The sequence below is a fragment of the Mucilaginibacter sp. KACC 22773 genome, from assembly GCF_028736215.1.
In the GTDB taxonomy this organism is placed as follows: domain Bacteria; phylum Bacteroidota; class Bacteroidia; order Sphingobacteriales; family Sphingobacteriaceae; genus Mucilaginibacter.
The window spans coordinates 6,745,990-6,803,660 of the sequence record NZ_CP117883.1 but is presented as its reverse complement, the minus strand read 5'-3'; the positions used below and the strand labels follow the sequence as shown (position 1 = coordinate 6,803,660).

General features: G+C 44.0%; 45 protein-coding genes, 2 tRNA genes and 3 rRNA genes (2 of these 50 only partly in view). 27 read left to right on the top strand and 23 right to left on the bottom strand.

Annotation, left to right across the window (positions count from 1 at the left end; translation table 11 throughout):
- Together PQ469_RS28130 and PQ469_RS28125 are read right to left on the bottom strand one after the other, a co-directional pair.
- Window positions 1–236 carry the 5' portion of a hypothetical protein gene (locus tag PQ469_RS28130; RefSeq protein WP_274210640.1) on the bottom strand. It extends 292 nt beyond the left edge of the window, so the window shows 236 of its 528 coding nt (coding positions 1–236); its start codon is at window positions 234–236; its stop codon lies beyond the left edge, outside the window.
- Between the two features lie 393 nt (window positions 237–629).
- Window positions 630–830 (bottom strand): hypothetical protein, encoded by a 201-nt coding sequence (locus tag PQ469_RS28125; RefSeq protein ID WP_090651577.1) that lies wholly within the window; start codon window positions 828–830, stop codon window positions 630–632.
- Between the two features lie 83 nt (window positions 831–913).
- Here PQ469_RS28125 and ileS point away from each other — a divergent pair, with 83 nt between their 5' ends.
- From ileS to PQ469_RS28110, 3 genes are read left to right on the top strand one after another with little or no spacing between them, the layout of a single operon-like run.
- The gene (gene ileS / locus PQ469_RS28120) at window positions 914–4,342 is read left to right on the top strand and encodes an isoleucine--tRNA ligase (RefSeq protein ID WP_274210639.1); all 3,429 of its coding nucleotides are present in this window, start codon (window positions 914–916) and stop codon (window positions 4,340–4,342) included.
- Window positions 4,343–4,726 carry a TraR/DksA family transcriptional regulator gene (locus tag PQ469_RS28115; RefSeq protein ID WP_090651575.1) on the top strand — a complete coding sequence of 128 codons (384 nt, stop codon included), beginning with the start codon at window positions 4,343–4,345 and terminating at the stop codon, window positions 4,724–4,726.
- On the top strand, window positions 4,727–5,332 hold the full coding sequence (locus PQ469_RS28110) for a lipoprotein signal peptidase (RefSeq protein WP_274210638.1): 606 nt from the start codon (window positions 4,727–4,729) through the stop codon (window positions 5,330–5,332). It abuts the gene before it with no gap.
- Between the two features lie 164 nt (window positions 5,333–5,496).
- Here PQ469_RS28110 and PQ469_RS28105 read toward each other — a convergent pair whose 3' ends face one another.
- Window positions 5,497–5,940: a DUF1569 domain-containing protein gene (locus PQ469_RS28105; RefSeq protein WP_274210637.1), complete on the bottom strand. Its 444-nt coding sequence runs from the start codon at window positions 5,938–5,940 to the stop codon at window positions 5,497–5,499.
- A 506-nt stretch (window positions 5,941–6,446) separates the two neighbouring features.
- Here PQ469_RS28105 and PQ469_RS28100 point away from each other — a divergent pair.
- Window positions 6,447–7,439 carry a hypothetical protein gene (locus tag PQ469_RS28100; RefSeq protein WP_274210636.1) on the top strand — a complete coding sequence of 331 codons (993 nt, stop codon included), beginning with the start codon at window positions 6,447–6,449 and terminating at the stop codon, window positions 7,437–7,439.
- The gene (locus tag PQ469_RS28095) at window positions 7,369–9,678 is read left to right on the top strand and encodes a hypothetical protein (RefSeq protein WP_274210635.1); all 2,310 of its coding nucleotides are present in this window, start codon (window positions 7,369–7,371) and stop codon (window positions 9,676–9,678) included. The genes PQ469_RS28100 and PQ469_RS28095 overlap by 71 nt, the downstream gene beginning before the upstream one ends.
- A gap of 48 nt (window positions 9,679–9,726) precedes the next feature.
- Here the strand turns inward: PQ469_RS28095 and PQ469_RS28090 are convergent, their stop codons facing one another.
- Both PQ469_RS28090 and PQ469_RS28085 read right to left on the bottom strand, forming a co-directional pair.
- Entirely contained in the window at window positions 9,727–10,275 is a 549-nt protein-coding gene (locus PQ469_RS28090; RefSeq protein WP_274210634.1) for a cysteine hydrolase family protein, read from the bottom strand.
- 121 nt (window positions 10,276–10,396) lie between these two features.
- Window positions 10,397–10,975, bottom strand: coding sequence for a Crp/Fnr family transcriptional regulator (locus PQ469_RS28085; protein WP_274210633.1), 579 nt, complete (start codon window positions 10,973–10,975; stop codon window positions 10,397–10,399).
- A 463-nt stretch (window positions 10,976–11,438) separates the two neighbouring features.
- Here PQ469_RS28085 and radA point away from each other — a divergent pair, with 463 nt between their 5' ends.
- Complete coding sequence (radA, locus tag PQ469_RS28080; RefSeq protein WP_274210632.1) at window positions 11,439–12,914, top strand: DNA repair protein RadA; 1,476 nt, start codon at window positions 11,439–11,441, stop codon at window positions 12,912–12,914.
- A gap of 95 nt (window positions 12,915–13,009) precedes the next feature.
- On the opposite strand, the gene PQ469_RS28075 is transcribed toward radA, so the two are convergent.
- Complete coding sequence (locus PQ469_RS28075) at window positions 13,010–14,386, bottom strand: NHL repeat-containing protein (RefSeq protein ID WP_274210631.1); 1,377 nt, start codon at window positions 14,384–14,386, stop codon at window positions 13,010–13,012.
- Window positions 14,387–14,642: 256 nt separating this feature from the next.
- Here PQ469_RS28075 and PQ469_RS28070 point away from each other — a divergent pair, with 256 nt between their 5' ends.
- Window positions 14,643–15,107 carry a DUF4920 domain-containing protein gene (locus tag PQ469_RS28070; RefSeq protein ID WP_274210630.1) on the top strand — a complete coding sequence of 155 codons (465 nt, stop codon included), beginning with the start codon at window positions 14,643–14,645 and terminating at the stop codon, window positions 15,105–15,107.
- A 65-nt stretch (window positions 15,108–15,172) separates the two neighbouring features.
- Here the strand turns inward: PQ469_RS28070 and PQ469_RS28065 are convergent, their stop codons facing one another.
- The 4 genes from PQ469_RS28065 to PQ469_RS28050 all read right to left on the bottom strand — a co-directional run bounded on the left by PQ469_RS28065 (window position 15,173) and on the right by PQ469_RS28050 (window position 20,366).
- On the bottom strand, window positions 15,173–15,862 hold the full coding sequence (locus PQ469_RS28065; RefSeq protein ID WP_274210629.1) for an acyl carrier protein: 690 nt from the start codon (window positions 15,860–15,862) through the stop codon (window positions 15,173–15,175).
- Between the two features lie 159 nt (window positions 15,863–16,021).
- Window positions 16,022–18,838 carry a carbamoyl-phosphate synthase large subunit gene (gene carB, locus PQ469_RS28060; RefSeq protein ID WP_274210628.1) on the bottom strand — a complete coding sequence of 939 codons (2,817 nt, stop codon included), beginning with the start codon at window positions 18,836–18,838 and terminating at the stop codon, window positions 16,022–16,024.
- A 165-nt stretch (window positions 18,839–19,003) separates the two neighbouring features.
- Window positions 19,004–19,723, bottom strand: a complete 720-nt coding sequence (locus tag PQ469_RS28055; protein WP_274210627.1) for a sterol desaturase family protein — start codon at window positions 19,721–19,723, stop codon at window positions 19,004–19,006.
- A 73-nt stretch (window positions 19,724–19,796) separates the two neighbouring features.
- Window positions 19,797–20,366: a Crp/Fnr family transcriptional regulator gene (locus PQ469_RS28050; RefSeq protein WP_274210626.1), complete on the bottom strand. Its 570-nt coding sequence runs from the start codon at window positions 20,364–20,366 to the stop codon at window positions 19,797–19,799.
- Window positions 20,367–20,461: 95 nt separating this feature from the next.
- Here PQ469_RS28050 and PQ469_RS28045 point away from each other — a divergent pair, with 95 nt between their 5' ends.
- Complete coding sequence (locus tag PQ469_RS28045) at window positions 20,462–20,992, top strand: hypothetical protein (protein ID WP_274210625.1); 531 nt, start codon at window positions 20,462–20,464, stop codon at window positions 20,990–20,992.
- Window positions 20,993–20,998: 6 nt separating this feature from the next.
- On the opposite strand, the gene PQ469_RS28040 is transcribed toward PQ469_RS28045, so the two are convergent.
- The 3 genes from PQ469_RS28040 to panC all read right to left on the bottom strand — a co-directional run bounded on the left by PQ469_RS28040 (window position 20,999) and on the right by panC (window position 23,300).
- Window positions 20,999–21,967: an energy transducer TonB gene (locus tag PQ469_RS28040; RefSeq protein WP_090651606.1), complete on the bottom strand. Its 969-nt coding sequence runs from the start codon at window positions 21,965–21,967 to the stop codon at window positions 20,999–21,001.
- Window positions 21,968–21,999: 32 nt separating this feature from the next.
- Complete coding sequence (gene panD, locus PQ469_RS28035) at window positions 22,000–22,350, bottom strand: aspartate 1-decarboxylase (protein ID WP_090651607.1); 351 nt, start codon at window positions 22,348–22,350, stop codon at window positions 22,000–22,002.
- Window positions 22,351–22,469: 119 nt separating this feature from the next.
- Window positions 22,470–23,300, bottom strand: coding sequence for a pantoate--beta-alanine ligase (panC, locus tag PQ469_RS28030; RefSeq protein WP_274210624.1), 831 nt, complete (start codon window positions 23,298–23,300; stop codon window positions 22,470–22,472).
- Between the two features lie 154 nt (window positions 23,301–23,454).
- On the opposite strand from panC, the gene PQ469_RS28025 reads away from it, so the two are divergent.
- The 7 genes from PQ469_RS28025 to PQ469_RS27995 all read left to right on the top strand — a co-directional run bounded on the left by PQ469_RS28025 (window position 23,455) and on the right by PQ469_RS27995 (window position 33,292).
- Window positions 23,455–24,279: a glycogen/starch synthase gene (locus tag PQ469_RS28025; protein WP_090651609.1), complete on the top strand. Its 825-nt coding sequence runs from the start codon at window positions 23,455–23,457 to the stop codon at window positions 24,277–24,279.
- Between the two features lie 15 nt (window positions 24,280–24,294).
- A complete protein-coding gene (locus tag PQ469_RS28020) occupies window positions 24,295–25,701 on the top strand; it encodes a DUF4270 family protein (protein ID WP_274210623.1) in 1,407 nt (468 codons plus the stop codon).
- A gap of 187 nt (window positions 25,702–25,888) precedes the next feature.
- Window positions 25,889–27,724, top strand: a complete 1,836-nt coding sequence (glmS, locus tag PQ469_RS28015) for a glutamine--fructose-6-phosphate transaminase (isomerizing) (RefSeq protein WP_274210622.1) — start codon at window positions 25,889–25,891, stop codon at window positions 27,722–27,724.
- 160 nt (window positions 27,725–27,884) lie between these two features.
- Window positions 27,885–28,820, top strand: a complete 936-nt coding sequence (locus PQ469_RS28010) for a hydrogen peroxide-inducible genes activator (protein WP_090651612.1) — start codon at window positions 27,885–27,887, stop codon at window positions 28,818–28,820.
- A 205-nt stretch (window positions 28,821–29,025) separates the two neighbouring features.
- Entirely contained in the window at window positions 29,026–31,443 is a 2,418-nt protein-coding gene (locus PQ469_RS28005) for a TonB-dependent receptor (protein WP_274210621.1), read from the top strand.
- A 2-nt stretch (window positions 31,444–31,445) separates the two neighbouring features.
- On the top strand, window positions 31,446–32,606 hold the full coding sequence (locus PQ469_RS28000) for a PepSY-associated TM helix domain-containing protein (protein WP_274210620.1): 1,161 nt from the start codon (window positions 31,446–31,448) through the stop codon (window positions 32,604–32,606).
- 227 nt (window positions 32,607–32,833) lie between these two features.
- Window positions 32,834–33,292 (top strand): nuclear transport factor 2 family protein, encoded by a 459-nt coding sequence (locus PQ469_RS27995; protein ID WP_274210619.1) that lies wholly within the window; start codon window positions 32,834–32,836, stop codon window positions 33,290–33,292.
- On the opposite strand, the gene PQ469_RS27990 is transcribed toward PQ469_RS27995, so the two are convergent.
- The 5 genes from PQ469_RS27990 to PQ469_RS27970 form a co-directional block, all read right to left on the bottom strand.
- Window positions 33,293–33,844, bottom strand: a complete 552-nt coding sequence (locus PQ469_RS27990) for an NUDIX hydrolase (protein WP_274210618.1) — start codon at window positions 33,842–33,844, stop codon at window positions 33,293–33,295.
- On the bottom strand, window positions 33,837–34,244 hold the full coding sequence (locus PQ469_RS27985) for a hypothetical protein (protein WP_274210617.1): 408 nt from the start codon (window positions 34,242–34,244) through the stop codon (window positions 33,837–33,839). The genes PQ469_RS27990 and PQ469_RS27985 overlap by 8 nt, the downstream gene beginning before the upstream one ends.
- 74 nt (window positions 34,245–34,318) lie before the next feature.
- On the bottom strand, window positions 34,319–35,119 hold the full coding sequence (locus tag PQ469_RS27980; RefSeq protein ID WP_274210616.1) for a TPM domain-containing protein: 801 nt from the start codon (window positions 35,117–35,119) through the stop codon (window positions 34,319–34,321).
- Window positions 35,120–35,131: 12 nt separating this feature from the next.
- A complete protein-coding gene (locus tag PQ469_RS27975; RefSeq protein ID WP_274210615.1) occupies window positions 35,132–35,566 on the bottom strand; it encodes a TPM domain-containing protein in 435 nt (144 codons plus the stop codon).
- A 245-nt stretch (window positions 35,567–35,811) separates the two neighbouring features.
- Window positions 35,812–36,393, bottom strand: coding sequence for a LemA family protein (locus PQ469_RS27970; RefSeq protein ID WP_090651621.1), 582 nt, complete (start codon window positions 36,391–36,393; stop codon window positions 35,812–35,814).
- Between the two features lie 174 nt (window positions 36,394–36,567).
- Between PQ469_RS27970 and PQ469_RS27965 the strand changes: the two genes are divergently transcribed.
- Window positions 36,568–38,859 (top strand): GH92 family glycosyl hydrolase, encoded by a 2,292-nt coding sequence (locus tag PQ469_RS27965; RefSeq protein ID WP_274210614.1) that lies wholly within the window; start codon window positions 36,568–36,570, stop codon window positions 38,857–38,859.
- 313 nt (window positions 38,860–39,172) lie between these two features.
- Complete coding sequence (locus PQ469_RS27960) at window positions 39,173–39,550, top strand: hypothetical protein (protein ID WP_090651623.1); 378 nt, start codon at window positions 39,173–39,175, stop codon at window positions 39,548–39,550.
- Window positions 39,551–39,627: 77 nt separating this feature from the next.
- Here PQ469_RS27960 and PQ469_RS27955 read toward each other — a convergent pair whose 3' ends face one another.
- Window positions 39,628–40,194, bottom strand: a complete 567-nt coding sequence (locus PQ469_RS27955; RefSeq protein WP_090651624.1) for an RNA polymerase sigma factor — start codon at window positions 40,192–40,194, stop codon at window positions 39,628–39,630.
- Window positions 40,195–40,465: 271 nt separating this feature from the next.
- Here PQ469_RS27955 and PQ469_RS27950 point away from each other — a divergent pair, with 271 nt between their 5' ends.
- The 3 genes from PQ469_RS27950 to PQ469_RS27940 are packed head-to-tail and all read left to right on the top strand — an operon-like array spanning window position 40,466 to window position 42,856.
- A complete protein-coding gene (locus PQ469_RS27950) occupies window positions 40,466–42,016 on the top strand; it encodes an NAD(P)/FAD-dependent oxidoreductase (RefSeq protein WP_274210613.1) in 1,551 nt (516 codons plus the stop codon).
- Entirely contained in the window at window positions 42,013–42,498 is a 486-nt protein-coding gene (locus tag PQ469_RS27945) for a DinB family protein (protein ID WP_274210612.1), read from the top strand. Before PQ469_RS27950 ends, PQ469_RS27945 begins: the two co-directional genes overlap by 4 nt.
- The gene (locus PQ469_RS27940) at window positions 42,491–42,856 is read left to right on the top strand and encodes a CoA-binding protein (protein WP_274210611.1); all 366 of its coding nucleotides are present in this window, start codon (window positions 42,491–42,493) and stop codon (window positions 42,854–42,856) included. Before PQ469_RS27945 ends, PQ469_RS27940 begins: the two co-directional genes overlap by 8 nt.
- A gap of 71 nt (window positions 42,857–42,927) precedes the next feature.
- Here the strand turns inward: PQ469_RS27940 and PQ469_RS27935 are convergent, their stop codons facing one another.
- Window positions 42,928–44,313 (bottom strand): methyltransferase RsmF C-terminal domain-like protein, encoded by a 1,386-nt coding sequence (locus PQ469_RS27935; RefSeq protein ID WP_274210610.1) that lies wholly within the window; start codon window positions 44,311–44,313, stop codon window positions 42,928–42,930.
- Window positions 44,314–44,993: 680 nt separating this feature from the next.
- On the opposite strand from PQ469_RS27935, the gene PQ469_RS27930 reads away from it, so the two are divergent.
- From PQ469_RS27930 to rrf, 5 genes are all read left to right on the top strand, one after another.
- Window positions 44,994–46,515: ribosomal RNA gene (locus PQ469_RS27930) — 16S ribosomal RNA — on the top strand.
- A 346-nt stretch (window positions 46,516–46,861) separates the two neighbouring features.
- Window positions 46,862–46,936, top strand: a tRNA-Ile gene (locus tag PQ469_RS27925).
- 97 nt (window positions 46,937–47,033) lie between these two features.
- A tRNA-Ala gene (locus tag PQ469_RS27920) sits at window positions 47,034–47,110 on the top strand.
- A 280-nt stretch (window positions 47,111–47,390) separates the two neighbouring features.
- Window positions 47,391–50,269: ribosomal RNA gene (locus PQ469_RS27915) — 23S ribosomal RNA — on the top strand.
- A gap of 229 nt (window positions 50,270–50,498) precedes the next feature.
- Window positions 50,499–50,610, top strand: a 5S ribosomal RNA gene (rrf, locus tag PQ469_RS27910).
- The 16S, 23S and 5S rRNA genes sit together here with 2 tRNA genes alongside, the layout of an rRNA operon.
- 246 nt (window positions 50,611–50,856) lie before the next feature.
- On the opposite strand, the gene PQ469_RS27905 is transcribed toward rrf, so the two are convergent.
- Window positions 50,857–51,030: a hypothetical protein gene (locus tag PQ469_RS27905; protein ID WP_274210609.1), complete on the bottom strand. Its 174-nt coding sequence runs from the start codon at window positions 51,028–51,030 to the stop codon at window positions 50,857–50,859.
- A gap of 261 nt (window positions 51,031–51,291) precedes the next feature.
- On the opposite strand from PQ469_RS27905, the gene PQ469_RS27900 reads away from it, so the two are divergent.
- Complete coding sequence (locus tag PQ469_RS27900) at window positions 51,292–52,347, top strand: AAA family ATPase (protein WP_274210608.1); 1,056 nt, start codon at window positions 51,292–51,294, stop codon at window positions 52,345–52,347.
- A 214-nt stretch (window positions 52,348–52,561) separates the two neighbouring features.
- Here PQ469_RS27900 and rhuM read toward each other — a convergent pair whose 3' ends face one another.
- Both rhuM and PQ469_RS27890 read right to left on the bottom strand, forming a co-directional pair.
- Window positions 52,562–53,161, bottom strand: coding sequence for a RhuM family protein (gene rhuM / locus PQ469_RS27895; protein WP_274210607.1), 600 nt, complete (start codon window positions 53,159–53,161; stop codon window positions 52,562–52,564).
- Between the two features lie 670 nt (window positions 53,162–53,831).
- Window positions 53,832–55,271 carry a lipoprotein gene (locus PQ469_RS27890; protein WP_274210606.1) on the bottom strand — a complete coding sequence of 480 codons (1,440 nt, stop codon included), beginning with the start codon at window positions 55,269–55,271 and terminating at the stop codon, window positions 53,832–53,834.
- 1,065 nt (window positions 55,272–56,336) lie between these two features.
- On the opposite strand from PQ469_RS27890, the gene PQ469_RS27885 reads away from it, so the two are divergent.
- On the top strand, window positions 56,337–57,671 hold the 5' portion of the coding sequence (locus tag PQ469_RS27885) for a class I SAM-dependent DNA methyltransferase (RefSeq protein ID WP_274210605.1). It continues 48 nt past the right edge of the window; 1,335 of the gene's 1,383 nt are visible here — the first part of the coding sequence; its start codon is at window positions 56,337–56,339; the stop codon falls past the right edge of the window.

The window sequence follows — 57,671 nt, the reverse complement described above, 5'->3', positions numbered from 1 at the left end:
AAATTCACAAGGCTATCACCAGATAACTCAGCCTCAATCAATAAGCTTTCGCCAGGGAAAACCTGGATAGTTTTTTTATTATAAACATATTGTGAGGCATTCATTGGAGCGTTGTAAAACGTAGAATCGTTAACAAATAGTTTGAGTTCAAACGGAGGCCTTGTATTACTGTCGACTGTTTGCGCATCGCACTCCTTACCTATCAGCAGGAGAAAAAGAAATAAATAGTTTTTCATGTTTAGGTTATTTGTATTTACGAGTTATCGGATATAAAACGCTTATTCGATCGCCAAAAAAGTTATCTAAAAATTAGGATTAGTCCATTAGTAGGTACCATTCAACGTGGCATTACCTCAATACGGTTATTTTACAGCAGATTGGTAAACCTCATAAAAAGCGTATGAAACAGAACAATAAAGCAGAACCAGGTGGGCGATATAAACTCGTTTTAAATGAATAACGTCCCGCCTATCCTTTTCACTTAGCGAACTAGCCAGTGCATTATTAATGGTCTTTAACGACAACCTCCAGGTATTGTTGATAACACGGGATCGATAAAGCCCGGATTGTTTTGAACCGATATATAGACTCAATAAACCAAGTAAGCCAAAAAGTGCAAATAGGATCATCTACCCCCTGCTCTCCTTCAAATAATCAATAATCAAAGTAATAATACTCACAATAGCCGCCATGGTTAAACCTGTAGCGCCACCCTGCATATAAACCTTCCAATTGGAGCCCTGTAAAGCCGGGATAACCATTGTTGCCGAAAACAGGATCACGGCTACTAACAACATTAATATCGTGCGCTTTACTTTATTATTTTTCACCTGTCTAAATTAAAAAAATCATTTATAATTTCCGTATTTTTGCAACCTCTTAAAAAAGAGGTGATAAACGGTAGAATATATACATGTACAAGGAATATAAGCAGTTAAACTTATCGCAAACAGGCAAGGAAGTACTTAAATTTTGGAAAAAGAATAACATTTTCGAAAAAAGTATCAGCAATCGCCCGGAAGATAACCCATACACTTTTTACGAAGGGCCGCCGAGCGCTAATGGCATGCCCGGCATTCACCACGTAATGGCACGGTCTATCAAAGATATTTTTTGCCGCTATAAAACACTTAAGGGTTACCAGGTTAAACGTAAAGGCGGCTGGGATACCCATGGTCTGCCCATTGAACTGGCTGTTGAAAAAGCTTTGGGAATAACCAAAGACGATATCGGCAAAAAAATCACCGTTAAAGAGTACAACGATGCCTGCCGCAAAGAGGTAATGCGCTATACCGATGTGTGGAACGACCTGACCGAAAAAATGGGTTACTGGGTCGACCTGGAAGATCCGTACATCACCTACAAAAACGAATATATTGAAAGCCTTTGGTGGATACTGAAGGAGTTTTATAAAGCCGGCTATTTATACAAAGGGTACACTGTACAACCTTATTCACCAAAATCGGGTACCGGTTTAAGCTCGCATGAACTTAACCAGCCGGGCACTTACAAAATGGTGAAAGATACCACCATTGTTGCTCAGTTTAAAGTAAAACGCGACCAGGATTCGGCCTTTTTGTTTGAGGGTGTAAATACCGATGTGTTTATCCTGGCCTGGACCACTACACCGTGGACACTGCCATCAAACTGTGCCCTTGCCGTAGGCGAAAATATCACCTACGTTAAAATAAACACTTTTAATCCTTACACTTTTGAACCAATCTGCGTTGTTTTAGCGAAGGACCTGGTAAAAAAATACTTTAAGGCCGAAGGCGAAAGCGCATCCTTTGATGATTACAAAGGCGGCGACAAGATCATCCCATGGACATTAGCAGCCGAATTTAAAGGAAGCCAGTTATTAGGCATCCACTACGAGCAGCTGATGCCTTATGTAACCAATGAAGACCTGGAGAAAAACGCTTTCCGTGTTATCCCTGCCGATTTTGTTACGACAGAAGACGGTACAGGCATAGTACACACCGCATCAGTTTTTGGCGCGGATGACTTCCGGGCCTGTAAAGAAAACAACGTACCATCGGTAATGGTGAAAGACGAGAATGGCAAGGAGGTTCCTTTGGTAGACAAGCAGGGCCGTTTTGTTGACGAGGTTACCGATTTTGCAGGCCAATACGTTAAAGAAGAATATTATACCGCCGAAGAGCGTGCCGTGGAAGGTTTCAGGGCCACCGACGTACAGATCTCGATCAAACTAAAAACTGAGAACAAAGCCTTCGACGTAAAAAAATACGAGCACAGTTACCCGCACTCCTGGCGTTCTGACGAACCTATTTTATACTATCCGCTGGATAGCTGGTTCATCAAAACTACTGCCGTTAAAGATAAAATGGTAGCGCTCAACAAAACCATCAACTGGAAACCCGAATCGACCGGTACCGGCCGTTTTGGTAACTGGCTTGAAAACCTGGTTGACTGGAACCTGTCGCGCTCCCGTTACTGGGGAACCCCGCTGCCTATCTGGCGCGAGGAAAATGGCGGAGAAGAAAAATGCATTGGCTCGATTGCCGAATTGAACGCCGAGATTGAAAAATCAATAGCAGCCGGTTTTATGCCTGAAGGCTTCGCGCTGGAAGATATGCACAGGCCTTATGTAGATGATGTGATATTAACCTCATCAACCGGTAACAAAATGTTCCGCGAGCCCGACCTGATTGACGTATGGTTTGATAGCGGCGCCATGCCTTACGCGCAATGGCATTTCCCGTTTGAAAACCAGGAAGAATTTGCGAAGGCCTATCCTGCCGATTTTATTGCCGAAGGTGTTGACCAAACCCGCGGCTGGTTTTTTACCCTGCACGCGATAGCTGTAATGCTGAGCGAGTGCAGCGATGAGGTAAAAGCCGTTAACGAAAAGGTTGGCAATGGTGGCGTTGCCTTTAAAAACGTGATCTCGAACGGTTTGGTGCTGGATAAAAACGGCAACAAAATGTCTAAGCGTTTAGGCAACGGTGTCGATCCGTTTGAAACCATCGAGCAGTTTGGTGCCGATGCCCCGCGCTGGTACATGATCAGCAATGCATCGCCATGGGATAACCTGAAATTTAATGTAGAGGGTATCGATGAGGTTCGCCGCAAGTTTTTCGGTACACTTTATAATACCTACTCATTCTTTGTGCTGTACGCCAACATCGATAAGTTCACTTACAGCGAGGCCGAAATTGAGATCAGCAAACGCCCGGAGATTGACCGCTGGATCATATCCCTACTAAATACCTTAACCCAGGAGGTTGACGGCTTTTATGCCGACTTTGAGCCAACCAAAGCAGCCCGTGCCATACAGGAATTTGTAGATGCGCATTTCAGTAACTGGTTTATCCGCTTAAGCCGCCGCCGTTTCTGGAGGTCGGATAATTCGGATGATAAGTTATCGGCATATCAAACGTTATATACCTGTTTAATCACCATCAGCAAGCTGATGTCGCCTATAGCACCTTTCTTTGCCGATAGGTTATACAGCGATTTAAACAGCGTTACAGGCAAAGAAGCTTATGAATCTGTTCACCTGGCTTACTTCCCTGAGTATAACGCCAACCTGGTTGATACCGACCTGGAAGAGCGTATGAAACTGGCCCAGGACGTTTCATCTTTGGTGTTATCATTACGTAAAAAAATAGGAATTAATGTAAGGCAGCCGCTAAGTAAAATCCTTTTACCTATATTAGATAAGGACTTTAAAGCACACGTGGAGCTGGTTAAGGAATTGATATTATCTGAAACCAACATTAAGGATATTGAGTATATTACTGACACTGCAGGCTTCATCAAAAAGAAGATAAAGCCAAACTTTAAAGCCCTTGGGCAAAAGGTAGGCAAGGACATGAAAGCAGTAGCAGAGGCTATAAACAACTTTACAAATGAACAAATCGCTTCTTTAGAGGCGAATGGCAGTATTGATGTAGAAGTAATGGTTGGTGGTAATTTGAAAGATAGTTTGCCGGAACCACTCACCACTCACTACTCACTACTCACCACCGATGTAGAGATTATCGCCGAAGACGTACCCGGCTGGCAGGTTGCAAACCAGGGCAAACTAACCGTTGCTTTGGATGTTACTATAACCAACGAGTTAAAACAGGAGGGTATAGCGCGCGAATTAGTAAGCCAGATACAACGACTTCGCAAGGAAAAAGGCCTTGAAGTAACGGATAAAATAGATATTAAGCTTTTTGACCACCCTTACATCAGCGAAGCGGTAAAAAATAATTTAACCTATATTTGCGCCGAAGTTTTGGCCGTGGGTATAACACTTGATACCCAGTTGAATGAAGGCGATTTAATAGCCATTGACGGACATGAAATTTTGATTGTAATTAGTAAAATATAAATGAAAGTAGAAAACGAAAAAACCAGATATTCTGAGTCAGACCTGCAGGAATTTAAAGCGCTAATCCTGGATAAACTGCGTATTGCTAAAGAAGAATTAAACTCGCTTGCAACATCATTAAGCTCGCCAAACGCGAACGGAACCGATGATACCGCAGGCACCTATAAAACATTGGAAGATGGCTCGGCCACACTGGAAAAAGAACAAATTAACCAGTTGGCAGCCCGTCAGAAAAAATTCATCGATCAGCTGGAAGCTGCATTGGTACGCATTGAAAACAAAACCTACGGTATTTGCCGCGAAACCGGTAAACTGATCCCTAAGGAGCGTTTGCGCGCGGTGCCACACACCACCATGACGATGGAAGCAAAAATGAGGCAATAAATGAAGGCTGCTTACACCAAACCTTTTTTTACCGCTTTCATCATTATCCTTGCCGATCAGGCTATTAAAACCTGGGTACGCAGGTATATGTACATGGGCGAAGAAATTCGTTTCCTGGGCAGCCATGGCATGCTGCACTACACCGAAAATAACGGCATGGCATTTGGCATGGAGTGGGGTGGCGATGCCGGTAAGCTGGCGTTAACCCTGTTCCGCATAGCGGCGGTTGTAGGCATTGTATACAGCTTGGTTTACCTCATTAAACACAAATATCATCGCGGGTTGATCATGAACGTGGCGCTTATTTTAGCCGGCGCCGTAGGTAACATTATCGACTCTACCTTTTACGGCATCCTGTTTCAGCATGGTAAACTGTTTCATGGCCGCGTTGTAGATATGTTTTACTTCCCCTTGTTAAAGGGTACTTATCCAACCTGGTTCCCCCTGTGGGGAGGTGAATCGTTCGAGTTTTTCAGGCCGGTATTTAACCTGGCCGATTCGGCAATATGCGTGGGCGTTATCATGATCCTGCTATACCAAAAGCGCTACTTCAAACACGAAGTACCTGAGGTAGCAAGCCCCAACAGCGAAATGGTTGAGGAATAATAAAAAACAATATTATATTGAAAAGAGCCGCGTTTAGCGGCTTTTTTTTGTTTTTCGCTATCGGCGCCTGTGTCCGCACATAACGCTGTTTCTTAAAGCGGCAGTTAATCACAACCGGCTATCTGTAAGATGCCGGTGAGGGCACTGTTTAACGGTTAAATCCTTTAAGCCCCAAACTGCCTCAAATGGTGGTCGATGTGTTTATAGGCAAAGCAGCCTATCTGTTCCTTGGTCATTTTGCCAAAAAAAGGATGTACAAAATTGTGGTTGGCAAAATTTTCTTCCTCATTGATCAGGCTGATCCATTTGGTTTTTTCGACCTCCACATCGCCCGTGCCGGTTATGTTAAAGCCAGGAACAGTAGGCATGTTTTTTTTGACAGGGCTGTCGTCTTTTAGCATACCCTTCAGGGCCATTTTGCCAAACAGCTTTCCAATAAACGATTGTTTGTATGTGGTTTTACCCAATACCATTTCTTCCCACAGGCTGCAATGTTTCAGCATCTGGTAAACGGTCATTTTACCCCATTGCGCGGTACTGTTTTCATCGAGGGTATTTATACGGGCAATAAGTTCGGCACGGGTGGCGTTGTCAAAAATGGTTTTCATGGCTGGGTAATTGGCGCTTTTAGGTTGGTTTAAAAATAGTTAATTAGTTGCGATGATAAAAGGTAGGCAAACTCGTTATGTTGAGGTATAAAATTTCGCGAAGGAATGATGTATATCGTATGGCGGCGACGACTCACCCTGTCGAGGCTGCGCCCGACATCCCTCTCTTCATCTGCGATGGAAAGAGGGGCTTGAACGGTGGGTAATTTGGTATGCTACATGCATTCAACTCTTCAGGTCCCTCTTTCCGGCGAAGCCGAAGAGAGGGTGGCGGGCGCAGCCTCGCCGGGTGAGTCTTCCCCGCCGTTCGAAGCCAATGTTCATTTGAACCGAAACACATCATATTGTTGAGGTAAGTTGCCCAACAAAGCTATCGGATACTGATGAATAATTGTAGTTTTGGTTGCGACAAACAAGAGGTGAAATGCGACAATAGCAGCAGGCGTTTAGAAATGAATTTTATGTATAACCGTACCTGTTCGATAGTTGTTTATTGTATGATTATCATGTTGTTTGCATGTTCGTGCGGTAAAAACAACAGCACGGCCGCAACCGCTTTTTACTATTGGAAAACCAATTTTAAACTCGGGGCCGGGCAGGCAGGGCTGATAAAACAGGTTGGTACCAACAAGATATACGTCCGTTTTTTTGATGTAAACTGGGATAAAAATCAGCGCCGCGCGTACCCAAACGCAATGGTACAGTTTGGCGATACGCTGGCCGGGCTAAATATCACACCGGTTATTTATATCGCCAACGCTACCTTCGAAAACATGCCCGATACAGCCGTTGATAGCCTGGCTGTAAATTGCAATAAACTGCTTGGTAACCTTGCCGGTGAGCAACATATTAATTATACCAGCGTACAGGTTGATTGCGACTGGACGCTGACCACCCGGCAACGGTATTTCAATTTCCTGCTGGCTTTTAAAACGCTTAACCGGCACCAGTTACAGGCCACCATCAGGCTGCACCAGGTAAAATTTAAGGAGCGTACCGGCGTGCCCCCTGTTGATAGGGGAGTGCTGATGTTTTACAATATGGGTAAACTGAATGCCAATTTGCAGCAGCCAAACTCTATTTACAATGATGCCGATGCCGAAAAATATGTACCCTATGTAACATCGTATCCACTTAAACTGGATGTGGCATTACCCCTGTTTTCGTGGGCCATCCACATCAGGGAGGGTAAATTAATCCAGGTGTACGGTAAAATAGGGCACGGGCAGCTTGATAACCGGGATGATTTTGAAAAGATTGCCGGCGCAAATAATTACCGCGCCAGGCACAGCTTTTTTTTAGCAGGTATTTATATCAAACAAAATGATATTTTTAAGCTTGAAGAAATTACTGCTGCCGGTTTAAACACGGCAGCAAAACAATTGATTAAATACCTCCCGCAACAACCCAACAGAACCATCATTTACTATGAATTGGCCAACATCAACCTATCTGAATATCAGGCAGAAACTATCCGCCAGGTTTCTGATCGTTTTTAGTTTTTGTACCCTTGCCCTCGCCGGTGTCATCTGGGCTTGTGCCGATTCGTACGAGCCGGAGTATTCGGCTTTTACGCCCGAGTTTTTTGTAAACAAGCAATACTTGCCATTTTTTTATACCGGCAACGAGGTTTACTACGGGTTGGACCACGCAGATGACAGTAATATATGGTACAATGAAAAGGTGACTGATGAGTGGTATCATCATTTTAACGGGCAGTTTGCCCGCCAGTCTCTCCTGTTTTTGTTGACTACGGCAACCCGCGGGATGATTGACACCGTTTATAAAAACTACACCGGTGCGTTGCATGCTTTACCAGCGGCATACCCCGATAGCAGTAAAGGCAGGCCCGATAAAGCGCAGCTTTCCGGCTTTTTTAAATACCTGCAGCTGGCCAAAAGTTGCGAAATATTTACCGTAAACAATAGCCAGCGTAGCTGGGACAAAGTTACCCCGTTATACGCGCCCGCTAAACTGGAGTCATCATTAACGCATGCTTTTCAGGATGAAAATGATCCGTTCATCAAATCGCGGTTGTGGTTTCAGTTGGTCAGGTACTATTATTTCAGGGACAATGACGCTGCCAACGCCAAATCGGTAGCGATATTTAATAAATATAAAGATGGGTTTGCAAAGGATTTAACTTACTACCGTGCCCTTGGTTATGTTGCAGGTTATTATTACCACCAAAAAAACTATGCCCTATCCAATTACCTGTATAGCCTGTGTTACAATTACTCGTACGAGTTAAAGATCCCCAGTTACTGGAGCTTTCACCCGCAAAATGAAACCGACTGGAAGGCTACGCTGCGGATGGCAAAAAACAAAGATGAGCAGATAACACTTTGGCAAATGCTGGGCATCCAGTATGATGAAAACCGGGCTATGAAAGAGATTATAGCACTTGACCCAAAATCTGAAAAACTTGATTTGTTGTTAAGCCGGATGGTTAACAGCCATGAATCCTCGGGGATATACAGTGACCCTGTTAACCCGGATTCGGTTAGGAAAAGCTACCTTGATGGTAAGCACCTGGTAGAAACTATGGCACTTAAAGGGAACACTGCCAAACCTTATTTCTGGAGCCTGGCGGCAGGCTACATCAATTACCTCGATAGCAATTACAAGGCTGCAGGCAAGTTTTACGCCATTGCCAAAAAACAGTTCCCGCCGGGCGATGTAAACGTACAGGCGCAAGGCAAACTGCTGGATATATTGCTGATAGTTAACAAACTCAAAAGAATGGATGCCACCACCGAGCGCCAGCTAACCGAACCATTAAACTGGCTGGCCGACCCAACCCTGGGAAAAAGCGGATCGACATTAAGTAAATTGAGATACAGTGACGCCAAAGGCACGGTAATGCAGGTAATTGCGCGGCTATATCACCGGCAAGGTAACCTGGTTAAGGAAGTTTGCTTTAACAATAACTATGTAATTTATAAAGATAGCGCGCAGGTAGAAAACCTGATTAAGCTGCTTACAAAAACCAATAAAACACCTTTTGAAAAGGTGATGGTACGTTACTACCCTGTAACTTTAGATAACCTGTATTACCACCAGGCGCTTAGCCTGGTTTATCGGCAGCAAACGGCTAAGGCGATATTCCTGCTAAAAAAAATGAAGCCTGTAGAATTTGTACTTTACGCCAATCCCTTCAACAGCCGGATAATGGATTGCCATGATTGTGACGCCGCCGCCCCGCAAAAGCAAAAATTTACGCCATTATCCTTTGTGCAAACGCTACTAAAACTGCAAACCGAAGTAAAAGCCGGCAAAAACGTATACCGTAATACCTGGCTTATGGCCAATGCTTATTACAATATTACCTATTACGGCAATGGCCGCGCATTTTACCAGTATGAAGACCTTGGCATCGATACATCACCTAATGCACTTAATACGGATTTATCGGGCAGCGGTGATGATGCTAATGCGGCTTTGGATAGTCATTATGACATGGCCGCAGCCACCAAATATTACACCCTTGCGCTCCGCAACGCCACAACCAATGAACAGCGCGCCCGCTGCACCTTCATGCTCAGCAAATGCGCCCAGAACGATTCTTATAACGGGGTAGATAATCCTAACTATATTAAAAAGGTAATTAACGATACAAGCTATACTTATTTAAACAAGTATTTCCAGCTATTAAAAAACAACTACAGCAAAACGGCTTATTATAAAGAGGTGCTTAAAGAGTGTGAATACTTTAAGAGTTATGTGGATGAGAAATAGCGTGGTAAAAGGAGGGAGCAACAAAAAGGTTATATCGCCATTTATTTTTTACCCCCAATCGGCCAATGTCATCACCTCTGCCTGGCTAACAAAAACTTTGGTAGTTAGTACACGATGCACTTCTTTGTCTGCGTCGCCGCAGCAATCTGCCAATACCGTAATGCGGTAATCTTTATCGGCAGCTTCGCGCAGTGTTGATAGTACTACGCCGCTGGTATCAATGCCGGTTAATACAATATGTTGTATTTGCTGGGCCCTTAAAATCACTTCCAGATCGCTGCCGGTAAAGGCGCTCACACGGCGTTTTACCACAACAAGCTCGTTGGCTGCGGGCGTTAGGCGAGGGTGAACTTTTGTCATTTCGTTGGGGTTAACCCCTGAAAGGCGGTCTTTAGTGGCGCCAAATATTTTATTTTGCCGGCTAATTTCAGGGCCGCCTGCCCTGAAACCTACAACCACATAAATAACGGGTATTTGCACGGCGCGTGCATTGGCTATAGCGTTGGCCACATTGCCAAGCAGTGTTTCAGGATTGCCCAGGCGTGCTACCACGGGCAGCTGCATGTCCATCACTAAAAGAGCTGTATTATTTTGCATGTTTTACCGGGTTTAATTTGTTAAATGCTTCGGTTTGCTAAATCGATATTTTCGATAGCAGTGCTTTATAAGCAAGTGTAAAATTAACTGATTGCGGTAGGATCGGCCCGGGACAAGTGTCTCAAAATCGTTTTATCGCCCTGATCCGGCTAAGCGTTCGCCGGTTTATCCCCAGGTACGAGGCCAGGTTTGTGAGGGTGATACGCTGTAATATATGAGGCTGGTTTTTCTCGATATACCGGTAACGTTCGGCGGGGGAGTACATTTTGAAAAGGTTACTATGCGCATTTAAGTCAAGTAACATGCTGCTCAGCAGTCTTCGGCCAAAAACCATTATTTGGGAGTTGGCGTAGCATTGTTCTTCTAACTTTTTGCGGTTTAATACCCATATTTCGCTTTTCTCGCCTGCAGCGATGGTAAATTCCGACGGGATCCCTGCCTTGCCATTCCTATGGTCGGATGTTACTGAACCTTCCAGGTGAAAGTAAATATTGATTTCGGCCCCATCGGTGTTGCGGTAGTATGTACGCAGATGGCCGTCTTCTACAAAATAAAAGGCTGGGCAAACTTCGCCGGCCTTTAAAATGATATCACCTTTTTTAAGGTTCTTCTTCTCAAAATACCCTGCTATGAGGGGCACGGTTTCCGGCGATTCGGGAAGCAGCAATTGGAGATATTCGAGCAGTTTGGCATTACCCATTTTCAAAGATACAGAATAAGGTACCCGGCGCCCTACCGTAATTTAAATAAGCAGCTTTAAGCTTTTGCATCCGGTTTTTTGTTTTTATATAGCCCTCCCCGGCTACTCATTTTATCTCCGAAAAGCCGGTGATGCAGAAAGGTATCCAAAAGGTGGGCAAAGGGTATTCAAAAGGTACCGAAAGGATGTACTATGGGTGTCGGAGGGTATCGGCAGGTGAAGTTTGGGTGATAGTTAATTCGTTCATTTTCAATTAATTATATATTCTTGTTTTATTTAATTTGTTATATGTTTGATTTTCAACGAGTTGAGATGTTGCCTGTTTTGAGATAAAAAATGAAGGGTAGAAGCGGCAATTGCTAAATAAATTAGTAAGTCAGAAAATTTATCCACATATTTGTGTATACCGTGCAAATTTCACCATTTGCACATTTGAAATTTAAAATCTGCACATCAAACTTCCATGGCCAAAACTAAAATTGCCTATTTCTGCCAAAGCTGCGGCTTCGAATCGCCCAAATGGTTGGGTAAATGCCCATCGTGCCAGCAATGGAACACTTTTGTTGAAGAAATTATAGAAAAGGGCAATGCCAGCAATGCTGTACCTACCTGGAAGGTAACATCCAATACCCAGCAACGCGCCAACAAGCCCGTACAGGTAGCCGATATTACCTTTAACGAGGAGGATAGGGTACTTACCCCGGATAAAGAATTTAACCGCGTTTTGGGAGGCGGGATAGTGGCCGGCTCATTAGTGCTTATAGGAGGCGAGCCGGGCATAGGTAAATCGACCCTGATGCTGCAACTGGCGCTTAATATGCCCAACCTGAAGGTGTTGTATGTATCGGGCGAGGAAAGCGAAAGGCAGATTAAGATGAGGGCAGAACGATTAACAGCCCCCCAGCCCCCTGAAGGGGGAGCAAAAAGGAATAGCTCGGCGATGGTTAATTCGGAGGCTCCCCCTTTAGGGGACGGGGGGGGCTCTTACATACTTTGTGAAACCTCCACTCAAAACATATTTAAGCAAATAGAGGCGCTGGAACCCGATCTGGTGGTGATAGATTCTATCCAAACCCTGCACTCATCGCACATCGAATCGACGCCGGGGAGTGTATCGCAGGTACGGGAGTGTACGGCCGAAATGCTGCGTTTTGCCAAAGAAACCTCTACGCCGGTGTTCCTGATAGGGCATATTACCAAGGATGGTGCAATTGCAGGGCCCAAAATATTGGAGCACATGGTTGATACCGTGTTGCAATTTGAAGGCGACAGGCACCATGTTTACCGCATTCTGCGTACGATAAAAAACCGTTTCGGCTCAGCATCTGAGCTGGGTATTTACGAGATGATGGGTGAAGGGCTGAGGGAGGTATCCAACCCCTCAGAAATCCTGCTATCGCACCGCGACGAACCGCTGAGCGGCATCACCATATCGGCCACTTTAGAGGGGATGAGGCCCATGCTGATAGAAACCCAGGCATTGGTAAGTGCATCTGCCTACGGTACTCCTCAGCGTACTGCAACAGGCTTTGATACCAAACGAATGAGCATGTTGCTGGCCGTATTAGAAAAACGATGCGGTTTCAGGCTGGCAGCTAAAGATGTATTCCTGAATATTACGGGCGGCATCAGGGTAGAAGACCCTGCGATTGACCTGGGCCTGGCTGCAGCCATTATATCGTCTCATGAAGATATGCCCATTCCCTTCAAAACATGCTTTGCAGGCGAAATTGGCCTATCTGGCGAGATTAGGGCAGTAAACCGCGTTGAGCAGCGTATTGCCGAAGCCCAAAAGCTGGGCTTTAACCAGATCTTTATCTCCAAGTACAACCTCCCATCCGGCGGGCAGGACAAAAAACGTATGGACCTATCCCGCTACGATATCGATATCAAAATAGTAAGCAGCATCGAAGAGGTATTTGGGCAATTGTTTGGATAACAAAAAAGCTCAAAGCTTAAGGCGAAATGCTTAAAGCTTTGAGCTTCCCGTTTGATATTGATAGCTTTTGGCTTTCTGCGTTAAGCTTTCTCCTACTATAAAGATGGCAATACAATTTTACGGATACGGTTATTGCCCGAATCTGCAATGTACAGGTTGCCGCTTGCATCGGCGGCTACGCCTTGTGGCGATGCAAAAAGTGCGTTTTTACCACTGCCTTCGGCAAAGCCGGCTGTGGCGCTAAGGCCTGCAAGTGGCAGTAATACTTTATCGGTGGTAATTTCAAAAATACGGCCTGTTTGGTCGGCTATAAAAAGGTTTCCTTTGGCATCAAATGTTAATGCCGATGGCGAACCGATAACCTGGTGTTTAGGATCGCCCAAATAAGTGCTAACTACACCAGCTGATGTTATTTTGCGGATTGAATAATTTAGCGCGTCGGCTACATAAATATTGCCTGATGCATCTATAGCAAGCCCCGATGGCTTGTTAAACGAAGCAGTGGTGGCAGTAGTGTTATCAACCCAGGCAGCTGTCCTGTTGCCGGCAAATGTGGTTACCACACCAGCAGCAGTAACCTTACGGACCAGGTTATTGCCCCTGTCGGCTACGTAAAGGTTACCCGAACCGTCAATCACCAGGCCGCGAGGGTTGTTAAATGAGGCTGCTGTACCTGTTCCATCGTTATAACCTGCGCTACCGCTACCGGTCAATGTGCTTACCGCACCGGCAGGCGTTATTTTACGTATAACGTTGTTGCTGAAATCGGCTACATATATATTACCTGAGGCATCAGTTACCACGCTTTGCGGAGCATAAAAACGGGCATTGGCCAATGAGCCGTCTACATATCCAATAGTTCCGTTGCCGGTTAACGTGTTTACCGTTCCGCCGGTAGTAACAGTCCTGATGGCGCTGTTAAAAGCATCGGCTATATAAATAGTACCTGTACTGCCGATTGTGATACCTTGCGGACTATAAAAAGACGCTGCGGTTCCGTCCCCATCAATGAAGCCGGCACTACTGTTACCCACAAATGTGCTCACGGTGCCTACTTTCGATGTCAGATCGGCGCCGGTGGTAAACTCTACAACTTTGCCATAGCCGGTACCAACAGAATTGGTTGCATAGGCGCGTACATAATATTTGGTATTAACTTTTAAACCTTTCATTTTACTGGTATAGGTTAAATAGTTAACAGTATCGGCAGTTTTTGAATCGGCAGTAGTCGGGGTTGAATTTGTAGTGCTCCAGCATACGCCATAGGTTGATACGGCATAAGTAAGTGCTTCGGTAATAAAACCGCCGCTATGGGCACTGGTATCGGCCGCATCTTTAACCACGTCAATGGTAGATATAACAGGCACTACGCCTGGGGTAGGATTATTGCTTTTAACACATCCTGCCTGGGTTAAAGCAACAGTAAGCAGTATTGCCACAAACGGGATGGAATTAGTAAGATTTTTGTTCATTTGAAATAATATGAATTAATGGGCACGGTATTATCAGCTGTAAAAATAAACAACTTGGCAAAGCTTGTTACCTAAAACTAATATTTTAACATTCATTAACACTTAAATAAAGGCCGGCAGCAAATTGACTAAAAATAAATGAGTTTAAAGTGAATATAATACGGCTAATAACCACAAAATGTAACAGTGGCAGGCCGGTAAACTAAGTATGCAACATTTTGCAGGATATGGTGTTATGTAAAAACAAGCAATTGCTATGAAAGTATCCGTGTTACTCATTATGTTGCTAATGCCCGTAGTGGTATTTGCTCAAAAGCACATACCGCTACCCCATGGTATGGTTTACGGTCAAAAGCCAGATACCATGGCGATGATAACTGCCAATAAGCTGGAAGCCTTTATGGGTAAAAAAACACGGATAAGTACCACTGTTGAGGGCAAGATCATAAAAGTGACTAAAGAAAAAGGCGGCTGGTTTGATGTAGATGCAGGTAGCAGTAAAATAATTGAAGCCCATTTTAAAAATTACAACGTTACACTGCCAACCCAACTGGCTGGCCGTACCGTAATTATGGAAGGCGTGGCCGAAAAAATGTTTATCGCTGATGACCTGCAGCATTTGGCGGGCGATACGGTAAGCGGCAAAAAACAACACAAGATAAAAACAGACCCTAAACGACGGGTGACTTTTGAGGTAAAGGGCTTATTGATTGATAAGTGAGCCTTTAACAAACAACAAAGGCCCTTAACCGGGCCTTTCTCAATATATGATACATTGAAGTTGAATTAAAATTTGGCATTGCGGGTTAGCGCCGCGGGCTCAAGAAACAGGTCATGGCTTAAAAGTTCTTTAACTTTTTGTGCTACTTCGGCGCGGTTAACGGTGGCAGCATCGCGCCTGCATTTAAGATAATGTTCTCTTGCCACTTTTTCGGCCAGGTCGCCAAGGGTTTTTACTTTCAGTTCTTTACCAAACCTGCCTGCAAGGGCAAATCCCGAAAAGGCAATTGCCAGGCCAAACGCGGCTATAACAGGCTGAAAGAAAAAGCCAGCCAGGGATGCTGCCAGTATGAATGCAAAAGCGGCAATTACACCTTGTTTGGGTTGCAATAAATTAAGCTGAAAGCCCATTTCCCGTTCAATCTCGTTAATAACTACAATACGGTTATCGCGCGGAAAAATGTCTTCGAGCCGGGTTTGAGGTTTTACCAATTCCCTTGGAGCGGTAATGGTACAGTTAATGGCATTCCTGATTTTGTAAAATGCCTGCTGGGTGGTGCAGCTTTCGTTGTTTACATGTTTTATCTTTTCAACAACAATATCGCAAAGTTTACCAAAGGTTTTTACATCCCGCACAGATGTATCTTCGAAACTAATATTAAATGATCTTTCAATTTTTACAAGAACGTCACCTAAATCCTCGGGCTCAACACTATTAAGGTTGAACGCCTGGTTATTATTCAAATTAACTTTCAAATTATAGCAACTAAATTTAACCATAAATTGCCTGTAACCGGGGCTACAGGCAATTGTTTATTAGCATTTTTAAACACTGTTAAGTCTTAAGTCCCAAGCCTTAAGTCCTAAGGCTGATTCGTTACTTTTAACTTAGGACTTGAGACTTTTGACTACAGACTACCGGCTCAGGTACATCGATTTCTCTTTGTACAGATGCCTGAAGTATGGGTCCTGCAGGTTAGGAATAAAGCGGATAGCCTCGCCTGTCGATTTCATTTCAGGGCCTAATTCTTTATTCACTTCAGGGAATTTATCAAATGAGAACACCGGTTCTTTGATGGCATAGCCCCAAAGCTTGCGTTCGATGGTAAAGTCTTTTAATTTGGCAACACCCAGCATTACTTTTGCCGCTATGTTGATGTATGGCACATCATAAGCTTTGGCTATAAAAGGCACAGTACGTGATGCCCGTGGGTTGGCCTCTATTACAAACACCTGGTCGTTTTTAACCGCGAACTGGATGTTCAGCAAGCCGCGAACGTTTAACGCTTTGGCAATTTTAACCGTGTATTCTTCCATCTGGCTGATTACGTTATCCGACAAATCAAAAGGCGGCAATACTGCGAATGAATCGCCCGAGTGGATACCTGCCGGCTCAATGTGTTCCATTAAACCCACAATATGTACATCGTCGCCATCGCTTATTGAGTCGGATTCGGCCTCGGCGGCACGATCAAGGAAGTGGTCAATCAATACACGGTTACCGGGCAGATTTTTAAGCAGGCCGACAACGGCTTTCTCCAAATCCTCATCGTTAATAACAATGCTCATGCCCTGGCCGCCTAATACATAGCTCGGGCGAACAAGTACCGGGTAGCCAACGTGGTGTGCAACTTCAAGGGCTTCTTCAGCGCTTTCGGCAACGCCATATTTAGGGTAAGGGATATTCAGTTCTTTCAACAAATCGCTAAAACGGCCACGGTCTTCGGCTACGTCCATATCGTTGAACGAAGTGCCAATGATTTTAATGCCATGCTCATGCATTTTCTCGGCCATTTTTAAAGCCGTTTGGCCACCAAGCTGAACGATTACACCGTAAGGTTTCTCCAGTTCGATGATCTCACGCACGTGCTCCCAGTAAACCGGCTCAAAGTATAGCTTATCGGCCATATTAAAGTCGGTTGATACTGTTTCGGGGTTACAGTTAACCATAATGGCTTCAAAGCCCGATTCTTTTGCGGCCAGTAATCCGTGTACACAGCTGTAATCAAACTCGATACCCTGGCCAATACGGTTAGGCCCCGATCCTAAAACGATGATCTTCTTTTTATCTGACGAGACAGATTCGTTTTCGCCTTCGTAAGTAGAGTAGTAATAAGGTGTTTTTGCAGGGAACTCCGCCGCGCAGGTGTCAACCATTTTGTAAACGCGCTTAATGCCCAGGGCTTTGCGGCGCTGGTAAACATCCTCTTCGGTAACGTTACCTAAAATGTAAGCTATTTGCGTATCCGAGAATCCTTTTTGTTTTAGGGTGAACAGGAAGTCTTCGGGGATATTATTCAGTGAGTAACGGCGCAGCTCGTTCTCTAAGTTAACCACATCCATAATCTGGTTCAGGAACCAGCGATCGATCTTGGTAACTTTACGCACCGATTCTATTGGTACGCCAAGGCTCAAAGCATCGTAAATATGGAATAACCTGTCCCAGCTTGGGTGCTCCAGGCTGTGCATAATCTCTTCCAGGTTGCGGCTTTGGCGACCATCGGCTCCTAAACCGGCGCGGCCTATCTCTAAACTCTGACAGGCTTTTTGCAGCGCTTCAATAAAGCTGCGGCCAATGCCCATTACCTCGCCTACCGATTTCATTTGCAGGCCAAGCTCGCGGTTGGCGCCTTTGAATTTATCAAAGTTCCAGCGTGGTATTTTAACAATCACGTAATCCAAAGTAGGCTCAAAATAAGCCGAAGTTGTTTTGGTGATTTGGTTTTCTATTTCATCAAGGTTATAGCCTATGGCCAGCTTAGCAGCAATTTTAGCAATCGGGTAACCAGTTGCTTTTGATGCCAGTGCCGAAGAGCGCGATACCCGTGGGTTAATTTCAATGGCGATGATGGCTTCATCGGCCGGGTTAACCGAGAACTGTACGTTACAGCCACCCGCGAAGTTACCAATGGCGCGCATCATGCGGATGGCCTGGTTGCGCATATCCTGGTAGCAGCGGTCGCTCAGGGTCATGGCCGGGGCTACGGTTATCGAGTCGCCGGTATGGATACCCATAGGGTCGAAGTTTTCGATAGAGCAGATGATAATTACGTTGTCGTTATTATCACGCAGCAGCTCTAATTCGTATTCTTTCCAACCTATAACAGCTTGCTCAACCAGTACTTCGTGGGTAGGTGATGCCTGTAAGCCTTTGCTTAATGCGGCATCAAAATCTTCTTTTTTGTGTACAAAGCCGGCACCTTTACCGCCAAGCGTATAGCTTGGGCGGATAACCAGCGGGAACCCAATTTCCTGCGCAGCTTCTTTACCTTCCAGAAACGAGTTGGCAATTTTGGATTTGGCAACGCCTACACCAATATCAACCATCAATTGGCGAAACGCTTCGCGGTTTTCGGTTTTTTCGATGGCTGCTATATCAACACCAACAATTTTTACACCGTATTTTTTCCAGATACCTTGCTCATCAGCTTCGATACAAAGGTTAAGCGCTGTTTGGCCACCCATGGTAGGCAGTACCGCGTCAATTTGCCGCTCGTTAAGTATCTGCTCGATACTTGCGCAGGTTAGGGGCAGCAGGTAAACATGATCGCCAATAACCTTATCCGTCATGATAGTGGCGGGGTTGCTGTTGATAATGGAAACGGTGATGCCTTCTTCTTTAAGGGAAAGGGCGGCTTGCGAGCCGGCGTAATCAAATTCGCAGGCCTGGCCAATAATGATGGGGCCAGAGCCGATGATCAGAACGGATTTGATGGAATTATCTTTGGGCATAGGGCTTTTTTTTAAATCAAAAGTTCTAAGTCAAAAGTTACCGGATTTTTGCAGGCCAGTAAACGATTTTTCCTATGCACTGAAGGCGAGAAATCCCGACCTCAGTGTCGGGGTGCAAAGATAGAGTTTTGAAGCACACAATTAATCTTTTTTTTGAATTAATATTTATATTTTATGTACGTCCTTAAATTTTAGCATTTCGGTGAGTTTTAGCTCCTTGTCGGTATCAAATCCGCACGATGTTGTAAAGTTTTGCGGATTGCTGTACGTGCCAAATAACATATCCCACCAAACAATATCGCCATAATTATTGCTGTGTTTTTCGTACTCGTGATGGATACGGTGCATCTCGGGTCGCTGGAAAATGTAACCTATCCATTTTGGAGTTTTGATATTGGTGTGATAGAAAAATTCGCCCAAAGCGGTACACAAAGTATATATAGCTCCTGCCTCGGGGCTTAAGCCAAGCAGCGTGTACACCAGTAAACTGCCTATTACTGAGTTTACAGTCATCTCCAACGGATGTTTATAAAACGACGTTATCACTTCAATACGCTGGGCGCTATGGTGTATCTGGTGAAAATGCCTCCATAAAAAATCACTCTGATGGCGCCACCTATGCCACCAATAAAAGATAAAAGTTGCTATAAAATACGCCACCACTCCGCCAAGCCAATTGGGCACATGGTGCGATAGGAAGAATAGAGAATAGCCTGACAGCCATTTTTCCCAGCTATAACCGGCAATAACTACAATAAGTAACTGAACAAAATTAATAGCAAGCACCCTGATGGTCCAGGTAGGTACCTGGGGGAGTTTCCACCCGGGTGAAAGCTTTTCAATAATGAAACAAACTGCGAAACAAGCTAAGATGATATAAAGCATAATTTTATGTTTTTGATTAAATCAAATCTCGGTGCCAAACAGGTCAATAAGTTTTGACTTATATCAAAAAACGTTACCCTTTAGCTCTTATCCTGCTTAAGGTTTCTTGTTTAATACTTAAAAATGATGCTATTTGCCCCAGAGATGCCTTCTGAAGAATGTCGGGATAGGAGGATAACAGGTTTTCATAGCGCTGCTTTGCGGTAAGTGTTTGCAGGTTAATGGCGCGCTCTTCGCTGCGGATATAGTATTGCTCGGTAATTAGCCGGCCGGTTAAATTAAACTCCGGATGATTTTTATAAATATTTTGAAGTTGATCCCAATTGATGGACTGCAATACGCTATCTTCCAACACCTGGATATTTTCGAACGATGGCTTCCTGGAGAAGAAACTATAAACCGATACTATAATTTCACCTTTGCCCATAAACCAGCTGGTAAATTCGCTGTCCCCTTTGTGATAGTACGCTCTTGTAAAGCCTTGTTTTACAAAATAAATCCGTTGCGACACCTGTCCTGCTTTTAACAGGATTGATTTCTTAGCATAATGGTCTTCAACCAGATATGACTCAAGTTGGCTTTTTATCTGGGGTGTTAGGATATTTATATTATTAAGTACTTGCAATAAACCATTTGTTTCCATAAAATCTTAATATATTTATACAGGGTATAAATTACCTATAAAACCAATTAAACTTGTAATTGTAGTAATGTACAATTACCTTACAGCGATAAATTATGATGAAGAAACATACATTTTTTCTGTTTGCCGCTATTTTCCTGCTCGGGAGCTGTGGTATGCTGCAGTCAATCATGAAATCTACCTTTCCTTATACGGCTAACCTGGTAATTCCGGCATCGTCATCGGTCGATCAGCCACATACCGCCATAAGTACGGCTAACAGCTTCGACCAGGATTTTACCAAAGATGGCAATAATGCAAACCGGATAAGTGAAGTTCGTATTATATCGGCAAAGCTACAATCAAAAAACCCATCGGATTATAACATTGGTAATATTGCTGCATTAAGGATTTATATGGCCAAGGCTGATGGTAGTGATGAGGTGCTGGTTGCCATTCGTAAAGATATTACTGCCAATGTTGGTAATAGTGTTGTGCTGGACATAGACAATTCGCATTTTTTAGACGAAATTGTAAGGGAGCCAAGCGCGCGCATCAGGATGGTTTACCTGCTACGTAAAGCAGTTAGCACCGATGTGGAACTCAAGGTATCGTTAAGCATAGGCGCCGAGCCAAGGGAGCGATAGTTATTATTACTTTCCGCTTAAAGCGAAATTGACAGGAACAGAGAAATATACCCTTACAGGCGAACCCATAGAAGTTCCCGGAATCCATTTTGGTGAGTTTTTAAGTACCCTGGTGGCTTCTTCGTCTAATATGGGAGCAACTGATTTGGATACTTTAATATCGGTTAACTTTCCGTCTTTTTCTACCACGAACGATAATATTACCTGGCCTTGAATATTTCTTTCACGTGCGAAGTCCGGGTATTGTATATGATTTGAGAGGTATCGCCCAAAACCCTCAACGCCGCCTCTGAATTGCGGCATAACGTCTCTTGCCTGGGCATATGTGGTAATTTTTCCGTCGCTGGTTGTAGCGGTGCCGCTTATAAGTTTTCCATTATCATAGGTTTCTGTAAATGTGGTATGAATGTTTTTAAACTCCCCCTTCCACAGGCCATCTCTTTTTCCGTTTTTTACATTACCTTCTTCGTTAATGTATTTAAACTTATCATCATAGCCTTTGTAATAGCCATTACCGTCGGTAACCTGCGGGTTTCCCAGCGAATCGAGGTTGGCGGTTATCAGGTAATCATCTCTGATTTCATCACGTAAGGCGCTGTTTTCGGGGTAAGATAGTTGCTGGTATAGTTTGCCATTGGGATAAAAGTTTGTTTCATCGTCAACTTTTGATCCGTTTTTGTAATTACTTACCCGTTGTCTGAAACCGTTTGCGTAATAGCTTACGCACGGGCCTGTGAATTTGGGCGGATCGATAGTCACAGATTTACCAATCAGCTTTTTTTTGCCGTTAACATAAAATTCAAATACATTGTAATACACCGATCCGCTATCTGGCTCCCGTACTATCCTGATATAGTCGGCACTATCGCGTACATCGACATATTTGCCGTTATATTTTAAAAAATAAACATTTTGGCGCTGGGCAAGACAAAACGATGCCACAAGAAGAAAGGTAAAGGTTAAAAGTGATTTCATTAAAAAAGCAAGTGCGTTAAACCGGCACTAATTTACTTTATTAATTTATTATCGGCATCAGGAAATACCAATATTGGTTCATATTTTCGTGCTTCATCACGCTCCATATAGGCGTATGACATAATGATAACCACATCGCCAACCTGCGCCAGCCTGGCGGTGGCACCATTTAAGCAAACTGTGCCGCTGCCGCGTTCGCCTTTTATCACATAGGTTTCAAAACGGGCGCCGTTGTTGTTATTCACTATCTGAACTTTTTCATTCGGGATAATATCGGCTGCTTCAATCAGGTCTTCGTCAATTGTAATACTGCCCACATAATTCAGCTCCGCCTGAGTAACCTTCACCCTGTGAATTTTGGACTTCAATATTTCAATAATCATGGCGCAAAGTTATAAATAAATTAGTCGATAGTTCATGGCCCATAGTCCATAGATTGTAAAATGATTAATCACGGCTGTAACGCCATTTTTGCCATCGTCTATGGACTATCAGCCATCGTCTACCCAATCAACATATTATCTATCAATCTTGTTTTACCTGCACGGGCCGCCACCAGGGCAACTACAGTTTTTGTGTCTGAATTGGCCGGAAGCAAGGTATCGCCATCTACAATTTCAAAATATTCGAGGTTTATGTCTGGCTCGGCACCTATCATCTGTTCGGCCTGCTGCTGAAGCTGGGGGATATTTTCTTTACCGAAATTACTTTTAACCCAGTTTAATGTTTTTGATAATATGAGGGCGTGCTGCCTGTCGCCGGCAGTTAAATGAATGTTCCTCGAGCTCATGGCCAGTCCATCGGCATCGCGTAAAATAGGGCACATTACCAGCTTTACGGGCATGTTTAATAAACTAACCATTTTACTGATTACCATAAACTGCTGGTAATCTTTTTGGCCAAAAAAGGCGATGTCGGGCTTCACGATGTTAAACAGTTTATTTACCACCTGCATTACGCCCTGGTAATGCCCGGGGCGAAATTTGCCTTCCAGCAAATGCTCCAGGCTACCTATGTCTAAATGCCATTTCTCATTATCATCATACATCTCATCAACCGCCGGGTTAAACAAAATGTCGCAGCCCGCCTGCTCCAGCAGGGCTATATCGGCAGCAATGGGGCGGGGGTATTTTTCAAGGTCTTTGGGGTCGTTAAACTGGGTTGGGTTTACAAAAATACTGCAAACCACTTCGGTGCTAATTTGCTGAGCCTGTTTAATTAACGATATATGGCCGTTATGCAGCGCACCCATTGTAGGTACAAAGCCAACGGTTTTGTTGGCTTTATTGGCAAAGTGCTGGGTTACCTGTTGCCTGGTAGTAAATATCTTCAATGCTGTTGAATTACAAAATTTGGTAAAGGTGTGCATTTACACAAAAAATACCAAAAGTTACTTGCACAATTCGTTGACAGTTCATATAATAATGATTATATTTGCAAACTCAAATTTTTTGACTTCTTTACATATTTTTAATACTGATTAAGTGATGGGTAAATCTAAGCTATTGTTTATAACTCATGAAATGTCTCCGTTCCTTGAACTCACAAAAATTGCTGAAATAACACGCCAACTTCCGCAGGCAATGCAGGAGAAGGGGTTCGAGATCCGGATCCTTATGCCGCGTTTTGGCAATATTAACGAGCGCAGGAACAGGCTTCATGAAGTTATCCGTTTATCGGGTATGAATATCATTATCAACGATAATGATAACCCGCTGATCATTAAGGTAGCATCTATCCCGGCAGCACGTATGCAGGTGTATTTTTTAGATAATGAAGAATATTTTCAGCGTAAACATGTGTTTGGTGATAAGGACGGGAAGTTTTATGCCGATAATGACGAACGCATGATTTTCTTTTGCAAAGGTGCATTGGAAACGGTTAAAAAATTAGGATGGGCCCCTGATATTATCCATTGCCATGGATGGTTAAGCGCCCTGGTGCCTGCGTATTTAAAAACTACTTACAAAGACGATCCAACTTTTAAGCATTCAAAAATCATTTATTCGATTTACGAAAATGACTTTAGTGATAAACTTGGTGCCGATTTTGCCCAAAAAGCAATCATGAGCAACATGACCGAAGCACACGTTGACGCTTACAAAGAAGGTACCAACACAGCGCTTTATGCAGGTGCAATCCAATACTCAGACGGTATTGTTTTAGGCAGCGATAATATCGATGCAGATGTGTTAAATAATGTTAAAAACAGCAATAAATCGGTTTTAGAATTTGATTCTACCGCAGATTTCGAAAATTATTACAATTTTTACGACGAAATTACCAACGACGAATTGGTGCATGTTGCATAAGACTTAATATTATATATGAAATTTTTCAGATTAGACTTATTGACCCTGTTAATAAGTCTTTTTATTTTCAATAGCTGTAAGCGCCAGGAGGGCATAGGTTTAGGGGTAGATACATCAACCCAAACATCTGGCACTTTGCTTGTTGATACTACTGTTACCATTAAAACTGTTGACGAAGATACTGCAACCGTAGTTACATCCGGCTTGACCAAAACACCGCTTGGCGAGTTTGTTGACCCGGTTTTTGGTACAACAAAAACAAATGTTGCACTGGGTATCCAGTTACCAACCGCCCCTTATACTGTTCCGGCCGGTACACTTACTATAGATTCGGCCGTGCTTGTGCTGGGTTATGCTGATGGGTTTTACGGCGATTCTGTTGTGACACGGTATAAGATAAACGTGTACCAGTTACAGGACAAGCCGGTTAACCAAACCTATTACGGTACCAATCGCTGGGCTAACCAGGGGACTGTTTTGGCAACCAAAACATTTACTGCCAACACACACGATAGTTTAACCATCGCCCGGATACGGAAAGATACTGTTGATACTGTGCAAAGAGTGGCCCCACAGTTACGTGTGCCTTTCAGCAAACAATTTATTTATGATCATCTGTTTAATGCAAATGGTACTGCTTTGGCTTCCAATGCGGCTTTCCAGGATGCTGTTAAAGGTTTATACCTTACTTTACAAAGGGCACAGTCATCAAATGCAGGCGGCACATTGCAATTAAACCTTGCTTCTGCCGGTTCGCATCTGGATGTGTTTTATAAGGCAAAAAAGGATACTACAACTGATACGGCAAGCGTATCATTAACCTTCCCAATACATGCCGCTGAGATAAGGCGCCAGTACAGCGAAACTGTAACCAAAGCCAAAACAGCCGGGGGAACTACCCAAACTACAGTTTATCTGCAAGGCCTGGGCGCATTGCGTGCAAAAGTTGGTTTTCCGGGTATAAGCAAGCTTAACCCCGACTCAATAGTGTTAAACCGGGCCGAATTGGTAATAACGCCCGTTCAGGGTTCCGGCATTCCGTATGCGCCATTACCTAAGCTGACCATGTATCAATTGGACATTGCCAAACAGCGCATTTTAATACAGGATGCATCGGCATCAAACCCGCTTTACCAGGCAGGCATATTTGGAGGTTTTTACTCCAACACAACCAAAGAACCGGTAAAAGCCTATCGTTTTGTAATTACAAGCTACATCCAGGATCTTATACGTAAAAAAACCATAGATTATGGAACTTACATTGCCCCCATTGATGCTACCGAAGTAAATTCAACCACCGGGGCTACCGGGATAACCCCGAGCGCACAAATTGCGGCCCGTTCGATTTTGATTGGCAGCGATAATAATTCATCTTATCGCATTAAACTGAACATCTTTTATACCAAGATACCCAAGCTGTAAAAGCTTAATTAAAATAAAAAGAATCCCCGCTTAGGGGATTTTTTTGTTTAAGGCCAAAAGGCTTCTTAAAATTATTTTTTAAGTATCTAAAAACCTTCCGTTTTTCTGAAATAATTAAAATAATAAGCTATGAAGTGTGTTATATAGCTGATTATTTTTGCTCCATTTACACTTTATTAAATTTACTATGTGCGGAATTGTTGGTTATATAGGTTACCGGGATGCTTATCCCATCGTTATAAAAGGGCTTCATCGTTTAGAATACAGGGGGTATGACAGCGCCGGTGTTGCGCTGTTAAATAAAGAACTTAAGGTTTATAAAAAGGCCGGCAAGGTTGATGACCTTGAGAAATTTGTAAAGGATATTGATCTTAAAGGGTCATTAGGGATGGGTCATACACGCTGGGCAACCCACGGCGAGCCAAGCGACCGCAATTCGCATCCACATTCGTCGGGCAACCGTAGGCTTACGATAATACATAATGGCATTATCGAAAACTATGGCATTATCAAAGAAACGCTTATTGCCAAAGGCCACATTTTTAAAAGTGATACCGATACCGAAGTGTTAATACACCTGATAGAAGATATCATGGATCAAACCGGGCTTGGCCTGCGGGAGGCCGTAAGGGTATCTTTAACCAAAGTAATTGGCGCGTATGCCATTGTTATCATGAGCGCAGATGAACCCGACCTGTTAATAGCGGCGCGTAAAGGCAGCCCGATGGTTATAGGTGTTGGCAAAGGCGAGTATTTTGTAGCATCAGATGCCACGCCGATTGTGGAGTATACCAAAAACGTGATTTATTTAAATGATAACGAAATTGCTTACATACACCGGGATAGCCTGCTGATAAAAAATATCGATAACTCGGTACAAACACCCTATATCCAGGAGCTCGACCTGAAGCTGGAGATGCTGGAAAAAGGCGGATACGAGCACTTTATGCTAAAAGAGATATATGAGCAGCCTCGTTCTATCCGCGATTGTTTACGCGGGCGCATTTATCCGCAGCAAGGTAAGGTACAATTGGGCGGCATTAAAGAATACACCGAGAAGCTGAAGAATGTCGACAGGATCATCATCATTGCTTGCGGAACATCATGGCATGCCGGCCTGGTTGGCGAGTATTTGATTGAGGAATACGCCCGCGTACCCGTGGAAGTGGAGTACGCCTCGGAGTTTAGATACCGTAACCCCATCATCACCGAAAAAGATTTGGTAATAGCCATCTCCCAATCAGGCGAAACTGCCGATACCATGGCGGCTATTGAACTGGCTAAAGAAAAAGGCGCCACCATTTTTGGCATATGTAACGTGGTAGGTGCATCCATTCCACGTACTACGCATGCCGGTGTTTATACGCATGCCGGCCCCGAAATAGGGGTGGCATCAACCAAAGCGTTTACAGCCCAGGTAAGTGTTTTAACGCTGATAGCGTTTTATATAGCCCAGCAGCGTGGTAAAATAACCCAAAGTAAGCTGGTTGAATATTTGACCGAATTAAACCAGATCCCTCAACTGGTTGAGGAGGCTTTAAAATGCAACGATCACGTGATAAAGATAGCCGCGAAATTTAAAGATTCAACCAATTGCCTGTTCCTGGGCAGGGGCAGCTCATTCCCGGTAGCGTTGGAAGGTGCTTTAAAGCTCAAGGAGATCTCCTATATTCATGCCGAAGGTTATCCCGCTGCCGAAATGAAGCATGGCCCTATAGCGCTAATTGACGATGATATGCCGGTGGTTGTTATTGCGACCCAAAGCTCATCGTACGAAAAAGTGATTAGTAACATACAGGAGGTAAAGGCCCGCAAAGGACACGTAATAGCCATTGTTACCGAAGGTGATACCGAAGTAAGGGACATGGCCGACTATGTGATTGAGATACCTCAAACCCACGAAGCATTTGTGCCGCTTATTGCTACTATCCCATTACAACTATTAGCTTACCACATAGCCGTAATGCGCGGTTGTAATGTAGACCAGCCACGAAATTTGGCAAAATCGGTAACGGTGGAGTAGTGGGGATTTCGATGTGAGATTTGAGGCGGCTTCACTGGGGTTGGAAATCTTATTTTTTTGCCTTTTGCAAAGTGTCTCACATCTCAATTCTAATATCCCAAATCCAAAATAGATAAAACTAATAAAATTTTATATTTGCATAGTATTTATCTATATAAAAATGACCATAACCCAGCTTGAATACATTGTAGCAGTTGATACTTACCGCAGCTTTGTTTTAGCCGCCGAAAAATGTTTTATTACCCAGCCAACCCTAAGTATGCAGGTACAGAAACTGGAGGATACCCTTGGCGTAAAAATATTTGACCGCAGCAAACAACCCGTAACACCAACCGAAATTGGTATAGAAATAATTACCCAGGCACGCATTATGTTGTCTGAAAGTGAAAAGATCAAAGAAATTATTACCGACAGGCAAAAAGAGTTATCAGGCGAATTAAGGGTTGGTATTATCCCTACTGTATCGCCCTATATATTGCCGAAGATCATTCACGGTTTTATCGAAAAATACCCGCAGGTAAAGCTTATTGTATGGGAACAAACCACCGAGGAAATCGTTCAGCAATTGAAATTGGGAATGATTGATTGTGGTATATTATCAACGCCGCTACATGAAAGTAACTTAACCGAGATACCTGTTTTTTACGAAAACTTCGTGGCCTACGTGTCTAAAAATAGCAAACTATCCAAAAAGAAAAGTATCACGCCCGACGATATTGATATGGAGGAAATCTGGATCCTGAACGAGGGGCATTGCATGCGCGAACAGGTATTAAATATTTGCCAGCGCCGCAAAGCCACCAAAGGCTTCCAGCATTTTGAATATAATACAGGCAGTGTTGAAACCCTTAAACGCATGGTTGACCAAAACAACGGCGCCACGATATTACCCGAACTTGCCCTCACAGATTTAACCGATAAACAGCTCGACAAGGTTCGATACTTTAAAACGCCAGAACCGGCCCGTGAAGTAAGCATAGTTATCCAGCGCAACTTTTTGAAACGCCGCCTGATTGAAGCCCTCAAAAATGAAATCCTTGAGTTTGTACCCAAACGAATGAAAAGCAAAAAGAAAAAAGAGGTAATGGATATATAGTTTTAGATGTGCAGATTTCAAATTATAGATGTGCAGATGAAAAAAGCTAAAGAACAAATCGTGTTAATCGTAAATCTACAGGCCTATCTTGATACTGACTACTTGATACTACTCTAATACTTCTTTAGAATCTTTCTAAATAAATTTGGATGAATTGTCATAATGGGTTACTTTTGGCCATTATTTATAATTAGTCTAAATAAAAATGAATCAACTCCAACCCTACCTTTACAAATTATTTTCTACTGTTTTTTTATCCGCTATGTTACTTTTAATGGTTACACCGGTATTTGCCCAGCAAAATCGCGGTACCGTTAGCGGGCATGTAATTACCAATACCAATAAGCCGGCCGACAATGTTTCGGTGATGTTAAAAGGCACCAAATATGGCGCTGTTACAAATGATGACGGGGATTTTAGCTTCAGGGCGCCACAGGGTAAATACACGCTGGTAGTTTCGCAGGTTGGCAGCCAAAGTCAGGAAGCCGCCGTTGAGGTTATTGCTGGTAAAACCATTGTTATACCCCAGTTCACCGTGTCTGATGCTACCCACGGTTTACAGGAAGTAAATATCAACGCTAACAAAACCAACAAGTTTAAATATAAAAAGAGCGTTGATGTATCTAAAATGCCTTTGAGCAACCTGGAAAACGCTTCGGTTTATAATAGTATAAGCAGCCAGTTATTGCAGGAGCAACAGGTATTTTCCGTTGATGACGCCATACGCAACGCATCGGGAATCCAAAAAATGTGGGAGGCAACCGGCCGCGGCGGCGATGGCGGCGCCTATTATGCCAGTCGTGGTTTTGTAGTGCAATCTGCATTACGTAACGGTATCGCCGGTAATGTTACCAGCTCGATTGATGCATCCAATATCGATCGCATCGAGATTATTAAAGGCCCATCGGCCACTTTGTTCGGTAGCAGTCTTACTTCATATGGAGGCTTAATTAATCGCGTAACCAAAAAACCCTATGACTCATTTGGCGGCGAAGCTTCCATCTCGGCAGGCAACTTTGATTTTCAGCGTGTGAGCGCCGATATCAACACCCCGCTCGACGCCAGGAAAAAGGTATTGTTTCGCTTAAACACAGCTTATAATCATGAGGGTAGCTTTCAAAACACAGGCCTTAACCGCACTATAGCTGTGGCGCCAAGCCTGGTTTATAACGCTACGGAGAGGTTAAGTATCTCGGTAGATGCAGAGTTGTTTTACGGGAAAAGCATTGGTAAGCCCATCTTCTTTTTTCCGTATGGTGTAACCATAGCCCAGCTTGGACATGATCGGGCTGATGAGCTTCCTATCGATTACAAGCAATCGTACATGGGAAATGATTTAACCGAAACATCAAGAAGCACCAATTTTTATGGCGAAGTAAAATACAAGATCTCCAATTCGTGGACCTCGCGCACCAACATCGCATCAACCCATAGCTACTCCGATGGTTTTGGGCCTTACTATTACCTGCTTCCCGGCGATTCAATTTCCCGCAATGATCAGTCGACCCGCAAAAGCAAGGATGATATGATCGAAATTCAGCAAAACTTTAATGGTGATTTCAAGATCGGGAAGTTAAGGAACAGGTTTGTGGGCGGGCTTGATTTTTTCAGGGACAACTCCAACCAGTTTTTCTTCGGGAGTACGCTTGATACCGTATCATTAAAAGGGAACCAAAATTATGGCAACTTTAATAAAGCCGCGATGGATGCCACGTATGCAACTGGTACCTATGGCTTTACCTACCCGGCCATCTACATCCGCAACACCTACAGCGCATATTTATCTGATGTATTTAACATTACCGATCAGTTGCTTGCATCGGCGGCCCTGCGGGTAGATCGTTTTGTAAATATCGGCAACTACGATCCTACAACTAAAACCAGGTATGGCGCATATCGGCAAACTGCTTTCTCTCCAAAATTCGGCCTGGTTTATCTGCCTGTTAAAGATCATGTATCATTATTTGCCAATTACCAAAACAGTTTCCGCAACCAAACAGGCATTACCGAAGATAATAAACCGCTTAAACCCGAGCACGCCAATCAAATTGAAGGTGGTGTTAAGCTGGATTTGTTTGAAGGTAAACTGAGCAGTACTATAAGCTACTACGATATTAAAGTTAAAGATATTACCCGCCCATCGGCTACGCCAAACAGGGTTATCCAGGATGGTACCCAGTTGAGCAAAGGCATCGAGGCCGAAGTAATTGCCAACCCTATTGCGGGCTTAAATGCTGTTTTGGGCTTCTCATACAACGATTCAAAATACGATGCAACCACCAATGCCGATGTGGCCAACCGTCGGCCGGGTACGGCATCATCGCCCTACCTGGCCAATTTTTGGGTAAGTTATCGTTTACAAAAAGGCACCGTTAAAGGTTTAGGATTTGGGTTTGGCGGCAACTACGCCAGCGATAACAAAATTATTAACAGCGTAAGCCAGGGTGTATTTACTTTGCCCGCATACACCATTTTTAATGCATCGGCGTTTTACGACCTTAAGCATTACCGTATAGGCGCCAAGATGGATAACCTTACCAACCAAAAATACTGGATAGGCTATACCACCGTTAACCCGCAAAAATTAAGAAACTACGCCCTTACATTTACCTATAAATTTTAAATATGACGTTCAAAAAAGTCATGTTATTTATACATCGCTGGCTCGGCTTTATATCCGGGCTGGTGGTGTTTTTGGTGAGTATTACCGGTTGTGTCTTTTGTTTCCAGGACGAGATCCAGGATGCTATCCACAACTATCGCCACGTAAAAAACGAGTATAAACCCTACCTGCCGCCATCGGTACTGAAAGCCGAAGGTTTGAAAGGACATCCCGGCGCCACGGCCAGCTACATGTTTTATTATGGGGCCGACAGGCCGGCCGGTGTACTGGTGAATTTGCCAAAAGATAAGGGAATGTTGTATGTATACCTTAACCCTTATACAGGGCGGGTTACCCACACCGAAAACCCGGAAAGTAATTTTTTCATTATTGTTGAATACATTCATTTATACCTGTTATTGCCACCTGAAATAGGCGGCCGGGTGGTGGGTATTTCGGTTATTATATTTGTGGTACTCATGATAACCGGCATCATCCTGTGGTGGCCTAAACGTAAAACCGACCGCAAGCGCAGCTTCACCATAAAATGGAACGGCCGCTGGCGCAGGGTTAATTACGATTTGCATAACGTACTGGGTTTTTATGTTACCGGCGTTGCCATAATTTTAGCTATAACCGGTTTAGCTATAGCCTTCAACTGGGTGAGGGAAGGCATATATACTACAGCTAACCTTGGCAAGGCCTATCCCGAAGAAAAAGCAGTGTTAAAATCCGATTCGCTTTTAAAAGGCAAAACCGATTCGCGTTTTGTTATCGATAAAGCGTTTGAATCCGCCCAGGCAGGGTCGCCCCGGGCCGAAATGTTTTTGCTTTTTGATGACGCATCCGCTTCGGCAACTATCGGTATAAGCGCTTACGCCCAAAGCCTGCATTATTATAAAAGTGATGAGTATACTTTTGAAAAGTATACCGGCAAAATGCTCAAAAAAACTACCCATGCCCAAAAAAGCCCCGGCATGAAAATGAATAACATGAATTACGATTTACACGTTGGCCAGGTGCTGGGCCTTACAGGTAAAATCATTGCCTTTTTAGCCAGTCTGATTTGCGCCTCGTTACCCATAACCGGATTCATCATATGGCTGGGTAAGCGTAAAAAAGGTAAGTCAAAAAATGGGAAAAGGGTGGCGCATAGGAGGGTGGTAAAACAGATGGCCGTTTGAAAATAGTTATGGCTGCAAATTGAACTATTGTAGAGACGCATAATTGCGTCTCCCGCATGCAAATCACACCATGCAAATCGGCCGTGCAAATTTTGAATATTATAAAGGAGACGCAATTATGCATCTCTACAAAATAAACTTTATCAACCCGAAATACAAAATATGTATTCTTTATAAGAATTGGCTGCATATATAAATTTACCTAAATTGTCGTCAAATCCCATCACATGAAAAAGATATTCTTTTTGAGCATCATCCTTTTTGCATCCCTCAAAACCTTTGCCCAGCAAGCCGATAAGGAGGCTGTAAAGCAAACCATTAACACCATGTTTGATGCCATGCGCAAAGGCGATAGTACCATGCTGCGGTCGGCTTTTCATAAAAACATTGTTTTTGAAGGAGTTGCCAATAAAAAGGATGGTACTGTTGAACTAAACATAGATAACCCCAATGATTTCATAAAAGCCGTAGGCACGCCTCACAAAGAAATATGGGACGAGCAGATAACCTTTAACGACATAAAAATAGATGGCGACCTAGCCAGCGTTTGGACACCCTATAAATTTTACCTGGGCAAAACCTTTAGCCATTGCGGGGTTGATGTTTTCCAGCTGATGCGCACTGCGGCGGGCTGGAAAATTATTTATGTTGTTGATACCCGCCGTAAAGGCAATTGCCCGGAATGATTACAGCGCCCCCAGTTTTAACATCCCATAAAACAACCCGGCGCAATGCATGGCTTGTTTTATTTTGTTATCAAGCAGCAATTGTTTTATTTCTTCAATAGTATACTCTTCGACAATAAGCTCTTCATGATCATCCAGCTCCTGGCCTTGTACTTTTTTGCCGCCTTTGGTAAAATAGGTAAAGGTTTGGTTATTGGCGGTTGATGGGTTGCCATATACGGTGCAAATAAGTTCAAATTCATCAAACTGGTAGCCGGTTTCTTCCAGCAGTTCGCGGCGGATGGCATGAACGGGTTCTTCCCCGGGATCAACTACGCCTCCCGGAATTTCGAGTGAAATAATATCGGCTGCGTGGCGGTATTGCGTTACCATTAATATTTTATTGTCTTCGGTTACCGCTACCGCATTAACCCAGCTTGGGTATTCTAAAACATAGTAGTCTTCAACAATTCGTTTATCGGGCATTTCACAGCGATCAACGCGTAATGTAGCCCAAGGGCCTTTATGTATGTAAGTAGATGATAGTAGTTTCCAGGTAAGATCTTTACTCATAGTTTGTTTGTAGAAATTGATAGATGGTATTGCGCTTGTTAATGTTTTCAAACGATTGCCGGTGATATTGTTGCTCCAGCACATCGTAAACTAACAAAATCTTTTTAAATGACAGCAAAAGTTCGGCATTTGCTGTAAAAGGCAGGCTATAAATGTATAGTAATTGCGCTAAGGCATCCAGCTTGTCGGCACTGTAATTTTTATGTTCAAGCAATAACTTAAAAGCATCAATGTCAAGCTCAAGTATTTCATGAAGCTTAATATTGTACTCATTTAAAAGTGTGCTATCAGCAAGCTTTATAAACTCATCGGCTTTACCAGTCTCCTTAAGCCCCAACAGCCGGGCAATAACCAAAGCCATTTTTTCTAATTCGGTGAGTATATAATCTTTCCTATACATGAGTTTAATAAATCAATAAATAAATTGCAACTCAAATCAATAATTCATTCATTCACTAAATCAATAATTAAAACCTACCAGCTACCGCTTGATCCGCCGCCACCGCCGCTGCCGCCGCCGAAACCGCCAAAGCCTCCACCGCCACCGCCTCCGCTTCCTCCGGAGAAACCGCCCCAGTCAGACCCACTGCTGCGGCCGCTGCCGCCAAGCATGCTGCCGGCCAAAAACCACCAGAAAGGGCTTGCGCCACCCCTGCGGTCGATAATTTGCCGGCCGCCACCACCGCCGCGGTTACGAAATATGATAATTAATATAACAACTACTATCACAATCAGGATGATGATTCCCGCGCCGTCTCCGCCGCTGCTTTGGTCGTTTTCCTGTGCTTCGGCCTTAAATTCGCCTTTGGTAGCTTTTATAATATTGTCTGTAGCCGCATCCAGCCCGCCATAATAATCGCCCGCTTTAAAATGGGGTTTCATATCATCCTGTATAATGCGCTGGGTAAGTACATCAGGCAATGGCCCTTCGGCGCCATAACCGGTTTGGATAGCCATTTTACGGTCGCTTATAGCAACAATTACCAGGATGCCGTTGTTCTTTTCTTTTTGCCCAATACCCCATTTGCGCAGCAGTTGCTGGCCATAGTCGTTAATATCATAACTGCCGGTTGATTTCATGATCACCACAGCTATTTGCGTGGATGTAGAATCGTTAAAAGCAACCAATTTGCTTTCCAGCTTTTGCTTATCATCGGCCGACAAAGTATTGGTATAATCGGTAACCAGCGTGGTCGACCGTTCCGGAAAATCCTGTGCAAACGCCATCGCGGAGCAAAGCAGCAGGCTAAAAAATATCGTGAGTTTTTTAAACATGAGGTTTATAGGTTATTCGCCATCCATAAAAGCGATATCATCGGGTAGTTCGTTAACATCACCGGCATGGTGCGGGAAATATTTTTGCAGTTGTTCGCCGGCAATTTGCAGGCCGGTTACAATACCTTCAACAATATCGCCGTATTTAAAATGCTGCAGCATATCCTCCTTGGTTGTATCCCAAAAATCGGCAGGCACAACCTGGTTAATCCCGGCATCGCCAATAATGGCAAACTTTCGGTCAACAGTGGCCACATAAATCAACACCCCATGTCTGAGGGCTGTTTTGTGCATATTAAGCTGAAAAAAATATTTCGCTGCCCGGTCAAGCACATCCTCGGTGCATTTCTTTTCTATACAAACCCGTATCTCGCCACTGCTGCGGCTCTCGGCCTGCTCAATAGCCTTACGGATACGTTGCTGTTCTTCTTCGTTAAATACCGCCATCTTTTTAATTAGTGATTGGGTGAATTAGTGATTTAGTGAATGACTGATTTAGTGAATGACTGAATTAGTGATTTAGTGAATGGGTGATTTAATGAATGACTGAATTATTATTTCTTTAAGTACAAAATGATCAATCCGAATCGATAGCTCAAACCGCTAATTACCCTGTAGTTCAAATCACTAATTCAGTCATTCAATAATTAAACTGCTCAAATCACTAATTCACTAACTCGCTAATTCACTAATTAATTGAACTCAACCTTCGGTGCTTTCTCACTTCCGGGTTCGGCGGTGAAATATCCTTTTTCGGAGAAGCCAAACATTTTGGCCGTGATGTTAGCCGGGAACGAGCGGATTTTGGAATTATATTCCATTACGGCATCGTTAAAATCCTTACGGGATACGTTAATCCTGTTTTCGGTTCCTTCCAGTTGAACAGATAAGTCGCGAAAGTTTTCGTTCGCTTTTAAATCCGGGTATTTTTCTGATACAACCAGCAGCCTGCCAATGGCCGAGCTTAACTCGCCCTGCGATGACTGGAAAGCTTTGATAGATTCGGGTGTAAGTTTTGTTGGGTCAACCTGCACCGATGTTGCTTTTGCGCGGGCTTCTATTACGGCGGTCAACGTGCTTTTTTCAAAGTTAGCGGCACCTTTAACCGTATTTACAAGATTGGGTATCAGATCGCTGCGGCGCTGGTAATCACTTTGGACGGCGCCCCATTTAGCTTTAACAGTTTCGTCGAGCTTAACCATGCTGTTATAACTACATGAGCTTAAGCTCACGGCTGCTACTGCAATTAATATTACTGAAAGTAACTTTTTCATAGGTTGAAGTTGTTTTACAGGTGTGTTTTTGATTTAGATTACAAAACGCATACCGTTGTTACAACTGGTATGGTTTAGTGACATTATGTCAAGGTACAGAATTTATCACGTTAAGCGAAACATTTAACTGTTATAGCCTATATTTGAAGCTTAATGTTGACATCGACCCACAAAATGAAGAAGACACTCTGCCTTTTTTTTACTGCTATTTCGCTTGGCGCAGCCGCACAGACTAAAACTGCCGAAAATTTAGTACAATATGTAAACCCTATTATAGGTACCCAGCGTATGGGACATGTATACCCGGGCGCTACAGTTCCTTTTGGAATGGTACAATTGAGTCCGGAGACTGATACTCCCAGCTACGAACTGAACGGCAAATACAACCCCGATGTATATAAATACTGCGCCGGTTACCAGTACGATGATAAAACCATAGTTGGCTTTAGCCATACTCATTTTAGCGGTACCGGCCATTCAGATCTGGGCGACTTTTTAATTATGCCAACAGTTGGGGCATTAAAACTTAACCCCGGTACGGCCGATAAACCCGGCAGCGGCTACCGCTCGGCATTTTCGCACCAGAACGAAGTGAGCCAGGCTAACTACTACAAAGTAAAACTGGACGAAAGTAATATTTTGGCCGAGATGACCACCAGCGCACGTGTTGGTTTTCACCAGTACACCTTCCCTAAGTCCGATCAGTCGCATATTATATTAGATTTGATGGCCGGGATTTATAACTACCCGGATAAAAACGTTTGGACTTATTTAAGGGTTGTTAATGATAGCACCGTTGTTGGTTTCCGCCAAACTAATGGCTGGGCACGCACCCGGTCGTTATATTTTGCCATGAGTTTTTCAAAAGCATTCTTTCAGCATGGCTACAAAAAGTACGATCAGCGCGAAGTATACGGTGGCTTTTGGGGCAAATTTAACCGGGTGAAAAACTTCCCCGAAATTGCCGGCAAGCAAATAAGGGCCTACTTTGATTTTAAAACCGAAGAGGGCGAAAAAATAAAAATCAAGTTTGCATTATCACCGGTGAGCATGGCCGGTGCCTTAAATAATATGCAAACCGAGATACCTGGCTGGGATTTTGAAAAAGTAAAAGCCGACGGCCAGCAATTATGGGAAACCGAACTGCATAAAATAGAGATAGCCGGTAACAAAGAGATAAAAGAGAACTTTTATACCGCTATGTACCATGCTATGATTAACCCTACGGTATATATGGATGCCGATGGGCAATATAAAGGCCTTGATCAAAATGTACACAAGGCCGAAGGGTTTACCAATTATACCACTTTTTCGCTTTGGGATACCTACAGGGCGCTGCACCCGCTGTTTAATATTATTGAACCCAAAAGGAATGCGGATATGGTACAAAGCATGCTGGCCCATTTTGACCAAAGTCCGGAGCATATGCTGCCCATCTGGTCAAACTCGGGTAACGAGAACTGGTGTATGAGCGGGTACCACAGTGTAGCCGTACTGGCCGACGCCGTTGTAAAGGGAAATGTAAACTTTGATGCCAACAAAGCGCTGGATGCCTGCGTAGCCACTGCAAAGCACCGCGATTATGAGGGTATAGGCGACTACATGGATAAAGGTTACATCCCCGACGAAAAAAGCGGCGTATCGGTATCATCAACCCTGGAGTATGCCTTTGACGACTGGGCCATTGCCCAGATGGCCAAAAAGCTAAACCGGATGGATGTTTATAACGAATTCATCAAACGATCGGAAAATTACAAAAATGTATATGATAAGGCCGCAGGCTTTATGCGCCCCAGGTTGGTCGATGGCAGCTTCCGCCAAAAGTTTGATCCCTTGAGCACCATCAACGAAGGGTTTATTGAGGGCAATAGCTGGAACTATACCCTGTTTGCTCCACAAGATCCTAAAGGCCTGATTACGCTCATGGGGGGTAACAAGCGGTTTGTAGGTTACCTCGATTCGTTGTTCACCATGAACCTGCCCGATAAATACTTTGCCGAAACGGAAGATATCACCCGCGATGGCATCATTGGCAACTATGTACATGGTAATGAACCATCGCACCACGTAGCCTATTTATACAATTGGACGGATAAACCATGGAAAACACAGGAACGCATCCGGATGATATTGCCACGTATGTACAAACCAACCCCGGATGGTTTGGGCGGTAACGACGATACAGGCCAGATGAGCGCCTGGTACATTTTCAGCACGCTGGGCTTTTACCCGGTAGCGCCAGGATCTGATCAGTATTCCATAGGCAGCCCGGCCGTGAACGGTGGTGTTATCAATTTGGATAACGGCAAAAAATTCACCATCAACGTAAAAAACCAAAGCGCCAAAAACGTGTATGTACAAAAGATAACGCTGAATGGTAAACCCCTGGATGGTTTATTCATCAGTCATGCCGATATCATGAACGGCGGCGATATTACTTATTATATGAGCAGTAAACATAAATAGATGTGCAGATTCCAAATTTCAGATGTGCAGATGAAGCGAATTTGAAAATTTGAGTATTTGAAGATTTGAAAATGAAATTAAACAGATGTGCGGATTCCAGATTTCAAATGTGCAGATGAAGCGAATTTGAAAATTTGAGTATTTGAAGATTTGAAAATGAAAACACGGATGTGCAGATTTCAAATTTCAGATGTGCAGATGAAGCGAATTTGAAAATGAAGACAAAACACATATTTCAGATGTGCAGATGAATTTAGATAGAACAAGTGTAATTAAAGTCTCCCCCTTCAGGGGGAGATTTAGAGGGGGCTTGATGTTGTTTCTGCTGATACTCTTTGGTTCATGCGCTGAATCGTTTAAGCAGATTCCGCCGGACAAGTTTAATGATACGATAGCGAAACGAAAGGATATTAAAACATCCGACGAACTGATTAAAGCTTATTACCAGTACCGGCAGTATTACAGTGAAACCGACGCGAGGCCGCGATTGAATATCACTTCAAGAAAACTGGATTCGGGCGACTATGAAATAACCGCTATAGACACCATTACGAATGACGACGCCCTGGCAGCCGAGAAGATTGTGATGATAGCCACCCGGAAAGCTGAAACCTGGAAAGCTTTAGATATTAAATACAACTGGAAAGCCCGCGATGGTTATGGTAGTTCAGAATGGGGTACAGGGAATTAAATTTCACTTTGCCTGATTGGCCACCCCACTGATCAGAACCCTCTCCTTTGGAGAGGGCAGGGTGAGGCTGGAGGTTTTTACGCGTAGCAATGCTCCTCGCGGGTAGTCAGTTTACCAATCATTTCTTTTAAGGCAGTGCGTGCGCGGTGTAAAGTTGTACGCGACAGCAATTCACTCATCCCTAACGATGTGCCAATTTCCTGGTGCGAGTATCCTTCAATGGCATACATATTAAATACCGAGCGATAAGTTTTAGGCAGTTTTTGAATCAGCTTCATTAAATCTTTTGCTTCAAGCTCATTATCATTATAAGCTTTGCTGATAGGCATATCACTATCGGCAGCAAAATCCTCAACCAACACAACCGGGCGTAATTTGCGGTAGCGCGAAATAGCTGCGTGCACCATAATACGGCGCACCCAACCTTCCAGGCTGCCATCGCCACGGTAGTTTTGCATGTTCCTGAATATTTTTATAAAACCTTCTTGCAGTATATCCTGAGCTTCGTCTTTATCGGTAGCATAGCGCATGCAAACAGCCAGCATCCGCGATGCAAATAGTTTGTAAAATTGTTCCTGGCTTTTACGTTCGTTGCGTAAGCATCCTTCCCAAATTGTCTGTAAACGTTCGTCGGCAGTAGTCATTGTATTGTGTATTTATTTGAGAAGCCTATGCCAATCCAAGTGCCATTTTGTAATTGATTGATTTTTAGATATTTATAAATTTGCGATATTTTAAAACTGTTCGTTAGCGGACGGTTGATACGCACAGGCGAACACAAAGTGAGCCCCAGCCAACCCTCCCCGGAAGGGAGGGCTTTAAAAGTCTCCCCTACCGGGGGAGATTTAGAGGGGGCTTTTGGATTGTGCTTTTTCTTACCTTTGCCTTAATCCGGGATAAAAACCCGGCGACCGTATGACAAAAGAAATTGAAATAGTATGCCCTCCCGGGCAGCATGAAGACGAGGCAGTGATTAAACGCCTTGCGGCGGCGGCTTTAAATATGCAGCCGCAGAAATTATCGGCCGTAAAAGTGTTAAAACGATCTATAGATGCCCGTGGCCGTAAAGTGATTTACCGCATGATGGTGCAGGTGTTTATTGATGAGCCCTATAATCCCGAAATTTTTACTGTAAATTATCCCGACGTGCAGTTTGGCCGCCCTGTTATTATAGTAGGCGCAGGCCCGGCAGGTATTTTTGCTGCATTGCAATGCATCGAACTTGGATTAAAACCCGTGATACTGGAGCGGGGCAAAGATGTTAAACAACGCCGCCGCGATTTGGCCAATATTAACAAACTGGGCCTGGTTAACCCCGAATCAAATTATTGCTTTGGCGAGGGTGGGGCCGGTACCTACTCGGATGGTAAGTTGTACACCCGATCTACCAAGCGCGGCGATGTAAACCAGGTGCTGAAAATGTTTGTTGCCCATGGGGCAGATGAAGATATATTAATAGATGCCCGCCCGCATATTGGTACCAACAAGCTCCCCCAGATTATTACCGCCATGCGCGAAACGATATTAAATGCAGGCGGCGAGTTTTTGTTTGATAGCAAAGTGACAGCCTTACTGGTTGAGTTTGGCAAGATAAAAGGCGTAAAACTGGCCAGCGGCGAAAAAATGACTGCTGATGCCGTAATCCTGGCAACGGGCCACTCGGCAAGGGATGTGTTCGAAATGCTGCATCATCAAAATATACTGATAGAAGCCAAGCCATTTGCTTTGGGTGTGCGTATAGAACATCCGCAGGAAATAATTGACCGCGCCCAATACCATTGCGAAAACCGTGGTCCGGATTTGCCGCCATCCTATTATAATTTGGTTGAGCAGGTAGAGGATAGGGGCGTATTTTCGTTTTGTATGTGTCCCGGCGGTATTATAGCGCCCTGTGCAACCGCCGAAAATGAAATTGTGGTAAACGGCTGGAGCCCTTCAAAGCGGAATAACCCATTTGCCAATTCAGGTACAGTAGTACAGATTAATATGGAAGATGTGGCCGGCAATGACACCGATCCATTCAAAATGCTCAACTTTCAGCACGAGGTGGAACGCGCCGCTTTTAAAGCTGGCGGCGGCAGCCTGGTTGCACCGGGTCAGCGTATGGTCGATTTTGTGGAAGGTCGTTTGTCAAATGATCTGCCCGTAAACTCCTACCTGCCGGGCACAAAGAGTACCGAACTGAAGGAGGTGTTACCCGGTTGGATTCACAAACGTCTGCAAAAAGCGTTGCCAGCTTTTGGCAGGAAGATGAAGGGCTATTATACCAACGAGGCGATTTTGGTGGGGGTAGAGTCGCGCACGTCATCGCCGGTAAAAATTCCCAGGGATAAAGAAACTTTGCAGCACCCCCAGGTTAAAGGATTATTTCCGTGTGGCGAGGGGGCCGGTTATGCGGGTGGCATTATTTCTGCTGCTATTGATGGTGTTAACTGCGCGCTGGCCGCTTTAAAAATATTAGTATGACAATTTCTGAAAAACTGAGTGCCGAATTACAAAAGATACTATCTGGCGATGCCTGGTATGGTTCGCCTGTTTATGATATAGTAGAAAGCATCGGCTTCGAGACCGCCTACGAAAAGCCGCCTGGATCTGTCCATAACATAGCCGAAATTGTTTTACACATGATAGCCTGGACAGAAGAAGTAATGGATAGGATGAATGGGCTTACGGCTGGCATACCCACCAGTGGCGACTGGCCCGAAACCGGTGCGCCTGACGAACAAAAATGGCAAAACTATGTTGATGATTTAAAGCTGGTGAACGTAAATTTGATTGGCGTTATCCAGAACTTCCCGCAGGAACAATGGGATGAGCCGATAAAAGACGAACGGAACCGCGAGATGGGAACAGGTGTGAGCTATGAAGAATTGATTAACGGACTTATTCAGCATCATATTTACCACTCCGGCCAAATTGCTTTATTAAACAGGATAATCAATGGCTGATAAAAAGACACTTATATTAGGAGCAACGCCCGACACCGGCAGGTACGCAAATCTTGCAGCCAACAGGCTGGTTGGTCGCGGCCATACTATAGTTAATGTGGGCATAAAAACAGGCGAGGTTGCCGGTGTACCTATCGAGAAGCCCGAAACCATTCATAATGATATTGATACGGTTACTTTATATGTTGGTCCGCAAAATCAACCGCCGTTATATGACTATATATTAAAAACACACCCCAAGCGAATCATCTTTAACCCTGGTACCGAAAATTCTGAACTCAGGTGCATGGCCAACGAAAAAGGAATTGAAACAGAGTATGCATGTACACTGGTGCTGTTATCAATAGGGCAGTATTAAAAGCCCCTAACCCCCTGAAGGGGGAACAAAAAATTACAAAAGTACAGCTATGCCAATAAAAAACTCCCCCTTCAGGGGGCTGGGGGGCTTGGGCTCGAAAATATCCTGATCTCTTTGGGGTAATAATTATTAATCCTATTTGGGAGTAGCTTAGCCCATCCTAATGCTTGTCCCTTGTAGTTCATCAGGCTCCAGCCCTTTTCGATGGGGTTTAGATCGATGTTGTCTCGGCGAAGGTATTGAATAGCCTGGTCGTAGGTAAGTTCCGTTTGCAAAACCGCGTTCTTATTAATAATAGTACTTAAAGCCAGCTCATGGTCGGGTATTAAATCTTTTCCCATTAACTTACCAACCCTCACACCCGATTTTTTAAGGTATAGGTGCCGTTGCAAAATATTCAAACTTTCTTTATGCGCGCGGTTAATCGCCAGCCAATCTTCGTTCACTTTAAAATAATAGTAGTCGTCCGGGTTGTTAACGTATGCCTTCACCTGGTCAATTTCTTTACTGCTTATTTTTTGATGCATGTTGTTTTTAAAGGTGCCCAGTTCGCCGGTGTTGGTTCTCTTTTTAAGGCACGATGCAAATAAGCCCTCACCCTTAACCTTGCCCGGATAAAAGCGATATCCCCAGGCCTTTTTATTGGGCGATTGCGTTTCTACAATACCCCACTCCTTATATATAGGTATACGTATGCTTTCCAAATCAAATTCAAGGCAAAGCCAATCCAGTATATCTTCGTTTTCCTGGTGCGAGTAGGAGCAGGTACTATATATAAGGTATCCGTCTTCTTTTAAGGCTGGGAGCATATCGGCCAGGATTCGTTCCTGCCGCTGGTGACACAATTCCACATTGGCCTCCGACCACTCGTTCATTGCCTGCGGATCCTTACGAAACATGCCCGAGCCCGAACATGGTGCATCAACCAGGATAATATCGAAAAAGCTTTTTAGCCGGCCAATGTCTTTCGGATCATTATTGCTCACAATTACGTTTGCCTGGCCCCAACGGCTAAGGTTATCTGTTAATACAGGTACGCGTGTTTTAATAATTTCGTTGGCAACCAACAAATCGTCGGCATTAATGGCCGAGTTAAGGAGTGTGCTTTTGCCACCCGGGGCAGCGCAAAGGTCAAGTACTTTTATGGTGTCATCTATATTAGGGCGAATATGTTTTAATATATGGTCAATAAACATCGACGATGCCTCCTGTACATAATAGCACCCGGCATGAAAAAGTGGGTCGAATGTGAAGGATGGGCGGGTGTTTAAATAAAATCCATCGCTACACCAGGCTACTTGTTCATCTGTTTTTAAGGATGGACGCTTAAAAGGATTAACCCTTATAGAGGTAGGTGCATCAGTAATTTGATGTGCCTGGATAAAATTTTCTTCGTCAAATCCATTTTCTGCGCTTAAGGTTTGCAGGAAATTATCGGGGAACTGTTGCTCATTCATATACTTTGTAAATATACAAATTAGGTATATGCTATTGTTTATAAGATATTCGGGTGCTGTTGGGGTTTATTTAACGTTAGTTTACAGTTACTTGTAGAATTGTTTTAATTATTTGAAAATTTCTCTTGGTTGGTAAGTGGTTTTCTGTGTACATTTGTGGCCGCTCCAGAAAAAGGGCGTTGTTTTTTGAAGAGTTAGCGAATATAAAAAAGATCAAAAAGAGTGAAATTATCACTTGTTAAATCAAATTAAAATTCGCACCTTTGCAACCCGCAATCGAAGAGGAAGATCAAGTGAAAATGATCGGTTTCGGGTCTCCAAAAAAAAGAAAAAATAAGTTTTGGAAAAGTAAAAAGGAATACTACCTTTGCAGACCCAAACGGAGGGTTGCTTTGAGGAGCAAAAGAAGTTAAAAAGCCGGAGCGATTCCGGTAATGAAAATGACAAATCAGACAAGGCAACTTGTAAAGATTATATAGCGGATTCGGATGATGAAGCGAGAAAGTTCTTTTAAGAAATAGAAAATCATGTAGAGTAACAACTCAAACAAAAAGAAGCTGCAAGGCGGAAAAGAGTAAGAGGAGTTATGATAACAAACAAATGTTAGATACTGTATAAAGATACATAATTATACAGATTCTATTATTAATAATAGGGTCAGTGAACAAACGAGACATTTTACAATGGAGAGTTTGATCCTGGCTCAGGATGAACGCTAGCGGCAGGCCTAATACATGCAAGTCGGACGGGATAGAAGAGCTTGCTTTTCTTGAGAGTGGCGCACGGGTGCGTAACACGTATGTAACCTACCTTGTTCAGGGGGATAGCCTCTCGAAAGAGAGATTAAGACCGCATAACATTATGATATGGCATCGTATTATAATCAAATATTTATAGGAACAAGATGGGCATGCGGAACATTAGCTAGTTGGTAAGGTAACGGCTTACCAAGGCTACGATGTTTAGGGGATCTGAGAGGATGACCCCCCACACTGGTACTGAGACACGGACCAGACTCCTACGGGAGGCAGCAGTAAGGAATATTGGTCAATGGGCGGAAGCCTGAACCAGCCATGCCGCGTGCAGGAAGACGGCCCTACGGGTTGTAAACTGCTTTTGTACGGGAATAAACCTTTGGTCGTGACCAAAGCTGAATGTACTGTAAGAATAAGGATCGGCTAACTCCGTGCCAGCAGCCGCGGTAATACGGAGGATCCAAGCGTTATCCGGATTTATTGGGTTTAAAGGGTGCGTAGGTGGCTTATTAAGTCAGGGGTGAAAGACGGTAGCTTAACTATCGCAGTGCCTTTGATACTGATGAGCTTGAATGAACTAGAGGTAGGCGGAATGTGACAAGTAGCGGTGAAATGCATAGATATGTCACAGAACACCAATTGCGAAGGCAGCTTACTATGGTTAGATTGACACTGAGGCACGAAAGCGTGGGGATCAAACAGGATTAGATACCCTGGTAGTCCACGCCCTAAACGATGAATACTCGATGTTGGCGATATACGGTCAGCGTCTAAGCGAAAGCGTTAAGTATTCCACCTGGGGAGTACGCCCGCAAGGGTGAAACTCAAAGGAATTGACGGGGGCCCGCACAAGCGGAGGAGCATGTGGTTTAATTCGATGATACGCGAGGAACCTTACCCGGGCTTGAAAGTTAGTGAATTGAGCAGAGACGCTCAAGTCCTTCGGGACACGAAACTAGGTGCTGCATGGCTGTCGTCAGCTCGTGCCGTGAGGTGTTGGGTTAAGTCCCGCAACGAGCGCAACCCCTATGTTTAGTTGCCAGCACGTTAAGGTGGGGACTCTAAACAGACTGCCTATGCAAATAGAGAGGAAGGAGGGGACGACGTCAAGTCATCATGGCCCTTACGTCCGGGGCTACACACGTGCTACAATGGGCAGTACAGAGGGCAGCTACCTGGCAACAGGATGCCAATCTCCAAAAGCTGTTCACAGTTCGGATCGGGGTCTGCAACTCGACCCCGTGAAGTTGGATTCGCTAGTAATCGCGTATCAGCAATGACGCGGTGAATACGTTCCCGGGCCTTGTACACACCGCCCGTCAAGCCATGGAAGCTGGAAGTGCCTGAAGTGCGTAACCGCAAGGAGCGTCCTAGGGTAAAGTCGGTAACTGGGGCTAAGTCGTAACAAGGTAGCCGTACCGGAAGGTGTGGCTGGAATACCTCCTTTCTGGAGCAGTATCGATACATCAGTTATTGTAACAAGTTACCTACATGATTATTTCTTAAAATTGGTTGATTGGTTTATTGAGTTAGATTAAGTTGAATAGGTTATATGCTATATATAATACAAAACAACAAATCAGTAATTCACTAATTCAGTCATTCAATAATTAAACACAAAAAGGAAACCCAAAAGATGAAGCCATCTATGTGGAGCGAAGCCGAAAGGTGAGCTGGGACACAGTTGGCAGTTCACAGTGGGCAGTAAAGAGCAGTTAGCAGTTGGCAACAAGAGCTAACTACAAAGCAGTACAAGCTGCAAACTGCAAACTAAAGACTGCAAACTGAAATATAGTCCTGTAGCTCAGCTTGGTTAGAGCACTACACTGATAATGTAGGGGTCAGCAGTTCAAATCTGCTCGGGACTACAAGCGCAGCGAAGCTGCGAGTGGGTAGTAAACAGTTCACAGTAGGCAGTAAAAAAAGGCTGCAAACTGCAAACTCAAAACTGCAAACTCATCTTAAGGGGGATTAGCTCAGCTGGCTAGAGCACCTGCCTTGCACGCAGGGGGTCAACGGTTCGAATCCGTTATTCTCCACCAGTAGATGTGCAAATGTTAGATATGCAGATATGCAAATGAGAAATCATCTGCACATTTGAAATCTGAAATCGGCACATCCGCGAACGTTCTTTGACATATTGGAAGAAGTAATAAAAAAGAGAAGACAACAGTATAGAGGACTGTTGCAGGCTTTTGAATATTGCGGAAAAGTAAAAAAGGAGAAAGGCTTCGGTCTTGCTACTTGATACTAAGTACTTGATACTAAAAACGGCAACAAGAATCAAAAAGCATACTATACGAGCAAAAGGCGTATAAGTAGAAGAAAGTAAGAAAGGGTACACGGGGGATGCCTTGGCTCTCAGAGGCGATGAAAGACGTGATAAGCTGCGATAAGCTACGGGGATTTGCAAATAAGATTTGATCCGTAGATTTCTGAATGGGGAAACCTAATTAGTTGAAGACTAATTGCATAAATGCGCAAACCTGCTGAACTGAAACATCTAAGTAAGCAGAGGAAGAGAAAATAATAATGATTTCCTGAGTAGTGGCGAGCGAAAGGGAAGAAGCCCAAACCAATTATGTTACGGCATAATTGGGGTTGTAGGACCACAATATGAAAATCAAACAAAACCGGAACGGGGTGGGAAACCCGGCCATAGAGCATGACAGCTGCGTACGGGTAATGAATGATAGGATAGTGGTATCCTGAGTACCGCGAGGTCGGAGACGCCTTGTGGGAATCTGCCGGCACCATCCGGTAAGGCTAAATACTCCTGAGAGACCGATAGTGAACCAGTACCGTGAGGGAAAGGTGAAAAGAACCCCGAACAGGGGAGTGAAATAGAACCTGAAACCGTGTACTTACAAGCGGTCGGAGCAGAGCAATCTGTGACGGCGTGCCTTTTGCATAATGAGCCTACGAGTTACTCTTTCCTGGCAAGGTTAAGTGTTTAAGACACGGATCCGAAGCGAAAGCGAGTCTGAATAGGGCGTATAGTCAGGGGAGGTAGACGCGAAACCTTGTGATCTACCCATGGACAGGTTGAAGGTGCCGTAACAGGTACTGGAGGACCGAACCGATAAACGTTGAAAAGTTTCCGGATGATTTGTGGGTAGGGGTGAAAGGCTAATCAAACTGGGAAATAGCTCGTACTCCCCGAAATGTTTTTAGGAACAGCCTGGCGGTTGAGTTAATAAGAGGTAGAGCTACTAATTGGGTGCGGGGGAGTCAAATCCTACCAAATCCAGATAAACTCCGAATGCTTATTAATATACGCTGGAGTGAGGCTCTGGGTGCTAAGGTCCAGGGCCGAGAGGGAAAGAACCCAGACCATCAGCTAAGGTCCCCAAATTACTGCTAAGTTGAACTAACGAGGTCCGATTGCACAGACAGCTAGGATGTTGGCTTGGAAGCAGCCATTCATTTAAAGAGTGCGTAACAGCTCACTAGTCGAGCGATCGGGCATGGATAATAAACGGGCATCAAGCAGTATACCGAAGCTATGGATTTGCAGCAATGCATCTGGTAGGGGAGCATTCTATTATCCGGCGAAGCAGGAGGGACAACCGACTGTGGAGGGAATAGAAAAGCAAATGTAGGCATAAGTAACGATAAGGCGGGAGAGAAACCCGCCCACCGAAAGACTAAGGTTTCCTGATCAACGCTAATCGGATCAGGGTTAGTCGGGGCCTAAGGTGAAGCCGAAGGGCGTAGCCGATGGACAACTGGTTAATATTCCAGTACTTTTTATAACTGCGATGCGGTGACGGAGTAGTGACACTGACGCGAACTGACGGAATAGTTCGTTAAAGGCCGTAGGTATATGGACTGTAGTTAAGTACGCAGACCATGCTGAAAGCTGATAGTATACCAAATCTTCGGAGGCGGTAATAGTTCAGGTAATCAGACTTCCAAGAAAACCCGCTAAGCTTCAGGTTATAAAAACCCGTACCGTAAACCGACACAGGTAGTCGAGGAGAGAATCCTAAGGTGCTCGAGTGAATCATGGCTAAGGAACTCGGCAAAATGGCCCTGTAACTTCGGGAGAAGGGGCGCTTTCAGCAATGGAAGCCGCAGTGAAAAGGCCCAGGCGACTGTTTAACAAAAACACATGGCTATGCAAAATCGAAAGATGACGTATATGGCCTGACACCTGCCCGGTGCCGGAAGGTTAAGAGGGGATGTTAGTCGCAAGGCGAAGCATTGAATCGAAGCCCCGGTAAACGGCGGCCGTAACTATAACGGTCCTAAGGTAGCGAAATTCCTTGTCGGGTAAGTTCCGACCTGCACGAATGGTGTAACGATCTGGGCGCTGTCTCAGCCATGAGCTCGGTGAAATTGTGGTATCGGTGAAGACGCCGGTTACCCGCAACGGGACGGAAAGACCCCATGCACCTTCACTACAACTTAACATTGATATCGGATACAGGATGTGTAGGATAGGTGGGAGACTGTGATCCAGCTTCGCTAGGAGTTGGTTAGTCAACGTTGAAATACCACCCTTTCTGTATTTGGTGTCTAACTCTGCACAGCGGAGGACATTGTTTGGCGGGTAGTTTGACTGGGGTGGTCGCCTCCAAAAAGGTAACGGAGGCTTTCAAAGGTAAGCTCAGTACGCTTGGTAACCGTACGTGGAGTGCAATAGCATAAGCTTGCTTGACTGTGAGGCAGACAAGCCGAGCAGGGTCGAAAGACGGATATAGTGATCCGGTGGTTCTGCATGGAAGGGCCATCGCTCAAAGGATAAAAGGTACGCTGGGGATAACAGGCTGATCTCCCCCAAGAGCTCATATCGACGGGGAGGTTTGGCACCTCGATGTCGGCTCGTCACATCCTGGGGCTGGAGAAGGTCCCAAGGGTTGAGCTGTTCGCTCATTAAAGTGGCACGCGAGCTGGGTTCAGAACGTCGCGAGACAGTTCGGTCCCTATCTGTTGTGGGCGTTGGAAGTTTGAGTGGGGCTGACCTTAGTACGAGAGGACCGGGTTGGACTAACCTCTGGTGAATCTGTTATGGCGCCAGCTGTATTGCAGAGTAGCTACGTTGGGAATAGATAAGCGCTGAAAGCATCTAAGTGCGAAACTAGCCACAAGATGAGACTTCCATTGAGGGTCGTAGCAGACTACTACGTTGATAGGTCATAGGTATAAAGGTGGTGACATCATAGCCGAGTGATACTAATTGCCCGAAGCTTTCTCATAGCAGGTAATAATAGTGGTTGATAGCAAATGGATCATAGTTCATAGTAATATGTGCGATGAACCATGAACTATCAACCATGAACACACTAATATTGTTGTTTTCTCTGATTAATTACTTCTTTCAATAATATGTCATTGTTAAGGCAGAAAGGCCAAAGGATAAAGGCAAAAGGTATTAAAAACCTTTCACCCTTCACCTTTAAGCTTTCACCTCAACATTAAAAATATTCAGGTGCCTATATCGGCGGTGTCTACCTCTTCCCATTCCGAACAGAGAAGTCAAGCCCGCCAGAGCCGATGGTACTGCGGTAAAACGTGGGAGAGTAGGTCGGTGCCAAATCTTAAATCAAGCCCTTGCTGGAAACAGTCAAGGGCTTTTTTGTGTTCAGGAAGTTTGGTCATTGGTCATTTCGCTGCGCTGTCATTAGTCATTGGTGTTCGGTTAGATACTATACCGTTCGGGTGTTCGGGGGCGAACACTTATATTGTTTGCAATCAGTAGGTTAAGTGTTCGGGCAATCATAGAACATGCAATTCACAGGCTGATCAACGCCTCCGTTCGCAGGCATAACCATGTTATAATCCATCAATCTTCGAAATAGCACAGGGGAATAGGGTATCCCTGCCGGCACCTTGTCAGCTCCTTATCTGCTATCATCAGGCCACTATCGGTTACCCTTAATGCTGCCAATATGCACCCTTCGGGTACCGGGGTTTGGGGGTGGGCTGTTTTTGGCGGGGCCTGAGTAGGAAAATCCATCAGAGGTTATCAGAAAAAAGGGGGCGCAATTTTGGGGTCTGGTATTGTTAGGTTACTGACAAAGTTGTGTCACCATTTTTGTTGGTGGGGCGTGGTAAATTTGTGAGGGTCGGGTTCGGGGGGCGGGTTGCTGGGTTCGGGTTTTTGTAGGTGGCTGGCGGGGTTTATGGCATCGCGCCTTCCGTTACCATCTGCCAACTACACCCCAACTCCTTCCCGCAACCCGAACTGCCAACTGCCCACTCAAAACTGCAAACTAATATGCTTAACCTACAATTCACCGAAAAAAACAAAACCCCGAAAGGCCCCTCGGCCGATCAGCTGGCCTTCGACCACGTGGAGGCCGACCCGTATACCCCCAACGCGCTCTTCCACATTTATAAGGCCAACCAGTGGATGGCTATGGAGCAGGAGGCCGAAACGCCGCAAATGCTGTTCGGCAGGTTTTGGCTGCAGGGCGAGCTGTGCATCCTGTTTGCCGATACCAATATGGGCAAAAGCATCCTGGCGGTGCAGCTGGGCCAAAGCATTGCCGCGGGCCAGGCCATTCCCGGCTTCGAGATGAATGCCGAACCCAGCCCGGTGTTGTACATCGATTTTGAACTGGCCGGCAAACAGTTTGAACAACGCTATACCGACGCGCGCGGCACCTTCCGCTTCAGCGACAATTTTATGCGCGGCGAATACAACCAGCTATACAAACACTACAGCCCCACCACCCGCTTTAACGACGATGTGATCGAGGCCCTCACCCGCGGCATTAAAACCACCGGCGCCACCGTGCTCATTATCGATAACATTACCTGCATGCGCAAGGGTACCGAACGAGCCAACGAGGCCCTGCCCCTCATGAAACAGCTTAAATACCTTAAAACCCGCCACGGCCTCAGCATCCTGGTGCTGGCCCATACCCCCAAGCGCAACCCCGCCATGCCCATTAGCCGCAACGATTTGCAGGGCAGCAAAATGCTCATCAACTTTGCCGATAGCGCCTTTGCCATCGGCGAAAGCAACAAGTGGACCGGCTACCGATACCTTAAACAAATAAAACAGCGCAGCACCCAGGAAACCTACGGCGCCGAAAACGTGGTTCAATGCAAACTGGTGCGGCGCGACAGTTTCCTGCAATTCAATTTCGAGGGTACTTGCCACGAGCTTGACCACCTGCTTACCAGCACCCAGCAACTGCGCGACCGCAATGCCAACCAGGTGGCCCAGCTTCACGCCCAGGGCCTAAGTCAGCGCCAAATAGCCGCCCGCCTCAAACTCGGCCTCGCCACAGTTAATAAAATGATAGGATGGGCGAGGGGGGAGTAGATGTGCAGATTTCAGATGTGCAGATTTCAGATGTGCAGATTTCAGATGTGCGGATTTCAGATGTGCCGACTTCGGATGTGCAGATTTCAGATGTGCGGATTTCGGATGTGCAGATTTTTTGTCCCCTCGGGTTCTCTCAACGAGGAACCTGAGGGGATGGTGCCTGTTGTATCCAAATAGTTCATCGCCAGGCACGCGCCCTCAGGGTCCTTTTTCAAAGAGACCCCGAGGGGACATAGTTTTGCACCGTTTTAAAAAACTTCTGGGTTATGTCGGCGTCTTTGTTATAATCTATACTGCATTGTTCATATATGTCGGTTATTTTCAGGTAAAAGCGCCTTTCACTGGCACGTATCTCCCTAATCCTGTCCAGTAACTCATCAAAATAATCTTTACCCAGGGGTTTACCTTGTTTTAAGCGTTCATCGTCAAGCACAAAGCCTTTGATAATATATTCGCGCAGGGTTTTGGTAGCCCAGATCCTGAATTGCGTGGCTTCAAAACTGTTTACCCGGTACCCAACCGCTATTATAGCGTCGAGGTTATAAAATGCCGTAGAATAATTTTTACCATCACTGGCAGTTGTTTCCATTTTGGAAACAACTGAAGCCTCCACGAGTTCATTGCTTTCAAAAATGTTTTTCAAATGCTTACTTATTGCCGGTACTTCTACCCCAAAAAGTTCGGCCATACGCTTTTGCGTAAGCCAAAATGTTTCGGCGTTAAAAATCACTTCAACTTTTATATTGCCTGCGGGGGTACTATAAAAAATAATATCATTTGATTGCGAAAATTCACCCATATTCAAAACCATATTTTGTTAGTCGTTTTAAAGTTAGCTATAATTATTAGCAATTTAACGCGCTTTAAACTCAAATGCGATTTCGGAATTCGGATGTTCGATTTCGGATTTTTTTATTTTCGGATTTCGGATTTAGCGTTTACAATTTACCCCTCACCTCCGCGCAGATCAGCCAAAAAAAGTCTTGCTACCCGATACTTACTACCTGATACTAAAAGCCCCGCATAAGCCAAAAAAATCTTACTACTTGATACTTACTACTTGCTACTAAAATGGGCGTTCCCTGCGGGCCGGGCTGTACGCTCATACGCCTGCAGGCATTACGCTCATGGGCCTGTATCCGCTGCCATCCCTAACGCGAACGCGGGGAAACAAACCCAAGTACGGCACCTTTGGTATAAATGCTGAAACGGTTTAGCGCGAACATTAAAATGTGTAAAGGCGGAAGATGCTAATACGTTTTAGCGCAGGTGTTGAGTAAAGGTTTAAGCGTTGGCTCACCTGTGCTATGATTGTTTAAAGGAAGTTGCAAGTGACCCTCCAACACGCAGCCGCACAACACTTGCGCTAAAGGGGGGAAGTGTTTGCGATAGCCGGAGACCTCTTTTTTGAGGCCTCCGGTGATAACGCAATGTGAATTTTATTAAAAGAGTTTTTACAAACTGTTGGTAAGCGGTGTTAATTAAGGCAAATCGTAATAGGCTATACCTTCGTACGCAAAACCCGCGGCGCTGCCATCATTAATTTCAGTATAACTGGTGGTGAAGAAATGACCTGCAGACTTGGTTCCACGGTACCTATATATGGGTTGGCTACCGGCTACCTGGGTAGAATAAACGTATCCTGAAATACCTTCCGAATGATAGCCTAACGTTGATATAATATTATCCCGTTCAGAGGGATTGATGGTAAACATATGTTCGGTACCATTATAAAGGCGGTACAACGGCACTGTACCCTTAGCCTGGTAGTTGTATACACGGCCTATGTTTCCTTCTTGTGTCCAATAGTTATTGGGGTGTTGGCTTCCAAACAGCCACGACCAAAAGCTTGGGGAAAAGTACTGATGAGGTTGATTTAAAAGCTGGCTTTTTTCCACATTGGAAGTGGTATAAAAGTGCTCACCGGCTGGTGCCGAAAACATCCTGTACAAATATATTATCGGGCCTGTTTGTTCGGTAACAGTAGTGCCCGAAGTGGTAGGCAGTCCCTGTACTGCTATTGTATATACAGGGTCGGCAATTTCCTTTTCGTTCGATCCGCTTGATGCATTATTCCAATACATGCAAAAATGTGTTCCGTTAAGGCTTGGCGATGCTACCGGCAGCGTAAAATCAAATGTTTGCGTCGAAAAAATATCCGTAGGTTTTACGTTTTTTTCAGTTATCGAAATTCCATATCCCGGAATGCCCGATGGTGTTAGTATATTCCCCGTAAAAAGTTCAAGCGTCGCGTTCAAAGTAAATTTGGAAACCTTACCTGTTGCAGGGTCATGAGGCAACGAGATTTTAACCGTTACCTTAACAGTTTGCGATTGGTTGTAAGGCACGTTAAGCGTTGTGCCGCTTAGTGTACCGCCGCTGCTTCCGGTTACTGCAATGCTGTAACTTATTACTGCGCCCTGGGTAACATCTGTGTAAAATGGCTTCATGGTACCATCATCACTAATAGTTTTGGATGTTAAGTTATAAGTAAGTAAGGTATTAGAATAACTGAGCAATGAATCGCCCGGGTTTGTATAGGGCGGAACTGTAGGTGCAGGCGCGGGTGTAACAGGAGGAGGAGTTCCGCTGCAATCGCCGCAGGGGTCAGCAGGCGGCGCAACCATATTGGTTGATAAACCTTTAGCCTTTACGTTTATTGGCCATTTGTTATAAAGGGCGGTTATGTCATCAAAGCTAATTTGGTTTTTCCCAAAAGCAACAAACTGTTTGGTGTCGGCTTCATAACTGATCTGACTGGGATCGATAGAGGTGAGTTTAGACAGATACGCCTTTAACGAATCAACTTCGGTTGAGTGCCCGGCTAAATTTTGTGAGTTTGAAAAGACAGATTGCGAGGTGTTTTTTTGGCAGCCCGTAACAATCACGAGTAAGCCAATGGCTAATAAAATTTTGCGCATAGGTTTAGTTTTCTTATCGGCTTGCGCCGGTGGTTTATTAAATTAACGGATTAAAGATATAATAATTGAATAATATAATTATTATAAATTTTTAGTTAATAATATAGCTAATACAATGCATGAAATCTGCAATACCGTACTATCAGAAAAAACTTTAATACTATGTGGCAGTGCAGGTACTTACAGCGGCGGCGGATAGCATCGCCTATAGGCTGACACACTAAAACGATTTATAAGTTGCTCTCGTTTTAGCGCAGGTGGGGAGTAATGGGCGTTGAGCGTTGGCTCACTTGTGTTTTGATCGGTATTTGTTTAAAGGAAGTCACAAGTGATCCTCACACATGCAGCCGCACAACACTTGCGCTAAGGAAAGGAACCTCACACACGCAGCCGCGCACTTGCGGTAAGGGGGAACTAAACCGAGAGCCAAGACAACACCTAAAATCACTAAAAATCAAAAAGATACAATATGAACTACTTGATTGTGAGGTTGTTTTAGATAATGTCGTTAACAAGGTGTTGACTTGCAGTATTTTAACGCTTAACTTAATGACATTGCGTGTACGCCAGCAGGGGGTATAAAATTATTGGTGGCTAACTAATTAACATTTTATATCATAAGATCCTTGCAGTAGTTCCATTTATGTACTTTAGCAACAATAATTTTTGTGCAACCATAATATATAACTAATTGAAAAGAAAATAGTTAATTGAAAATCGAAGTTAAGAATATTGGAGAGAGGCACAATATTGTAAACGATCACGCAAAAATAGCCTTTATTGATTTTTTGAATTTATGTGAGATTATTAGAAAGTTAAATTTCGCATAATAGATTTGATAATCCATTTATGATGGAAATAACGTTTAAATATCAAAGCTTTAAATTAGCAAATTTAAGGTCACTACTACATACCCAATTACTGTTGTTAATAGAGTGTATGAGCTTAACTAATTATTATGCCATATTGACGATATAATGTTAAAACAGCGATTTAAATTTTAGATGCTATAATTTTTAATAATTGATGAATACTACAATAATAATAAGATCTATACGAAACATCATGAGAAAGGATGAAGGGGTTGATGGTGATGCACAACGAATTTCCCAAATGGTATGGATGCTTTTTATGAAAATCTTTGCAGACAAGGAAGAAGAATGGAAAATATCAAGAAAAGAGTACAAAAGCCCTATTCCTGAAAAGCTAAAATGGCAAAATTGGGCTGCCAATGAAGATGGTTTAACAGGCGACGAATTAATTAACTTTATTAACGAGGAGTTATTTCCTGACCTTAAGTCAATACATCCTACTGATACAGATCAATCCATTATTATCAAGTCCGTTTTTAACGATACTTATAATTATATGAAAAGCGGAAATCTTTTTAGACAAGTAGTCAACGAAATCAACAAAATTAATTTTTCGAATAAAAACAATGAGATACATATTTTTAATGAAATCTACGAGTCGATTTTAAAGGAACTGCAAAGTGCTGGTTCTTCAGGAGAGTTTTATACACCAAGAGCGGTGACTCAGTTTATGGTGGAAATGGTAAATCCACAAATTGGTGAAAGTATATTGGATCCTGCATGCGGTACGGGGGGCTTCTTAACTTGTAGTTTGGATCACTTGTCTATGCAAACAAATTTCAACAAAGCGTCATTAAAAATTCAAGAATCTATCAGAGGAATTGAGAAAAAACCACTACCTCATTTACTTTGTACAACGAATTTAATTCTTCACGGAATTGAAAAACCTGCAATTACCAGAGGCAATTTATTATCAGTGCCTTATGACAATTGGAACACAAAAAACCAAGTTGACGTTATACTTTCCAATCCTCCTTTTGGTGGTCAAGAAGAAGATGGAACTGAAAGGAATTTCCCTGTACAATTTCGAACAAAAGAAACAGCCGATTTATTCCTTTCATTGATAATTAAAATTCTTAAAAACCATGGAAGGGCGGCAATTGTATTGCCTGACAGTTCTTTATCAGGGGAAGGTGTAAAAAAAAGAATTAGAGAAGAATTGATTACAAAATGTAATTTACACACTATCATTAGGTTACCCAATGGGGTGTTTAACCCCTATACCTCTATAAAAACTAATTTATTATTCTTTGATAAAAGTCGTCCAAGTAATGATATATGGTATTACGAGATGTCGCATCCGGAAGGAATCAAAAACTATAATAAATCACGAGTTATTGATATCAAAGATTTTCAAGAAATTAAAACATGGTGGGTTAACAGGACTGAACATCAATTTGCCTGGAGGACTTCGATTCAACAGATAAAAGAGAAAGGGATTAATTTAGATATAAAAAATCCGAACACTTCTATTGAAGAAATTACGGAATCTACCCACGATATATTGAAGTCCCTAAGAGAAAGCGTA

What these genes read in the sequence shown, in the direction of transcription:
- PQ469_RS27950 (WP_274210613.1), top strand. Translation starts at nt 40,466, where the DNA reads ATGACAAAAGAAATTGAAATAGTATGCCCTCCCGGGCAGCATGAAGAC.
- PQ469_RS28095 (WP_274210635.1), top strand. Translation starts at nt 7,369, where the DNA reads ATGAATTGGCCAACATCAACCTATCTGAATATCAGGCAGAAACTATCC.
- PQ469_RS28110 (WP_274210638.1), top strand. Translation starts at nt 4,727, where the DNA reads ATGAAGGCTGCTTACACCAAACCTTTTTTTACCGCTTTCATCATTATC.
- PQ469_RS27985 (WP_274210617.1), bottom strand. Translation starts at nt 34,244, where the DNA reads ATGTATAGGAAAGATTATATACTCACCGAATTAGAAAAAATGGCTTTG.
- PQ469_RS28040 (WP_090651606.1), bottom strand. Translation starts at nt 21,967, where the DNA reads ATGAAATCACTTTTAACCTTTACCTTTCTTCTTGTGGCATCGTTTTGT.
- PQ469_RS27970 (WP_090651621.1), bottom strand. Translation starts at nt 36,393, where the DNA reads ATGAAAAAGTTACTTTCAGTAATATTAATTGCAGTAGCAGCCGTGAGC.
- PQ469_RS27955 (WP_090651624.1), bottom strand. Translation starts at nt 40,194, where the DNA reads ATGACTACTGCCGACGAACGTTTACAGACAATTTGGGAAGGATGCTTA.
- PQ469_RS28000 (WP_274210620.1), top strand. Translation starts at nt 31,446, where the DNA reads ATGACGTTCAAAAAAGTCATGTTATTTATACATCGCTGGCTCGGCTTT.
- PQ469_RS28025 (WP_090651609.1), top strand. Translation starts at nt 23,455, where the DNA reads ATGGGTAAATCTAAGCTATTGTTTATAACTCATGAAATGTCTCCGTTC.
- PQ469_RS27995 (WP_274210619.1), top strand. Translation starts at nt 32,834, where the DNA reads ATGAAAAAGATATTCTTTTTGAGCATCATCCTTTTTGCATCCCTCAAA.
- PQ469_RS28045 (WP_274210625.1), top strand. Translation starts at nt 20,462, where the DNA reads ATGATGAAGAAACATACATTTTTTCTGTTTGCCGCTATTTTCCTGCTC.
- PQ469_RS28085 (WP_274210633.1), bottom strand. Translation starts at nt 10,975, where the DNA reads ATGGGTAATGCCAAACTGCTCGAATATCTCCAATTGCTGCTTCCCGAA.
- PQ469_RS27935 (WP_274210610.1), bottom strand. Translation starts at nt 44,313, where the DNA reads ATGAATGAGCAACAGTTCCCCGATAATTTCCTGCAAACCTTAAGCGCA.
- PQ469_RS28050 (WP_274210626.1), bottom strand. Translation starts at nt 20,366, where the DNA reads ATGGAAACAAATGGTTTATTGCAAGTACTTAATAATATAAATATCCTA.
- PQ469_RS28105 (WP_274210637.1), bottom strand. Translation starts at nt 5,940, where the DNA reads ATGAAAACCATTTTTGACAACGCCACCCGTGCCGAACTTATTGCCCGT.
- PQ469_RS27945 (WP_274210612.1), top strand. Translation starts at nt 42,013, where the DNA reads ATGACAATTTCTGAAAAACTGAGTGCCGAATTACAAAAGATACTATCT.
- rhuM (WP_274210607.1), bottom strand. Translation starts at nt 53,161, where the DNA reads ATGGTTTTGAATATGGGTGAATTTTCGCAATCAAATGATATTATTTTT.
- PQ469_RS27965 (WP_274210614.1), top strand. Translation starts at nt 36,568, where the DNA reads ATGAAGAAGACACTCTGCCTTTTTTTTACTGCTATTTCGCTTGGCGCA.
- radA (WP_274210632.1), top strand. Translation starts at nt 11,439, where the DNA reads ATGGCCAAAACTAAAATTGCCTATTTCTGCCAAAGCTGCGGCTTCGAA.
- PQ469_RS28005 (WP_274210621.1), top strand. Translation starts at nt 29,026, where the DNA reads ATGAATCAACTCCAACCCTACCTTTACAAATTATTTTCTACTGTTTTT.
- PQ469_RS27960 (WP_090651623.1), top strand. Translation starts at nt 39,173, where the DNA reads ATGTTGTTTCTGCTGATACTCTTTGGTTCATGCGCTGAATCGTTTAAG.
- PQ469_RS27940 (WP_274210611.1), top strand. Translation starts at nt 42,491, where the DNA reads ATGGCTGATAAAAAGACACTTATATTAGGAGCAACGCCCGACACCGGC.
- PQ469_RS28115 (WP_090651575.1), top strand. Translation starts at nt 4,343, where the DNA reads ATGAAAGTAGAAAACGAAAAAACCAGATATTCTGAGTCAGACCTGCAG.
- glmS (WP_274210622.1), top strand. Translation starts at nt 25,889, where the DNA reads ATGTGCGGAATTGTTGGTTATATAGGTTACCGGGATGCTTATCCCATC.
- PQ469_RS27980 (WP_274210616.1), bottom strand. Translation starts at nt 35,119, where the DNA reads ATGTTTAAAAAACTCACGATATTTTTTAGCCTGCTGCTTTGCTCCGCG.
- PQ469_RS27990 (WP_274210618.1), bottom strand. Translation starts at nt 33,844, where the DNA reads ATGAGTAAAGATCTTACCTGGAAACTACTATCATCTACTTACATACAT.
- PQ469_RS28090 (WP_274210634.1), bottom strand. Translation starts at nt 10,275, where the DNA reads ATGCAAAATAATACAGCTCTTTTAGTGATGGACATGCAGCTGCCCGTG.
- PQ469_RS27900 (WP_274210608.1), top strand. Translation starts at nt 51,292, where the DNA reads ATGCTTAACCTACAATTCACCGAAAAAAACAAAACCCCGAAAGGCCCC.
- PQ469_RS28010 (WP_090651612.1), top strand. Translation starts at nt 27,885, where the DNA reads ATGACCATAACCCAGCTTGAATACATTGTAGCAGTTGATACTTACCGC.
- ileS (WP_274210639.1), top strand. Translation starts at nt 914, where the DNA reads ATGTACAAGGAATATAAGCAGTTAAACTTATCGCAAACAGGCAAGGAA.
- PQ469_RS28070 (WP_274210630.1), top strand. Translation starts at nt 14,643, where the DNA reads ATGAAAGTATCCGTGTTACTCATTATGTTGCTAATGCCCGTAGTGGTA.
- PQ469_RS27890 (WP_274210606.1), bottom strand. Translation starts at nt 55,271, where the DNA reads ATGCGCAAAATTTTATTAGCCATTGGCTTACTCGTGATTGTTACGGGC.
- PQ469_RS28055 (WP_274210627.1), bottom strand. Translation starts at nt 19,723, where the DNA reads ATGCTTTATATCATCTTAGCTTGTTTCGCAGTTTGTTTCATTATTGAA.
- PQ469_RS28020 (WP_274210623.1), top strand. Translation starts at nt 24,295, where the DNA reads ATGAAATTTTTCAGATTAGACTTATTGACCCTGTTAATAAGTCTTTTT.
- PQ469_RS28075 (WP_274210631.1), bottom strand. Translation starts at nt 14,386, where the DNA reads ATGAACAAAAATCTTACTAATTCCATCCCGTTTGTGGCAATACTGCTT.
- PQ469_RS27905 (WP_274210609.1), bottom strand. Translation starts at nt 51,030, where the DNA reads ATGGATTTTCCTACTCAGGCCCCGCCAAAAACAGCCCACCCCCAAACC.
- PQ469_RS28100 (WP_274210636.1), top strand. Translation starts at nt 6,447, where the DNA reads ATGTTGTTTGCATGTTCGTGCGGTAAAAACAACAGCACGGCCGCAACC.
- PQ469_RS27975 (WP_274210615.1), bottom strand. Translation starts at nt 35,566, where the DNA reads ATGGCGGTATTTAACGAAGAAGAACAGCAACGTATCCGTAAGGCTATT.
- carB (WP_274210628.1), bottom strand. Translation starts at nt 18,838, where the DNA reads ATGCCCAAAGATAATTCCATCAAATCCGTTCTGATCATCGGCTCTGGC.
- panD (WP_090651607.1), bottom strand. Translation starts at nt 22,350, where the DNA reads ATGATTATTGAAATATTGAAGTCCAAAATTCACAGGGTGAAGGTTACT.